Origin of the sequence: Mesorhizobium sp. KR2-14, from assembly GCF_040049255.1 — a bacterium.
Lineage (GTDB): Bacteria > Pseudomonadota > Alphaproteobacteria > Rhizobiales > Rhizobiaceae > Pseudaminobacter.
Genome location: NZ_JBDZDR010000013.1, coordinates 1 through 52,349 on the forward strand (window position 1 = coordinate 1; position 52,349 = coordinate 52,349).

Sequence of the window (52,349 nt, forward strand, 5' to 3'; positions counted from 1 at the left end):
ATAACGCCATGTCGATCACTCCATAGCCCCCGCTGAAAACACGCGGGGCAAGGTTCAAACATGGGTCACTTCTCGATGGAAATATCCGCTAATCCCGGGTCAGTTCCTGGTGGAAATCAACAAAGTATCGCAAGAGCAGTAGGGTGTTGTTGGTCGCGTGATTTTCACGCTGCGAGAATCGCTGAAAATACGATATGCGGCTCATCAGGCGGTTTTCTTCCACATCTCATCGTTGATCCCGGCGAGGATGGCCTCAAGCTCGCCGCCGAACACCTTGTTGAGCCGGTTGAACCCTCCATCGGCGATGAACGGCTCTTTGTCGATGGCCTCGCGGTCAACCACGATCTCTTTTTCGATCTGTTCGCCGATGCGCTTCAGCCAACGTTTCTGCGGCTCGCTCCACGGACGGCTTGCCATGATCGAACGCATGGCCGACCTCACGCGATCCTCGTAAGGCGTCAGCGGGTCGCCTATGGCTGCCTGACGGACAAAGCCGATGATCGAAGCGGCAATCTCCTCGTTCTTGGCATCGGCCCATGCGCGTCGCAGATTGGCCTCGGAATAGCCCTTGCGGTCCAGTGCGAGGCGAAGCTCTTTCAGGTCGGCTCGGGTCAGATCGCGGGGGCGTTGCACGACGAGCTTGAGCGCGGCTATCGCGTTCATGTTGTCGCGCACGAAAGCGGAGAAGCTGTCGAGGAAGTCTTCCGGTTTTTCAGCTTCCCCATAGCCTCGCGTGATGGCGACGACCTCGTCGGCATGACGCGAGATGGGTATGAAGCGAGGATTCCCGCTGTCCGCCTGCCAGTCGAGGATCGGGCCGATGGCTGCCCGATCTTTCAACCAAGCTGCAAGTGTTGGGGCATCGCCTGCTAACAAGCGCTTCAGCATCGCTTCCGGTGTTTCGCCTGCCACGGCCTCGAAGCGTTGCCGCGCCTCCTCGGGCAACTTCTTCAGGCGACGGCGCAGCTTGACCGCCATCTGCTCGCGGATCGTTTCGCGCTGACCGTCGTCCTTTGCACCGATCATCTCCCCGACAAGCTGCTCGAAACTGATCGACAGATTGACCACGACCGGCTTCATGTCGGTCAGATTCTGGAGATGCGGGTAGAGGTCCACGGCGTCGAAGATGCGGAACACCTCCTTGCCGATCTCGTCGCAGCGACGTGTCGCCCGCCCGATCATCTGCTCGTAGAGAATGCGGCTGTTGACGCGGCGCAGAAAGACGAGGTCGGTGATCTTCGGCACGTCGATGCCGGTGGTGAGCAGATCGACCGTGACCACGATCTTAGGGTCGGCATCGTTTCGAAACGACCGGATCAGGTTCTGCACCTTGTCAACGCTGCCGGTGATCTTCCTGACCGCCGCATCATCAATCTCGCCATAGGCATCGGCGAACGCCCTCTTGATCGCATCCACCACGATGTCGGCATGGGCGTCGGTGGCGGCAAAGATCAGAGTTTTGCCGGGGAGTGCCGGATCGATGTGCTTCGCGAGTTCCTCGGCGACCACGCGGTTAAACTCCGGCGTGATTACCTGCTTGTTGAACTGCTCGACCTCGAAGCGAAGTTCGTCGGGCAGCGTGGCGGTGTCGATTTCACCGCTGCGCGTATCGAGCAGATCAAGCTGCTCGTCCTTCTCGAAGGTGATGCCCGCCCGAGCGAGTGCCGTCTCGATCCTGATCGGCGGCTCATGGTCGATTAGAAAGCCGTCGATCACCGCCTCGCGATAGGAATAACGGAAGATCGGCTCTCCGAAGATATCGGTGGTGTGCAGCGCTGGCGTTGCGGTCAACCCGACCTTAACCGCGTCAAAATGCTCCAGCACGCGCCGGTATTTGGAGACGTAGTCGTCCTGGCCCCTAAAGCTGAGTTCGGCATCGGACATTTCGCGGTCGAGCAGGTAACCGCGATGACACTCGTCGATGACCATGAGGTCGTACTGATCGACAGGCGGGGCCTCGGAGGTGTCGGCGGCATAGAGGACGCGCTTCACCAGCCCCTGGATCGTACAGATGTGAACCTTGGTCTCGACATCCGGTTTCACGTCCGCCAGCCCCTTCAGACCGAAAATCTCGGCGAAGGTTTTGCCCGACACGACCTTGGTGGTCGAGAACTCGCCTTCGGTCTGATGGCCGAGGGCGCTGCGATCAACGACGAAGCAAATGCGCCGGAACCGTTTGGCGGACAGCAGCCGATAGAGCAGCGCGATGGCGAGCTTGGTTTTACCGGTGCCTGTCGCCATTGCCACGAGCATGGATCGCTGCTCGGATGACATAGCCGTTTCAACGGCACGGATCGCCGATTCCTGATAGTGTCGCAAGGGAAAGCCGAACTCGAACGGCTGCGCCTTCAACGCAGCATTCGCGGCATCCTGATCGACTTCGAGCAGTCCATAAAGGCCCTCCGGCGTCGGCCAGTCCACCAGCGCGCGACGATGATTGGCGCTGCGGCGTGTGTCACGGAACCAGATGCCGCTCTCGGTTTCGATCTGCTTCAAATAGGAGCGTCCATTTGCGGCAAAGACAAAGGGCACGCGATGAGCGCCCCATGGTCCACCAGCATAGGTGAAGTCGCCGCTGTCCTTGATCCCCGCCGAGTACCGCTCGGACTGGTCGATGGCAGCCGAGACGTTCTTGCGCCTTCGTTTGGCTTCCACCATGCCGATCAACGTGGTGCCGACAAATAGCGCATAGTCGGCGGGGCCGTTGGCGGTCGGCCACTCGGCAATCGCCATGTTGCGGCCCTTCGCAGGTCGGACGCCTGCGCTATGGCGCAGCGTCTTGGTGTCTGCCGCCCAGCCACGATCCCGAAGCTGCTGGTCGATCAGGGCGCGGGTTTCCGTCTCGTCCAAGTCCAGCTTGGCTGCGGCTTCCTCTCCGCGCTCAATAAGCTCGATCACTGCCTCACGTGGAGCGTTCTCGGCGTCCGACTGCAAGCTCGTCAGCTTGGCGGCGATGGCTGCCCTTTCTGCCTCCACCTCCTGAGCAAGCTGTTCCCACGTGGCTCGCTCTTCCGCCTCGCGCTTCAATCTCTCCTCGACCGTCTCCCGCGCCCGAGCCTGCTCCTCGGCCCGACGGTGGGCAGCAGCGGCTGCATCTTCGGTCTCCGCCATCTTTCGGCGCAGAGCCTCGATCTCCTCTCGAAGAGGAACGGTGGCATCGACCGGCTCGGGTGGTGGCACGAACACGCCAGGATTGAAGGTTGGCTGTCGCGCGTAGGTGCGATGGAACCAGACGCCGAGGGAGCGGGCGAGCTTCAGCGCTGTCAGCGCGTCGGAGTGCGCCCCCTTTGCCTCATGCACCGCCACGTTGCCTGTTTTGCGCAGCGCGTGGAAAATGTCAGCGACTTCCTTTGGAATGATCCGCTCGTAGGAAAGCCGCCTCAGCGTTTCCTCGAAGCTCTCCCGCTCATCGCGATAGGCGGCATGCCGGGCGGCGATGATCTTGGCCGTCAACTCGGCAAACTGGCGCAACTTGACGATTGCGGTCGAGGGGTCGTCGCGGAAATAGCGTTCCGCAAGCCCGCCGAGTGTCACCAGTCGCCTGTCGTGCTCGTTGAGAAACTCGAAATTGGCCGACCCCATTTCCCCCTCCATGGCCGGATTATCCGTCGGTCAATCTCACAGAAAGACGAAGGAATGTCTAACTCTGCGGTGCGGATGGGGGAATTTGGGCTCTGATCGCAAGGGACTATCGAAAGCTATCGTAGCGTTCAGCAAAGTCGCCATTTGGTGGGAAAAGCCTGCTTCGGCGCGAAAAGATCATGGAAAAATGATCCCAGAAGCATTGTGATCGCGATTACTTCACAGAACACCTGGGCGTGTAGCAATGTTCATCATTCGAATCAGAGTTCGCCATGACCATTCCAGATTTCCAGACACTCATGCTCCCTGTACTCCGTGAAGCAGCTTCCGGTGAGGTCCGGATCGGCGATGTGGTCGAGCGGCTGGCTGAGGATTTTCAACTCACACCGGAGGAGAAGTCGCAGCTACTGCCTTCGGGACGGCAAACTGTCTTTTACAACCGGATACAGTGGGCGAAGTCATTCCTCGGTAAGGCGGGTCTCGTCGAACCAACCCGACGCGCTCATTTCCGGATCACGCCTCGCGGAGAACAGGTTCTCAACAGTGCGCCCGAGCGCATCGACAGTCGTCTGCTTTCACAATTTCCTGAGTTTCGCGCATTTCGCGAAGGGCAAGAGGTTTCGGCTGACACCAGCACCCCCTCAGTGGCCGTGGAGGAGGATCACCTCACGCCTGACGAGGTGATGCGAAAGGCCGCAAAGGAACTTGAGGCCGCTCTCGCAGCGGACCTCCTCCAGAAGGTGATAGCGGGCACCCCGGCCTTTTTCGAAAGTGTCGTTGTCAGGCTCCTCATCGCGATGGGATACGGCGGCTCAGTCAGCGAGCTTGATAAAGCTCTCGTTGGGAAATCAGGCGACGGTGGCGTGGACGGGGTGATTGACCAGGACCCTCTCGGGCTAGACCGTATTTACGTCCAGGCGAAGCGCTACTCGGACGGCAACAACGTCGGGGCGGGCGCAATTCGAGACTTCTTCGGCAGCCTGGACCGGTTCAAGGCCAACAAGGGGCTGTTCGTAACGACCTCGACGTTCTCGCCCTCTGCGCGCGAGACAGCGGACCTGCTCAGCAAGCGGATCGTGCTGATTGACGGGACGCAACTTGCGCGGCTGATGATACGCCATGAGGTTGGCTGCCGTGTTGAGGAAACCCTGACGATTAAGAAACTCGACGAAGAGTTCTTTGAATAAGAAGAAGGACTGGGGCAAATGGATATAGTTGGTGGAAAAGTCTCGATATCAGGCACTGTGCACTACCCGCTCGCCGGAAGGTATACCGGTGGTGGGGAGGTGGTTTACGGCTTTGTCTCTCGGGACCCAGACGGCCTTGTCAAACCGAACCGAACGGTACTGAGGGCAGGCTCCCTGGAGATTGAAATCAGCGGCCTCAGAGGCTTGCCAGACCTGATTGCATCTTTGGTGCTTGAACAGCCAGATGGGGACGAATCTCCCAAAGGGTTCGCGGACCGGCTGAAAATGCGCGATGGCATTGCTGAGGCATTTGACCAAGCCGCACTCCGCATTAAACAAGCGCCCCGCGAATAGCGCTCGTTTACGTACCCCGGAAGCGTTGTTGAAGGATCGACAGTCGGTGTCGCGGGAGTGCATGGGCGGCGCGGCTGAAGCGTAGTCGGCGACACCAGATGCGGCGGAGCGCCCCCCCAAAGTCTGAACCCGCCAGGAGGATGGCGAGATGCACTCTACTGACGCGCATTGCTTTTCGTGCGGTTACGATACTTTCTTGATGGTCGGCAGCCTGATGTCGAACTATCAGGTGTACTTGGCAGGGCCTGTCATTTGTGGAAGCTGCAAGGCGGTAACGACGGCCAACTTCAAAGCCGCAGAGTTGACGTGTGAGACCTGCAAGTCGTCAAACGTGTCGCCCGTCCGCGACCCCGCGAACTGGATGGGGGACGATGATCGTAATTCCAAATGGGCAGAACTACCGTTGCCCCTACGGGAGCTTTTCGACCTGGACTTTCCCGGCCACTACAAGTGCCCGAAATGCGGAACGTTCGAACTGCGGTTTGGGACGAACTTTATGGGGCACGGCCACAGAAGTGCGGATTGAGCGTGCGGCTGTCATCCATCCAGCGCATCTCAGCAGCACGCATTTTCACCCCGGATCAGGGCGCGCTGCGTTGATATACTGGGCTGACCTAAGTAACGTCCGGTGGTCCGACGCATTCTGACAAGCAAGAGCCAATGGGTCGGGCGAGTTCGGCACCTTGTCGCCTACTGGCTTGTGCCGCGTGAAAACCCGGAGCCGAACCTCCTCCTCAGCAGCCTCAATCTCGGTCAGCAGTCGCATTATCGGCGAGCAACTGGATGATCTGCGCGCCAACCTGCGTCGGAACAAAGACATTGGCTATGATCTGCATTGTCTTTCCGTCTGGCGAGACAACCGCGCTGTACGGCGCGGCGCTTTTTTCTAGACGCTCGTCAGGGATCAGGTCGGTCGGCTTCACGCCCAGGGCGTCCGCGAGCTTCTTCAGGAAAAGCCCGGTAGGCAGAGACTGACCGCGCATGTAGCTGGAAATTCGGTTGCGGTCCATGTCCGCCGCACGGGCCAGATCGCTCTGATTATAGTTCTTTTGCAGCATGAGCCGGTACGCACGTTTACTGAATTGTTCCTTTACGCTCCCCGTCCGGGAGGCATCATCTACGGCCATAAAACCAACCCCCTCGTGCTTGGACTATCGCATGCCGCGCCATCTCGGCTGCGTTGCCATGTTTGTCACTTTTGTATTTGGATATAGCCAAGATAAAATATCAAGAGGTGTCATTGGGTACAAACCCCGGCGACTCGCCATGCCCTCATGAAGCATGGGGTGCGGGGGGGTGAAGTTCGGGGCCGCGCTGGCTCTGGTGCTCTTTGAGATCACCGCCGCAGTGGACTCGCAGACAGGGCGCAGCAAGGTCGGGACCGTCCTTGCCACACAACCGAATCCAGCGGTGGCTTACCCCGCACAGGTACGAATCGCACATTATCCAAAACGTTAGTGTGGATTCGGTTGCCCGCGCCCAGGTCAAACGTGACCCACCTGACGACGGCGGAATCCGCAACGGCGACTAAGCCAGATCAGGTCCAGCTTACCGCCGTCCTCGCCGCCACTCCCAGGGCCGGGCCGGGCGACTCCAAGACAAGGACCTCGTCATTAAGGCTGCCTGATCTGTTCGTGGATCATGTCGGTCCTGGGACGGTTGCGGGAGCCGTGGGCGAGACCGTGGTTGTACGAACTTCAGCCATCACGAGATGGGCTCTTGGATTCGTCGTGAAGAAGTTCATGAGGGGACAGGGCTGCTCGCGCACCCCTGAGCCGCTGATGGCCTTCGTTGATCGCGATCACACGTGATCGCTCTCACTCAGGCCACCAGCGGTATTTCGCTGAGGTGATCTCATCTCTTTCAAACATTATCTTCCATCTCGCACCCAAGATTTGACGCTTTCCCCCCCTATCCTGCCCAAAAATGAACAGGATAAAGGGGGAAGTTCATTCGCACCCTGAGTTTATGAGTACGCTCAACAAGCCACATGCCGGATTTAATCGGCGGCTGGCGGTTTCCCGTAACCAGCATAGGCGGCCCCTTCCCCGATCCGCTCCACCTACTGGTGAGTTTGGGGGTTGCCCGACTAGGTGTGCATGAAGCCTTTTGCACCCGACGGACCTTGCTACTCTGGTGAGCGTTAAGATCGAAACGGTTATTGATCTGGAGATCAAAGCAACGTGTGTCAGACAGTTGAGGGATCGACACACGCGGAGAAGGGTCAAAGTGACCAAGACACACTTCTCCTCTTTTTCTGATGCCTTCTTGCGGAAACTCTTGTCCGCCGAGCAGCCGTTACTCCCTACCATCTGGGGCGGGATGTCCGTCTCGTTGGTCGTTCTACCTACGGCGCTGCCGGTCAGTGGTCCCGGTTACCATTTTTTGGGATGGAGGAGACCCCGATACACTCCTGAACGATATGCAGCGACGAGATCGCATCTCATCTAATACTTCTATTTATATCAGAGCCCTGGCGAAGTTCGCAAAATCAAAATTAGCTTCGATGATCCGCCATGAGGTTGGCTGCCGAGTTGAGGAAACCCTGATGATCAAGAAACTCGACGAAGAGTTCTTCGAATGAGAAGCAGGAGGGGGGCAAATGGTGCGTTCGCTAGCCGAAGTGGAATCCGCCCTTCCAGCGTATTCTCAACACCGAGAACCGACGTGGTGGCATCCGGGACGATCTGCTCGTCATGGCAGGATATTCTCCGCGCATCAGCCGTCAGGTTGACGTGGAGGTGAGGCAGTCCATGTGATAGGACCGGGCATGACAAGCGACAAACCAGAAACCGACGCCGCTCAGGAACTCAAGGTGGTCAGGCTCCTAAAGCCCGTAAAGGTGGGACTGCTCATCAGCCGTCATGTGGAGATGGGGCGCTTAGCGTGATAGGATAGGCGATGACCAGCGACAAACCCGATCCGGACAAAGAAGACGAGCCTGTGGACCTCTACGTCAACCGCGACAGCGAGGACTACAAGCTCGTCTTGCAAGCCTATCGCGAGGGCAAGCTCGTCGAAATCAGCGGTATGACCCGCGAGGCTCTGCGCGCGTATCTCGTCGGGGATCGTTTCCGCCGCTTTGTCGGCCATGCCGGGAAAGGCATGACTACGGAAGAACTCATGAAGCTGACGAGGGGCGAGTAGCCTCCCCTCCCCCTATCCGAACCTCATCTTAGCCATGACGAGGTCCCGCTGGTGCTGGGCCTTGTCCTCAGACGGTTCGAGAAACACGAGCCATGGCTTATTGTCGCCATCGTGGAGGGTGATGACACGACCGTAGATCACCTCGTTGGTCTCTTCCTGGAGCCGGTCCAGAAGCTCCCCAGTGACCTCCTGATCGGTGTTGATCCGGATGCACTCGCGCCACATGGACTTACCCCAGTCGATCCGCACGGTCCCGAAAATGGGCGTGGAAATTGAACACAACGGGTCATTCATCATCCCAGTGGCGAGTTCGTTGTACGGCCCGGCCCGCACCGGACCAAGCGGCGGAAAGTACCAGAGCCGACCACTGCGCTTGCCAAAAGTAACGTCCTTGCTGCGTGTTTTGCCCCCGGCGCGCAGGAGTGTAGCAAGCACATACTCTTCCTCGGGCTCCTCGTCCGGGTGGAAGGTGGTGACGAGGCTAATCTTCTTCTTCGAAACAGCGGCCATCACGAGAACCTCAGATTGGCCCAGGCCAAATCCGCCAGATGCTGGTTTTCGTCCTGCCTTGGGGTTGTGAACGCGTACCAGAGCGTAAAATCACCATCGACGCAGACAGTGCCACGCCCAGGAATGGTCTCACCAGCGGCCTCGCACATTTCCACCACGTCCGCGCCTTTGGGAAACTGGATGCAATCGACCTCACGGCCCTCATCCCACACAAGGAGCGCATCGCCGTAAATCTCGGTAGCTTCGCTCCCCAGCTTATGCTTGCGGACGAACCGCGTAGCAAGCTCGTTATGCTTGGCCCCCATGTGCCTGTCCGCCCGATGATACGCGTACCCGCGATACCACAGCACGCCAGCACGACCGTCTTTGGCTTTATAGATGCGCCCACCGTGCCAGTGAGCTTCGCGCCCAACGGACGTAGCGAGCGCTACGCAGTCCTCTGGCTCTTCACCGGGCCTCCAAAGTATGGCGGGGCAAACTTTCTTCTTAACTACTGCCATCTGAAAACTCGTATAAGAAATGTCTAAACAATGAAAATGCGCCCTCCCGAGTTCGCCCGGAAGGAGTGAATGCCGCCTTAGTACACAGCCAAAAGCCTTTTGGGGAGAGTAGCAGGCCAACTCCACGAACTTCATCGTACCTCTCGAACTTCGTCACCGGAGGTCTCGGCGGTGAAGTACTCAGACCGCCATGTATTTGGCACTAGCGCCATGGCTCTGCCGCCAGCCCACCGTCAACCTCTCGTACGAGCAGAGCGAGGCACAGAGGTTTATCCCACGCCCCTACCGTCGTCCTCGCCGCCACTCCCAAGGCGGGACGAAACTCCCAGACCATAGCCCTGCACGGGCTCGCCGGGCAGCAAGTTCGTCAGACACATACTACAGGCTGTACTGTCGGTAAGCGATGGGCCATCTCTGGCCGACCAACCACTTGTTCAGTTCCGTCCCTCTGGCGCGGGAGACCGCAACAATCCGGCCATATCGGTCGGTGTCGCGAGGCACGCACGAGACAGTGGCACCACCAAGGACTGGCTGTCCCAGCGATCTCTAGTCTGATCTGTAGGAAAACAAGGCACTTGCCTGTCGGGGGGATTGAGCGTAGCGGACCTCCGCTACCATTGCTCCCCACACAGTCTCCGTGGGATTGCCAAACTTCTGAATAGTGCCTGTTAAAGCGGCCAAGCGACCGACGATTTGGAGCGACTTGTCGGGATTCACGACGACCTTTTCAATCAGGTCACGGATGATCACCAAGTCAGGATCGTCCGCGTGAGCGCCCTTCTCCAGAAGTGGCTGGGTTTTTGCAATGACATCGAGATGCCGCTTGATCAGAGTCGGGTACGGCTCGATCTTCATGTCTGGGACTTCCTGCTTCAGGACCTCAAGCTTATGGGCGCGTTGCCGCCCGGCAGCTTGGGGGCCGAGGAAGGAACCCGCTGCGCACGTCGCCCCGAAACCGAAAGTGATGACCCTAAGCGGATATTCCGCGGCACCCAAAGCGCTGATCGGTGGGTTCTTGGGTCGCTATGCCGGTCTGTAGATGCGCTCTGCAGTGCACCAGAAAATGTTGGCCTGATCGACCTCGCTATATGTCGCCGCTGCCGTGCGGTGCGCAGTGATCAGATCGGCATGGCTGGTCCACAATTTCTCGATCGGAAAGTTCGACCCGAACATCAGTCGGCCACTGCCAAGGATCTCGATGGCCGTTTCATAGACCATCGCGATCAAAACCGGGTCGTTGCGGTGCTCGAAGGTCCCCAGTCCCGACAGCTTTACGGTGAGGTTCGGCGCCTTGGCGAGCATGCTCAGACCGCTGCGCCACTCGTCGATCGTCTTCTCGTCACTTGCGGTCAGCATACCCGCGTGGGTGAGGATGAAGTCGATCTGTGGGTTCTCGCCGATCAGTTGCAGCCCATCCTCCATCTGCGGCGGGAAAAGCTGCAGATCGAAGGACAGGCCGTAATCTTGCAGCCGGCGCACATTGGCACGCACCTTCGGATCGATCACCTGACGCGCGTGGCTTGCGAAACGGAATGCAGGCGTCTCGTGCCAGTGAAGCTGCATGCGCACGCCGCGCAGCAGCGGGTATTTCATCAGTCGGTCGAGCTGGGGCCGAACGTCGTCGACCGTCATGTCGGCATAGCCGACGATTGCGTGCGGCCAGCCGGTGCGCGCCGCGGTTTCAGTGAGGAAGGCGACCTCCTTCTCGAAATCCCTCTTGGCCCAGTTCGTCTGGACATAGACGGCTTTCTCGACGGCCGCATCCTGCTGGCCTTCGAGGAACTCCTCTATGGGGTAGTCCCGGCGGATCGGCTCATAAGGCCCAAAAATGCGCGGCACCATGGGTCCGACAAGCCACGGCTGGTCCTTCTGCCGCCAGATATGGAAGTGGGAATCGATGATCTTCTGCATCATGGCACCTTCAGATCCACAGCAGGCCGAGAGAGGGAGAGGATGGAAGTTGTGATGCTCTCGATCGAGGAGCCGTCGACCAGATCATCGAGATAGGGCAGGACCGCCTTAAGGGCCGCAGTCTGCGGTTGGAAGCGGGGATCGGCCGCGAGCGGTGTCAGCAGCAAAGTCCGGAAAGCCCGCGCGGACAGTCGGCGGATCGCTGCCTCCATCTCGGCATGGCTGCCGCGCTCCAGCCCGTCGGACAGGATCGCCACAGCAGCGCCGCGGGCGAAGGCGGCGAAACGCGGTATCGCCAGCAGGGCGAGCAGCGTCGGCCCGATGCGCGTACCGCCGTCCCAGTCCTCGACGACTTCTGCCGCGCGAGCCATCGCCCGGCTGCGGTCGCGCAGCTTGAGGCTTGGCGTGATGCGCGTCAGACGCGTGCCCAGAGTGAACACCTCGACGCGCGGGGCATTCTGCACGATAGCGTGCGCGAGTTTCAGATAGTCTGACGTGTGCCGTTTCATCGATCCCGAAATATCGATGAGGAGCAACAGCTTGCGCGCCACCTCGGCACGCCGTCGCAGATCCGGGCGAGGAATGTCGCCATCTGCACCGACGATCGCGCGCAGCGACCGCCGCAAGTCGAGCCTACCCCGCGAAACGGCCCGGTTGCTGCGAAACGAGCGCCGCGTCGGAAGTGCGGGTCGAAGGCGCCTGCCAAAATGCTCGAGGCGCGCGTCGTCATCGGCGACGAAAACCCTGTCGCCTAACTGTTCCCTGCGGGAAGAAAGCTCCCCGCCCCTCTCCTTGCGCGGCGGTTCCCGCTTCTCCCTCACGATGCCGCTGTCATCCCTGATGCGCGTCTCCTCGTCGTCCTCGCCGTCCGCGACGACCATCGCGTCGCCCCAAAACCAGCTGCGGAACAAGGCCTCGAATTCGTCCATCCGGTCCGGCGGGGGCGCAAGGGCGGCACGGGCCGCGCCATGGATATCTTTCATCGAACGGGGACCCAGCAGAGTGACTCCTTGCATGAAGGTAACGACTTGCTCGGGCGCGACGATGAAGCCGCCAGCGCGCAGCAGGCGCGCAAATCCGAGCAGATTCGCCGCAGCAGGTGGAAGCGCGGTCATGCCAGTGCCCTCTCCACGATTCGGTCAAGTTCCGGCGCGATATATGCGAGATCCTCCTCGTCCTTGATGAGGACGCCTATGGCGCGGCGGAACGCTTCCGGCCAGCTGCTACCGGCACTCTCAAGCACCATCGCTGCATTCGCCCATTCCACCGCCTCCGATATGCCGGGCGGCTTGGCCAGCGGGCGGGTGCGAATATCGCGCACGGCCGCCGCCACGGCACGCGCCGTTGCCTGCGCGACCTCGCCGGCGCGCAGGGCGATGATCCGTGCCTCGCGCTCCGCATCCGGATAGCCGATCCAATGGTAGACGCAGCGGCGGCGCAACGCTTCCGCCAGTTCGCGTGTCCGGTTCGAGGTGAGTATGATAATCGGCCGCGAGGTGGTGCGGATCGTGCCGCGCTCGGGAATGGTGATCTGGAAATCCGACAGGAACTCCAGCAGCAGCGCTTCGAACTCGTGATCGGAGCGGTCGATCTCGTCGATAAGCAGCACCCGTTGCGATGGCGCGCGCAGGACTTGCAGCAGCGGCCGCTCGATCAGGAAGCGGTCGTCATAGATGTCGACCTCGCGCTCGCCGGCCTGCCGGATGGCGAGGAGCTGGCGCTGGTAGTTCCATTCGTAGAGCGCGTGGGCGGCGTCGATGCCCTCATAGCACTGCAGCCGGACGAGTTCGGTGTCCAAGAGGCCGGCCAGCGCCTTTGCCGCCTCGGTCTTGCCGACCCCCGGCACGCCTTCGAGCAGCAGGGGCTTGCCGAGCCGGATCGCCAGGAAGATCGCTGTCGCCAGACCGTCATCGGCAATATAGTCCGCCTCGGCAAGGCGCCCGGCCAGATCCTCGGGCGAAGCCACCGGCAACGGAGCTGACGGCTTGCTTGCCACCGTCAGGCTCCGGCGCCCGCGCGCTGTTGCTTCAGCGCGCGCAAGATGCGTTCGGGCGTGATCGGCAGCATGTCGATTCGCACTCCGACCGCATCGAAGACCGCGTTGGCCACTGCGGGAATCTGCGGGTTCGCGCACATTTCCCCGGGGCCCTTGGCACCATAGGGACCATCGGAGGACGGGCGCTCCAGAACGATGATTTCCGTCTGCGCAAGGTCGCCCGGCCCCGGCATCAGATACTGGTTGAAGTCGGTGCCACAATGATCACGGTTCGGATAGTAGGGTTCGGTCGTCTCGTAAAGCGCATGACTGATGCCCATCCAGGAGCCGCCGATCAGTTGCTGCTCGACCATTTTCGGGTTCAGCGCCCGACCGATCTCGAAGACGTTCTTGATCGACACGACGGTGACCTCGCCGGTTTCATCATCGACGTCGACTTCCGCCACGGTACAGGCATGCGCGTAGCAAGTCGCCGGCTTCATGGCGCCGGTCTCCGTCTCTGGGTACGACCGCGGGACCAGAAACATTCCACGACCGGAGATCGAGCGGCCGCGCTTGAAATGCGCGGCAAGCGCCGTGTCGAAGATCGAAATCGACTTCTGCGGAGCGCCCTTCACATGGATGTTGCCCTTGCCGTCGGTTTCGAGGTCGGCGGCGTCCACCTCCATCTCCTCGGCCGCCACTTCCAGCATGACCTGCCGGGCCTCCGTCGCAGCCTGAATGATGGCGTTGCCGATCCGGTGCGTGCCACGTGAGGCAAATGTCCCCATGCAGTGCGGACCGGTGTCGGTATCCGCGGTGTCGATCGTGACCTGGTCCGCCGAGACGCCAATCGTCTCGGCGCAGATCTGTGCCATCACCTGCTTCAGCCCCTGACCGAGGTCCACCGATGACAGCGTCACCATAAAGTTGCCGGTCGGCGTCGAATGCACCAGCGCCTGGCTAGGGTCGCCGCCCAGATTCATGCCGGTCGGATAGTTGACGGCCGCAACGCCGCGCCCGCGCCTGATTGCCATTTCAGACCTCCTTGTAGGAAGACATTCGCAGGTATTTTTCGGCCACCGGCCAGTTTGCCGCCCTCGACGCTTCCTGCATGCATTCAATCAGCGCCGCGCCTTCGGTCGGCTGACGATGGGCCTTCATGTCGCCGTCGCGATAGGCGTTGATGAAGCGGAATTCGAGCGGATCCATGCCGATCAACCGCGCCAGCTTGTCCATCTGCACTTCAAGCGCGAAATCGGCGATGGTGACGCCGAAGCCGCGCATGGCGGATGACGGCGTGCGGTTGGTGTAGACGCAGTAAGTGTCGATCCACACATTGGGCACCGTATAGGGGCCGGGATAGTGCGCCGCACCCTTTTGCGCTCCATAGGGCGAGTGGCGCGAATAGGCGCCGGCGTCGGTGTAGCCGGTGACCTTGCGCGCCAGGATGCGCCCGTCGCGGGTCACGCCGTCCTTGATCACGATCTTTTCTGCCGCGCGGGGCGAGGAAATCTGCATTTCCTCATAACGGCTGTAGATGAAGCTGACCGGCCTGCCGGTTAGCCGGGAAGCCAGGATGGCGATCGGCTCGACTATCACGTCCACCTTGCCGCCGAAGCCGCCGCCCACGGTGCCGCCGACGAAATGCAGCTTGTGCCCGGGCATCTGCAGGATGATCGAGGTGTTGTCGAGCGTGAAGAACAGCGCCTGGGTATTGGTGTAGCAGGTGAAGCGGTCATTGCCTTCCGGCACGACGATGCAGCCGGTGGTCTCGGTCGGCGCCTGCTCGATGGGCGAAGATTCGTAGGTCTGTTCCAATATGTGATCGGCCTCGGCAAACCCCCTCTCGACGTCTCCGAAGCGCACCTTGCGGTGGCTGCCGCTGTCATAGGTGTAGTAGTTGTTGCCGTGGTACTCGTTGACGATGGGCGCGCCCGGAGCGAGTGCGGCATCCATGTCGAGCACGGCGGGCAGCACCTCATAGTCCACCTTCACCTTGGCCGCGGCCTCATGCGCGGCGCGCTCGCTGTCGGCCAGCACCGCCACCACCGCCTCGCCCTTCCAGCGCACCTTGTCGGCGGCGAGCACCTGTTCGTCTTCCGGGCCGATCTGGATGAGGATCAGGATCGTGTAGACATTGTGCGGCACGTCCTTGTGGGTCAGTACTCGCACGACACCCGGATGCCGCTCCGCTTCCGACACATCGATGGAGCGGATGCGCGCGTGATGGTGCGGGCTGCGCACCATCTTCAGATGGAGCATGCCGGGGAAGCTGCGGTCAGCGAAATAGGCGGTCTTGCCGGTCACGTGCCCCGGCACGTCGGAGCGCTGCAGGCTCTGTCCGATCTGATTGAGATCGTCCTGACGTTCGTCGGAAAAGTATTCCTTAGCGAGGCGGATCATGCCTTCCTCCTCAGGCCATGTTGAGCGTATTGGCGCGCGCCGCTGAAAGCACGGCCTGGATGATGGGCTCGTAGCCGGTGCAGCGGCAGATGTTGCCGGAAAGCGCCTCGATCACCTCTTCGCGGCTCGGATCGGGCGTAGTGTCGAGAAGCGCCTTGGCGGCCATGATCATGCCCGGCGTGCAAAAACCGCACTGCGCCGCAAACCCGTCGAGGAAGGCGCGTTGCAGCGGATGCATGACGCCCTCTCTGGTGAGACCGGCAGTGGTGACGATTTGCCTGTCCCGGCAGCTTTCCGCCAATACGAGACAAGAGAGCGTCAGTTCGCCATCAATCAGGACCGAACAGGCGCCGCATGTGCCCTGGTGGCAGCCGCCCTTCGGCGAGGTATCGCCGAACCTCTCGCGCAGCGCGTTGAGCAGCGTCGAGCCGCTCTCCACGAACTCGGCGCGCTCCTCGCCATTCAGCGTCAGTTCGACTGGAACCTTCTTCGCCATCGTCTCCTCCCTGGCGCTCGGCTGGGTAGATTCTCGTCAACCGACCAGCAGTCGGCGCAGATGCACCGGCAGTACCTCCCGGCGATACCAGGCGCTGGCGACCGGATCGGTCGGCGGGTCGATACCTTCGCCCGCGCGTTCGATTGCCCCGGCGACGCCCACTGCCGTGAGAGGCTTGCCGATCAGTGCTTCCTCCGCTCCTTTTGCGCGGATCGGCCGGTCCGCCATGCAGCCGAGCGCGAGGCGTGCATATGCAACCGTGCCGTCCGCCGCCAATTCGACGACCGCCGCGATGCTAAGCACGGAAACGCCCTTCGGCTTGACCCGCGACACCTTCAGGAAGCGAAAGTTTTCTGCCCCGCGCAGGCCGAAGCGCACGCCGGTGGCGATCCCGCTGGCCGCATCGCGGTTCGGTAAGAAGGCGTCGAGCGGCATTTCGCGGCCTTCGATCGTCACCGCCGCGTCCAGCGCCAGCAGCGCCACCGCAAAATCGCCATAGGGCGAAGGCGCGAAGAGGTTTCCGCCGACGGTCGCCATGTTGCGCACGGCGGGTCCGCCGACGGCGCGCGCGGCATTGGCGATGGGCGACAGCTTCTTGTGGCGCGCGATCTCGGCCATCGTGACCGACGCTCCGATGCTCACGACGCCCTCGGCCATGCGGATTTCGCGCAGTGATTTCTCCGCGGAGCGCACGAATGTGCCAAACGACAGGTCGCCTTCATTGGCCGCGCGTACGCACAGCGTTCCGCCGCCGAGATAGCGCGTGCCGGCGGCTCGCAGGGCCACACTGGCCTCCTCGACCGTGGCAAAGGTCTGTAGCGAGAGTGGCATGGCCGCCTCCTTACGCGTCGGCGAAATGGTTTTTCAGCGCGTCGAAACCACCCTGGAAGACATTTTCCCCCATGCCCTTGGCAACGGTCTCGGCCTGATCGGCAGGGGTATCGAAGGTGGCGGTCCACTCCGCATAGGTGCGCTCGCCATCGGTCACGCGGCGCAGTTGCAGTGTCGCCTCGTGGTTCGAGATCGGCTGCGGCGTCTCGATGATCGAGTAGCTGACGAGATGATCGTCATCGGAGAAGGCCAGCAGTTTTTCGCGGATGGTGGCGCCGCTGACCACCTTGAAATTGCGCACGCAGCCTATGTCGGTTGCTGCCCTCCCGTCCTCGATATGGCTTTCCACCATGCGCGGGTGCCAGCTCGGCAATCCGTTGTAGTCGCGAATGCGCTGCCAGACCTTTTCGACGGGCGCGTCGATCACGCTTGAGATGGTCACTGTCGGCATGCCGGCTCCTCCCGTTGCAACAAGGATCAGCCTAGCGCCGCCGGGAAGCCTCGCTTATCGATGCGTCTGGAAGCCTTATCGAGAAGTCTGAAAAAGTTCAGGCCCCGGCGCGCGCCGCCTCGCGGTAGAGCGTTGGGGCGACGCCGGCATGGTCGCGGAAGAAGCGGGTGAAGTTGGCTTGCGTCGTGAAACCGAGATTGCAGGCAACTGAGGTGAGGGGCTCCTCCGAGCCCTTGATCTGCCGCAGCGCCTCCTCCATGCGCAGCGTGTTCCAGTAGACGTTCGGCGTCAGCTTCATCTGGTCCTTGAACAGCGTGAAGAAATGCGGCCGCGAAAGCCCGACGCTGCGCGCCACCTCGTCAAGTCCGACGCGGCCGCATAGATTGGCCTCCATCAAGGCCAGCGCCTTGCGAATGCGGTAGTCGAGATGCCCGGCTTTCCCCGCCCGGGTAGACATCGGCAATTGCGCGGCATCGATTGCCTCGATCAGCCGTTCTGTCATGCGCTCGATTTCGTAAGCGGCGAAGTCACCCGCTTCGACAGCGCCCGTGAGAGCGTTGAAGAGCCCCGTCGTTGTCGTGCGCAATTCGTCGTCCAGCGGTGCGGCGGGTCTGCGAAACAGCGGCTCGCCCGGCTTGCGTCCAAGCCGCAGAGCCGCCCATTCGGGCCGGATATAAAAGGCGAGGAACGAGCCCGGCTTGCCTTCCGGGAAATGATGGCTGTGCGGCTGCATGGAGTTCACGCAGATTGCTTCGTCCGGCCCAAGCCGCACTTCCTTGCCGCCGACGATCATCGAGCCCGGATCGCCCTCGAGCCAGACGATGATGTGCGCCTCTGTATGAGCATGTGTGACCAGGTCGCTGGCCGCACTCAGAACCGACACATGCCCGAACGCGCCCGAAAAGAGCTTGATCGAGGCCATTTCCCCTCCCGAGTGCTGCCTTATGCACTCTTGGAGATTTTGGTCCGACCAGATGGGCTCGTCAAGACTCGGGCTCAAGCAGGTTCGAGACACTGCTACAGGTTGGGAGCCCTCCTGAGCCCCGCACACGCAACTCCTCTCGTGACCACCGCGATGATGCGCAGCAGACCCTTTGCGCTCCCATTCAGCCGTTCCCAAAAGCCCCGTTGAGCACGCCAACTATGACGCAAAGGCTTCTGAGCGGTGCACCTGCCTTCCACCCAGCAGGGTCAACAGCACTTCCGTGTCGCCGATATCGTAGACATCGCAGGTCAAGATATTCCGGTCGAGGACAATAAGATCGGCGTGTTTGCCGACAGATAGCGAGCCTGTGCTCGCATCGCGCCAGGCCGCGCGCGCAGCGTTGACGGTGTAGCCCTTGATGCACTCCTCTCGGGTTAGCCGCTGTTCGGCGAGGAAGACCGGATGATCGCCATTCCTCCTGGGAGGCTGGCGTGTGAGCGCGGTCTCCATGATCTGGAACGGGTTGAGCGTCGATACGCCCCAGTCGGAGGAGAGCGTCCAGTCGGCACCCGCATCGATCAGCGAGCGGAACGCGTACATCCATTTGCCTCGCTCTTCACCTACCATCGGTAGCGCCACATCGGTTACGGAGGGTTCGTTTCGCGCCCAAAGTGCCTGAACGTTGGCGACTGCCCCAAGCTTGCGAAAACGCGGAATGTCGGCCGGGTCTATGCACTGGATGTGCGCAAGTTGGTGGTGGCTCGGCCAAAGCCCGTTCTTTTCCTTTGCCGCCTCCAGCCCGTCGAGTGCAGCACGCACGGCGCCGTCGCCGATCACATGCACATGAATCTGGTAGCGGGCGGCGTCGAAGGCGACAAAGAGTTCCTTCACCTGCTCGTATCCGAACATCAAAGGTGCATTACCACCGATCTCATCGGAGTAGTCCTCGAGCATCACTGCCGTACGGTTCTCCATGACGCCGTCAAGGAAGAACTTCGCCGAGTGGATGCGGAACATCTCAAGGGCATTGTTGCTGCGAAGCTCGTTCACACGCGCAAGGGCCGCAGACGTAGTCTCCCGAGGAAAGACCTTGGCCGTGGCGCAGACGCGAACCGTCAGCTCCCCCCGCGTAGCCATGCCCTTGTATACACGTGCATGACGCTCTTCGACGAGTGCGTCGAGGACCCCGGTGATGCCATTGCGATTGCAGAGCGCCTGCCCGTAGCGGACGCCGTCGGCATAGTCGGCATCGGTCACCTCGGGCATGCGATCCTCGACCCACTTCACCGCATCTTCATAGAGCAGGCCGGTCGGCACTCCGGCGGCGTCAACGACGAAATGGCCGTTGTGCGGATCGGCTGTACCCTTGACCAGTCCGACCGCTTCGCAGGCCCTGGTGTTGATGCAGGCATTGTGTCCGTCCCCGGCAAGGATGAAACATGGCCGATCCGGCACGACCGCGTCCAGCACATGGCGATCGAGATTGTGCTCGGTGAATATGCCCGTATTCCAGCCGACGCCATTGACCCAGCTGCCGTCGTTGCTGGCCGCAAATTCGCGATGGATCGCCTGGAGGTCCTGCGGCGTACGGGCGTCGTCGAGCGCCGCGGTCATGCCGTAGTGGTAGCCGCTGTCCTGCAAATGGATATGCGTGTCCTGAAAGCCGGGCAGGACCAGGCGACCGCCCGCATCGACGACCTGCGTATCTGCGCACGCAAGTGCCCGGATTTCGGCGCTTGTTCCCAGCGCCGCCACGCGGCCGTCGACCACCGCGAGGGCCTCCGCCCCCGGCGTCAGCGGATCCATGGTGACGATATTGGCATTCACGACGATAAGTTCAGGTCGGAGCATGATCGCCTCTATGTTGCGTTGGCTTGAATGGGCAGTTCGAGAGCTTCGGACTTTGATGCGGCGCCTTCTCTGCGCCGAATGAGTTCCGACACGATGACGAGGATGGTGGAGGCGATCAGGATCAGCGAGCCTAGCGCCAGCACCGAGGGCAGCTTGTTGGGAAAGCGAAGTTGTCCAAACAGAAACACCGGCAAGGTCGGTCGCGTGCCGCTGAGGAAGAAGGCCAGTACAAACTCGTCGAACGAGGTGATGAAGCACATCAAGAGGCTGGAAATGACCGCCGGGGAGATCAGCGGCAGCGTGATGCGCCGGAAGGTGCCGAGTGCCGTCTCGCCAAGATCGCGCGAGGCTTCTTCCAGACTGCGATCGAGCCCGTCGAGCCGCGACATCATCACCATCACCGAAAATGGCAGGCAGAGAAAAATGTGCGCAAGCGTGATCGTCAGCAATGAAAGCTCGATCTGCAGGATTCGCACGAGCAGGATGAGGAAGGCGACAGCAAAGACGATCGACGGCACAACAAGCGGCAGCGTCACCGTAAATAGAACCAGCCCGCTGACCGGCAGGAGGCGGCGTGTCAGCGCGATTGCAAGCGGGATGCTGATGGCCGTGGCGAGCAGCGAAGTGATGGTCCCGACGATGAGGCTGTTTGCCAGCGCATCGATCATGGCGATGTTGCCGGCCATGGCTCCATAGTGCCTCAGCGTGAAGCCCTTCAGCGGGAAGACGGCGAAGGTGTTGTCGTTGAACGAAAACAGCGGCAGCAGCACCGTCGGCGCATAGAGGAATATGAGAAAGAACGCGGCGTAAAGTGTGAGGAAGCGGAACCGCCGTTTCATCGTGCGCCCCGTTCGCGCAACCGGCTGTAGCCGACCGCCCAGAGAAACAAGGCGCAAAGGGCTGCGATCACCAGCATCATGACGATCGAAACCGCGGCGCCAAGCGGCGCATTGTCCTGCTTGAAGAACAGCGTCTGGATGGAGTTGCCGATCATTGTTCCCCCTGGCCCGCCGACCAGCGTCGGCGTGACGTAGTCGCCGACCGTCGGAATGAAGACGAGCAGTGCCGCGGCGATGACGCCCGGCAATGAAAGCGGGAAAGTGATCCGGCGGAAGCGGACCCAGCGGTCGTCGCCGAGGTCCGTCGCCGCCTCCAGCAGCGTGCGATCGACTTTCTCGAGGGAGACGTAGATCGGCAGGATGGCGAAGGTCACCCAGGCATGGATGAGGGTGATGATGACGGCAAAGGGGTTGTAGAGAAGGAAGTCCAGCGGCTTGTCGATCAGGCCGAGGCTGATCAGCCCTGAATTGATTGCGCCGTTGAAGCCGAGGACGATCTTCCAGGCAAAGACCCGCAGCAGGTAGCTCGTCCAGAACGGAATGGTGATCAGGATCAGCCAGAGCACCTTGTAGCGCTTCACCCGAAAGGCGAGAAAGTAAGCCATCGGGTAGGCGACGAGCAGGACCGCCAAAGTGGCGACCAATGATATCGCCAGCGACTTCAGCAGCAGAATCGCCGGCACGGGATTCTTCAGATAGAAGGGAATGCCGAAATAGACTGTTGCCGTCGCCGAAGGTTCAATAAGGCTCCAGTAGTTGGCGAGCGTAGGCGTCCGATCGATGGCAAAGCCGTGCTGGGTCCAGAAGCTCAGGACGACAAGCGCAAAGAGCGGAGCAAGGAGCACCAGCAGAATCGAGGCGACGAGCCCGTAGCCGACGCTCCGCTTTCGCCATGCCCGCACCTGACGATCCGGCGCGACCTTCATGGCGAATACAGCTTCAGCGCCTTGATCTCTTCCCAGACCTTCTGCTGCTCATTGACCACCGGGCTTGGCTGCGGCTCGAAAAGGATCGCACTCTTCATGTGCTCGATGGGATCGGTGATGCCCATGGCCTTGACCGCTTCGGGGTCGGATATCTCGAAGGCCTTCATGTTGGCGTGACCGAAACCCGAGCCTTCGATCAGGAGCTTGCCGGTTTCCGGCGAGAGCCACGCATCTATGAAATCATAGGCGAGCGCCGGGTCCGCCTTGCCGGAATTGAGGATCGTCATGCCGCAGAACCAGGTGAAGTACCCCTCCTTCGGCTTGGCATATCTGGCCTCGATCCCTTCCGCGAGGAGGTTCTTCACGGTGTCGTTCCAGGCATAGGCAGCGACGATCTCACCCGAGGCCAGGCCTTGCTGCAGCTCGGTCGAGTCGGTCCAGAGGAAGCGCGAATTCTTCACCGCCTTGGCCCCGAACTCCTTGGCAGCCTGGAGCTTGTCGCCGGTGAGGAGATTGGCGTCACGGTAGCTCACGCCCTTGACCATCTGGCCGATGGCGATAGCGAGCGGATCATCGAGCATCGACACCTTGCCCTCGAAGGCGCCGTCGTAGAAGATCCCCCAGCTCTCCCCGTCCTTGAAGGCATCTCCGATCAGGTCGGGACGGTAGGCGATGCTGGCGTTGCCCCAGTCGGCCGGCGCCATCACCACGTCTCCATTCACGACCACGCCGTCCGCCGTCTGAAGCGCAGGGAAAACATCTTTCCAGTTGGAGAGCTTGGCGGTGTCGATCGGCACCGTCAGACCGGCCTCCACGAAGCGTCCGACGGAATAGTTGCAAGGGTGCATGAGATCCGCGGCAAAGCCCGCCCGCACCTTGGCCAGCGCTTCTTCTTCCCCACCGAAGGTGGAAAAGCTCGGGGCAGTCCCATGCTTGCCGACATAGGATCGGAAGTAGTCGTCGCTGTCGTAGCCCGTCCATTCGAGACACGTCAGAACTTCCGCAGCGGCCGACAATCTGGGTGACAAAGTAAGGCCCACGCCGAATGCGGCTGCACCCTGGAGCATTTGGCGCCTTGTCAGTGCGCCCGATGCCATCCTGTCGATGAACTTGATGCGCTGCATATTGCTCCCCTCCAGTTGATTTTCTGGATCTTTATGGAAGCAGCGTAGGAGGATTTTGAATCACGAGTCAATAAGCGGCCTGTCACTGCCACCAGAATCGAAGAATGGGGTGAGGCCCTAAAAGTGGACGTCCGCTATTCCGCTATGGTGAACCTTGGCGACTATTGCGAGCTGGCAGTGATCATCGGCGATGTGACCGGCATCCGGCTCTCGCCGGGACTGATGCGGAGCCGGCCGCAGGCGGTAAGTTCGCTCGTTTTCACGACCGCGTCACGGCTTGTCTCCGGCCCGCAAACGGGCGTCGATGGCTTCGATCACCGGCAGGAGATCGGCAATGGTATCGATCGTGTAGTGGGCGCCCGCTTCGCGCAGCACGCGTCCTGCACGCTGCCGATGCGCGTCCTGGGCCGCCTCGTCCAGCGCCTGCCAGTCGGCGAGCGACAAACCGATTTCATTGCCGCTGGCGACGATACCGACAGCCCACATGCCGGCGGCACGAGCCGAAACCAGACCCGTTGGGCTATCGTCCACCACCACGCAGGCGCGCACATCTGGCGCGCCAAGCGCGATGGCATTGTCCAGAACCATGTCCGGATAGGGCCGACCACGTTTGACATCGCTCACCGTAACACAATGATCCGGCTTATAGCCCTGCGCCTTGGCGAGCGGCATCAGGTTGTTCATCACACTGCGGGGATAGCCCGTGGTGCTGCCGATGGCGATGGCGCGGCTGCGAAGCGCGGCGATGGTTTCGAGCGCCCCCGGAATAAGCGCACTGTAGCGCGCGCACTGGACCTCATCGATGCGCAGGAACGCCGCGTAGAGGCGCTCCACATCCGCTGGTGTGGACACGCCGCCCTTGTTCGCCTGCCAGCGCTCGGCGACGGCGGGCTGGGCGAGAATCATCTCGAGGTGTTCGCGCTTGGCGGCGCCCATGGGGGCGCGCGCCTCGGCCTCCGAGATGGCCACCCCATCCTCGGCGAAGGCCTCACGAAATGCCGCCACCGGCGCAATGCAACCAAAATCGAGAACCGTGCCGGCCCAGTCAAAAATGGCTGTCGAAACGGGACCGCGAAAATTGTGCCCGAGTGTGTTGGTCTTGTTCATCGTCTTGCCTGGTTGAAACTGGGAAGAGAGCGCGGCAGGCCGCTCAAGCCGTCTGGTCCGCGAGTGAGAACCTGCGATTGGCGAGGACATTACCCGGGGCGATTGTGTTCATGGCGGGCCGATCTCACATTGCAGCGGCCCTGCGCTAGCGCAATTTGATGACAGCTTGGCGACCGTTGGCGACGAAGTTTGCTCGCGGCCAGCCGACCAGTAGTCAAGGAGGCTGCGTCGGATGCAATTGCGGCGATCCCCGAATGGCCCTGGTCGGTCCTTCGACCCTTTCGGATGGGCCTCTTAAAGGGAAACAACAATTGAAAGGCGCGGATTTGACGAACAAGAATAGATTATCTAGACATCTGCTATTTGCTTGACGAATAGAATTTCGGGCGACTTTCATTTCCGCATGTACGTTCCTTGAGGCGCGACAGTTCAGACGGGCGAAGGTGGCCCGCGCCGAAGTGGGGGACGGACATGGGGCAACTGACGGATACGCCAGGCGCAGGGCGGACGACGGCGGCCCGGCATCGCCGATTGTATTTCTCCACAGCGCTGGCGGCCATTTTCTGGGCGAGCGCCCAGCCGGCGCAGGCGCAAACGGTGACGGGCTCCGGTGACATGGACCCAGCCGGAGCGACATCACCGACATGGCTCGTCGGGGGCGTCCTCTTTGTCGGCGTTGTCGGCACCGGCGATCTGACCATCGCGGACGGCGGCAGGGTCACCAACACAGATGGCTTGATCGGCTACAGGGCCGGCTCGACCGGCACGGTGACGGTCTCCGGCACGGACGCAAGCGGCAACGCCTCGACCTGGACGAATTCCGACTACCTTTTTGTCGGTGATTCCGGCACCGGCACGCTGAATATCGCGGGCGGTGGCAAGGTCACCAACACAAATGGCTCTATTGCCTCCACTACTGGCTCGACGGGCACGGTGACGGTCTCCGGCACCGACGCAAGCGGCAACGCCTCGATCTGGACGAATTCGGGCAACCTCAGTGTCGGAGGTTCCGGCACCGCCACGCTGAATATCGCGGGCGGCGGCAGGGTCACCAACACGAATGGCTATATTGCCACGTGGGGCGGATCGACGAGCACGGTGACGGTCTCCGGCACGGATGCAAGCGGCAACGCCTCGAGTTGGGCGAATTCCGCAGAGCTTCGTGTCGGAGGTTACGGCACCGGCACGCTGACCATCGCGGACCGCGGCATCGTCTCCGTCGGGGCTGGAAGCGTCTATCTCGGCTCGGAGGCTGCTGGCAGCGGCACAATCAATATCGGCGCGGCGGCGGGCGACGCAGCCGTCGCCGCCGGCGCGCTGGCGGCGGCGAGCGTGCATTTCGGCGACGGTGCCGCCACGCTCACCTTCAATCACAGCGGCGCCACCACCTTCGCGGCAGCGCTGACCAGCAGCGGCACGGGCACCCATGCCTTCCACCATTACGCCGGCACGACCACGCTGACCGGCGACGGCTCCGGCTTTTCCGGGACGACGACGGTATCGGGCGGCAGCCTGATCGTCGGCCGGAACGGCGCCGGCGCGCTCGGCGGATCGCTGACCGTCGGCGCGGGCGGCCTGCTCGGTGGCACCGGCAATCTCGGCTCGAACGGATCGAGCGTCACCATCGCGGCGGGCGCGGTGCATGCGCCGGGCAACTCCATCGGGGTCCAGCATGTGCTTGGCGACTACGCCAACCACGGCACGCTGCGCCTCGAGGCGACCCCGAGCGCGGCCGACAAGATCGTCGTTGCCGGAGCGGTCGACATCACCGGCGCAAGCCTCGACCTGGTGCTGTCGCCGGCGGATGCGGCAAGCTGGGACGTCTTCAACGGTCCCTTCACCATCCTCGAAAAGCAGAGCGCCGGCGCTGTCGTCGGGACCTTCGGCCCGGTGACCCGGAACCTGCTTTTCCTCGATGCCTTGCTCGACTACCAGGGCGGCAACGGCAACGATGTGACGCTTGAACTGCAGCGCAACGATCTGGCCTTCGCCAGCCTCGGCCGGACCCGCAACCAGATCGCCACCGGGACGGCCTTCGACACACTCGACAGCAGCCATGCCGTCTGGCGCTCGATCGTGCTGGCCGCCGATGCGGACATCGTGCGCAACAGCTTCGATGCGCTCTCGGGCGAGATCCACGCCTCGGCCAAGGCCGCGCTCGTCGAGGACAGCCGCTTCGTGCGCAACGCCATCGACGACCGTCTGCGCGCCGCCTTCGCCGCGCCGGGCGCCTCGCCTACGCCGGTGCTGGCCTATGGGCCGGGCGACACACCCATGGCGGTGGCCCCCGACCATGCCGGCCCGGTGGTCTGGAGCTACGGCTTCGGTGCGTGGGGCTCGATCGACGGCGACGGCAATGCCGCCAGCCTCACGGGCTCAACCGGCGGCCTGCTGATCGGCACCGATGGCCTGGTTGGCGACTGGCGCCTCGGCCTCATGGCCGGCTACAGCCACTCCCGCTTCGATGTCGAGACCCGCTTCTCGTCGGGCTCGAGCGACAACTACCATCTCGGCCTCTATGGCGGCACGCAATGGGGCAATCTGGCCTTCAGGAGCGGCCTTGCCTACACGTGGAACGATCTCTCCACCCGCCGCTCCGTCGCCATTCCCGGCATCGCCGAGCGCCTCGACGCCGGTTTTCCGGGCCGGCACGCTGCAAGGCTTCGGCGAGCTCGGCTATGGCATCGAGGCCGGAGGGGCCCGCTTCGAGCCCTTCGCCAACCTCGCCCAGGTCAACCTGCATGCCAATGGCTTTGCCGAAAATGGCGGCGCGGCGGCGCTCTCCGGCCGCCGCGGCACGACCGACGTCACCTTCACCACGCTGGGCCTGCGCGCCGAGCACAAGCTTGGCCTCGGCACGGTTGACGCCACGCTGCGCGGCTTGGTCGGCTGGCGGCATGCCTTTGGCGACACCACGCCAACGGCAACGCTGGCATTCTCGGCCGGTGATGCCTTCGCAATCGCCGGCGCGCCGATCGCCAGGGACAGTGCGGTGGCCGAGGCCGGGCTTGACCTCAAGCTGACGCCCGACTCGAGCTTCGGCTTGTCCTATATCGGTCAGTTCGCCTCCGGCGCGCGGGATAACGGTTTCAACGCAAACCTCGCGGTGAGGTTCTGAATTTGGACATCACCATGAACCCCTCCGCTCCGCGCTGTTGTGCCGTGCGTCGCCTGTTCCGCCTCAGCACCGTCGCAGGATGCTCCGTCCCTTCCGGGTGGGGCATCTTCATAGCAAGAAGCGTCGCGAGGTGTACTAGGACCAGCGCGCGCAAAAGGCCTCGATATCGCTTGACTGAAAGTCGGCGAGCCGCGCCATGATTGTCTCGAATGGCCAATCCCACCAAGCGATAGAGGTGAGCCTCTCCGCGATCGTTCGCGTAAACCGCTCGCGAATGATCTTTGCAGGAACACCACCGGCGATAGTGTATGGCTTAACGTCCTTGGTGACGACCGCGCCTGCTGCGAGCACGGCACCGTCTCCAACCTTTACACCCGGCAACACGATTACCCCGTGGCCAATCCAGACATCATTCCCGATGACAACGCGATCTTCCCTTCGCTGATCAAAGAAGGAATCGTCGCGCACTGCATCCACGGAGTAATATTCTGGGCAGTAGCTGAAACGATGCATGGACGGCCGGTCCATCGGGTGATTGGGCGCACCAATCCTGACTTCCGCGGCGATAGCGCAGAACTTTCCAATCGTCGCGTCTCCGACAATGCAGCGAGGCCCCAAGTAGGAATAATCCCCCACTTCGACCCTGTGCAGCGAGCTGTCCTCCAAGATCTCGCAGCATCTGCCTATGGTTGAATCTCTTATGCTCGCCGTCGCGTGGACAACGGTCTCCCCGATTTTGGGGCGCTTTGATTGTGCGGTCGAGCGCATTGACGGTCTCCAGATTTGGGCCTGCCTAACCGGGGACGATCAAGGATATGTGACATACGGCCGCCAAAGGGCATTTGGGAGCACGAGCTACCGCCACTTTCATTGCTGACCACGCGGAGTGCTGCGGCTGCCGCGGCACTGTTATGCTCGAGGGAAGCTGGGCTCCTGCAAATGCCCCTGGTGTAATGCCGCGACACTTTCGATTGGGCGCCACCCTCCGCGTGAACAGGCGGGTGGCGCGCGGCCAGCTCTTATTCCTGACCGTAGTCTCCACCGCCGCCATCGCCAGAAGCACCGCCGCGATGCATGCCATCACGGAAGAAGTCCTGGATGTCCTCTATGGTCAAGTAGCCCTTCTGATCCGCGTCCATCGCCCTGAAGATGCGGGCGTGGAAATCGTTGACCTCGTCCAAGGTCACCTTTCCGTCACCGTTGGCATCCATGACCGCGAAGATGATCTTCAAACCCACGCCGCGCATCCACGGCGGGCCGTGACGGTGCTTGCGCCATCCGCCTTCTTCACGCGCCTCGGCTGCCCGCTCACGCAGCCTTTCGCGCATCATCCCGCCTCTCTCCCCCATCATCTCGGCTCCGGGCCGCCCCGGGCCTCTCGGGGCTTCTGGCCCTCCCTGCTCTTCCATGCGCTGCGCCATCATCTCACGGACGACCTGCCGGATCATCTGACGCAACTGGTCAGGGCTGATCTGAACTTGCGGCCCGCCTTGTTGTTGCTGCTGGGCCGTCTGATAGGGAGTTTGTTCCTGCGCAAAGCTCGGCGACGCCGGTAGCGCCATCATTAGTCCGGCCACTGCAATGCCTGCCAGCATCTTGACGCGTGTCATGATCTCACTCCTCAGCATTGAAACTTGGAAATTCTGCGCTCGATGGGTCGTGGAGGTGCCCATGCCGCGGCAGCCAGAGTGGGACGGGTTTCCCCAGAAGGCATTGACCCGCATCAATGACAGCAGCCGGTAGTCGAGCCGCTTACTGGACAGTTCGCGACACGTTCAAGCGGGCCAGCCGGCACGTGCAATCGTCATGTCCCCTTCGGCACGGCGGTATATACCCGCGTTATGAATGCCTCGAACTCGGCCATGTAGTTGCGCAGGAACTCTTCGGTGGTGGGGTCGGTTACCTCGCCGTCATCGGTGATGAGACCGGGCCGGAACTGGATATAGGCTTCGGGCGCGTTCATCTGCGGCGAATTGCAGAAGCTGAGGACGCTTCGCAGGCTCTGCTGCGCCACCGCAGTTCCGATTGCGCCCGGGGAGGTGCCGATAACGGCCGACGGCTTGCGCGTGAACGAGTTGCTGCCATAGGGGCGGCTGGCCCAGTCTATTGCGTTCTTCAGGCCGCCCGGGATCGACCGGTTGTACTCCGGCGTCACGAACAGCACGGCATCGACGGCGGCGATTGCCGCTTTGAAAGCTTGCGCCTCCGGTGGGAAATCAGCGTCATAGTCATAGCTGTAAAGCGGCAGTTCCCTGAAGGAAATCTCCTCCATTTCCAGCTCTTTGGGCGCAAGCCGCACCAACGCCGTCGCCAATTTGCGGTTGATCGACGCCGTTGCGAGGCTGCCGATAAGATAGCCGACCTTGTGTTTGGTCATTTGTACGCTCTCCATTCTCCCGGGAAGCATCCGGTAATTTGTTTGGAACGGACCAACCGCTGCGGACACGCCGGAAACAATAAGCCCATGTCTCGGTTTCGTGCTCCACCAAAGGAGCTGCGGTTCCTACGCGTTCCGTTCCACCGGACCATCGATCTGCAGCGCCTCGGCTGCGCGCTGCACCAACTCGTCCATCACGTTCAGCACATCGTCGGAAAACATGGAGGAGCATTTCAGGGGATTGGGCAAGATAACTGCGCATCGGCCGCTCCAGTCTCCACGGCGGGAGAAAAATCCCTGCCGCCTGCCGGGCAGGCGCTTGGTGGCAATGGCCATTCCACCAAAATTGGAAGACCCGGGAGATGGCGCGCTCTGGCCGGAATTCCAGAGGCAGGCAGCCAAAAAAAACGAACTGAGATGAACCCACGCTGGGCCATGCGTAGCCTCGCCCGGGTCAGTAAATCGCTGAATGCTGCGCACTGGCTCCAATCCGAAGAAGTAGGCCGATAAGCCCATCGTTTGAAACCGCGCTTGTGCCACACAATGCTACGGTCAGGGCAAAGTTGCGCTGCAATGCAGTGCCGCTCGTCCGCAAAGACTCTAACCGATGGGCGCGGAAGAAACCTGATGGACACGAGAAAGGTCCGGGCTTCGCAGCGGATGTCGCCAGGCAACAGCAATGTCATCGCGCTGCCGTTACCCGGCGCCTACATGGACGCGACAACGACTGCCAGGACAGCTCCTCGCCCTGTGAGACGCTGGGGCAGCAACGGTGATTTCGTCACGCTCCTATCCCACGCCGTGCGCAGCCTGCACTCCAGGTCGGCACTGCGGCACGACCTCGTCAAGGCCGGCCTTGCCAGGGCGGCCGAATACACCTGGCCGGGCATCACGAAGATACATCTCAAGCTCATGGCGATGGCCGATGCGGTTCATCCCGAACAGCAGGCAGGAGGCGGAGGCGCATTCTGATGGTGGGCAGGGGCAGCAAGGGGCCGGGCCTATTGGCCGGCGGTGTGGCCGCCGCCGCTACCATTCGGGAGGAGCGCGCCACCGGCAGCGCCGAATGGTTGCCCACGCCGCAACGGCCGGCCGAAAGCGCGGTTTCCGATCATGGCAAAAGGTCGCTGCGCATCGCCCTTCTGGGCCAGTTCGGCGTCGGCAATTTCGGCAATGACGGGTCGCTCGAGGCGATGATCCGGACGCTTTCGCGCATCTGCCCCAAGGCCGAACTGACGGTGATCTGCACCGAGCCGAAGGTCGTTGCGGAGACCTTCGGCATCAACACTATCAAGCTGACGCGGCGGGGTATCAAACAGCCATGGCTCGATCGGGCGAACCGCCTGCTTGGCCGCCTTCCTTACAAGCTCTATGGTCCTGTCCGCGCCTTCCGTAAGCTTGCCTGCTTTGACATCGTGGTGCTGCCGGGAACCGGCGCCTTCGACGATTTCGGCGACACCCCCTTCGGAATGCCATACGTGTTCTTCAAATGGCTGGCGATGGCAAGGTTGCGTGGCTGCGCGATTGCCTTCGTCAGCATCGGGGCGGGGCCTGCCTATCACTACCTCAGTCGGCTCTTCTTTTCCGGTGCTTCCCGCTGCGCGACGTACCGGTCGTTCCGCGATGCAATTTCCCGCGACTTCGTCACGTCGCTGGGGGTCGACACCAGCGCGGACGAGGTGTTCCCGGACCTTGCCTTCAGTCTGCCGGTGCCCCCGCCACTGGCGCGCTATCCGGGCGCACCGCTGATCATCGGACTGGGGGTAATGAACTATCGCGGCCGGACCGGCGAGGGCCAACGCATCTATGAAGCCTACATCGCGAAGCTTGCCGAGTTCGTCGAACTGGTGCTCGGACGCGGTTTTGCGGTTCGCCTGATGTTGGGCCAGGACAACGACCACGTCGCGGTGGTCGATCTCATGGCCCGCCTGCGACCGAAACTGTCCGAGGCGGAGCTTGCGCGTGTGCTTTACGAGCCCGCGAGTTCACTGCATCACGTGATGGCGCAGATGCAGGCGACCGATGTCATCGTCGCAACCCGCTTCCACAACGTGGTCTGCGCGCTGCGCGTCGGCATCCCGGTGATCTCGCTCGGCTATCTCGAAAAGCACGACGTGCTCGCAGCCGACATGTGGCTCGCCGACTATTGCGCCGATGTCGAGCAGTTCCAGGTGGAATGGCTGATCTCGCGCCTGGAGGGGCTACTCGAAGAGCGCGACGCGCGAGCCGCTCAGGTGCGCGCGACGGTAGCGCGCTATCTGGCCGAACTAGTGGAGCAGGAGACGATCCTGCTGGAGCAGGTCCTGCGCCTGCCCGAACGGAAAAGGGGCCTGACGTGACCAGCACGGCGCATCACGGACCCAGAAATGGCCCGGTGGCAGTCGCCTATGTCACCGACGCCAACTACCACGAAATGACGCTGTTTGCGCTGGCTTCCGTGGCACTCGCGCATGGCGCGCCAGTCGATTTCTTCCTGTTCCAGCACGGCTACCAAAGCGAGGTGCCGCCGCGGTTCAGACAAGCAGTCGAGTCGCGGGGCCACGGCCTGGCTGTCGCGCCGGCTCCGGGCTATGCGCCGGCCAACGAGGTCACGATCGGCAAGCATCTGACTTCGACCACCTATCTCAGGGTGGCGGTGATCGAACAGCTTGCCCGCCACTATGCATATATCGCCTATCTCGACGGTGATACTTTGGCTTTCGGCGATCTGCATCTGGAGCACATCGTCGGCTTTGAGGAGTCGGCCGCGGCCTGTCTCGACCTGTCGGTGTCGACCGGCTTCGACGATCCCGCCTTTGCCCTGAACTGCAATCGAAACGGCGTTTCGCCCGATTTCTTCAACGCCGGTGTCATGGTGATCAATGGCGCGAAGTGGCTGCGGACGCGGGCGCTCGATCGCTTCACCCGCAACCTCTTCGCCCATTCACATGCCTGCGCCTACATGAGCGAATGCGTACCCAACGACCAGTGCGCGCTCAACCTCACCTTTGGCGGCGACTGCAGGATGCTGCCGGTTCGCTACAATGTCCAGAAGTCGGCCCTACACACCAAGGCCTGGTCGACGGCGCTGGTCAGGCACTATACCGGCCGGGTGAAATTCATGCCGATGCGGTCGTGGCGCTGCGACCGCAGGGAGTATGCCCTGCTAAGGCGCATATCGGCTGAGACGGCGCTGCCCCTGCCGGCGGGTACCTTCGACTACGGTGTCAGCTATTTTCTCAATGCCATTCGCCGGCACCGGACCGTCCGTCGCTACGAGACCGCTATCGGCGTGATCGAGAACCGGCTTGCGACACCGGCTTCCCGTCCAACGCCGCTGCCGCAAGGCCGCATGGAGACCGAGCCATGGCCCTGATCGACATCGCCATTCCCAACTATTGCTACGGTCGCTATCTCGAGGAATGCGTTGCCAGCATCAGCGTCCAGGGCGTCGATGACATCCGGATACTGATCGTCGACAACGCCTCGACCGATGACAGCGTCGCGGTGGCACGCAGGCTGATGAAGCACGACAAGCGCATCACGCTTGTTGCGCGCGACAAGAACCTTGGCCACCACGCCTCCTACAACGAGGGCGTGGACTGGGCGGCGTCGAAGTATTTCATGCTGCTGTGCGCCGACGACCTGCTCGTCGAAGGCTGCTTCGCGCGTGCCCTGACAGTGCTGGAGAAGGAGAGTGACGTTTCGCTCGCCTGCGGCGCCGAACTGGTTTGGCATACCACCAACCCTCCCCCCGCAATTGAGAATAGGCCGGACGAGCCGTGGCGCTTACTGTCGTCGGAGGCGTTCACGCTGGAGCGCTCGTTGCCTTCCAAGGTGCTGTTCGGCGGCGGGGCGGCCCTCGTGCGGACGGCCGATCTCAAGCGCGTCGGCCATTTCCGAACCGACGTAGCCTTCAACGAGGATCTCGAGCTTTACCTCAGGCTGTCGCTGAACCGCCGCGTGGCGGTGACCAACGCGGTGCACGGCATCAGGCGCGTGCATGGTGCCAACATCTCGGCCATCTTCTGGCGCGATTTCAAGCGCGATCTGGTCGAAACCAGGCAGACCTTCGACAGTTTCTTCACCCGCGACGCTGCTGCTGCGCCCGGCGTTGGCGGGCTGCGGCGGCGCGTCTATGGCAATCTCGGCAAGCGGGCCTACTGGTCTGCCATCTCGCACATCGTGCGGGGGCAGCGCGCGGCCGGGCTAGAGCTGTTCAAGCTCGCTTTCGAGCTGTCGCCGCGCCTGGCGGTGCTGCCGCCTCTCGACTACCTGATGCGGATGGGTGACCCTATGGCGCATATGCGCATGCGCCTTGCCGAGGCCCTCGGACGGCACACGCCCTGAGAATCTACGGTCTCCGCGCAATCGCAGCGTGGCGCGTCCGGGCACTGCGACGTTCCTGCGAGTCGGCTATTTAGGGCATCTCTCGGAGCTGCTGGACGGCGAAGCGGCGAAGCGAGAGGGTCTTGAGCAACTCGTCGAACAAGGGATGGCGGGTCAGTTTCAGCCCCATTACCCAGCCAGCCCCGGCGAGACAGCCGGCAAATATGCCCTGCCAGATTGGCAGATCAAGCCGGAAGCCGGTGGCCATGATGACTGCGAGTGGCCCGAGTGCCGTAGTAGCGGTGACGACGCTGCTGCGCCAGAGCGGTGCAGCGATGTCAGCCCATTGCATGGCAATGCGGCGGCGCACGATCAGCATAGACACGAAAGCCTGGAAGGGGATCACCAGCAGGAAGGACGAAGCGACCGCCTGCAGGCCGAAGAAGCTCGCAGCACCGATCATGGCTGCCGAAACGGGGAAGATGATCAGGGCGCGGCGAAAGATGTCGCTGATCGCCCCCATCGACACCAGCACGGGGTAGTTGAGCTCGAAGGAGAAGGCAAAAAGCGACGCTATCGCCATCACCTGAACCAGGGGGACCACGTCCTTCCACTGGGGGCCAAGCAAGATGTGGATCACGGGGTGGGCGAGCAGGGCCAGACAGACGAGGGCCGGCCATTGCAGGGCAGTGACCAGTTCGATCGCCTTGAGATAGGGGTGCTTCAAGTCGCGTCCTTGCCTGACCTCGGTGGCGAAAGCCGGCAGCACCACGGGAACCGCGCCGCCGATGATCAGCTTGTCCGGCAATTGGCAGATCATGTTGGCACGGCTGAGCAAGCCCGTTGCATCGGGCGAGAACATGCGGCCGAGCAGCAGGTAGGGCAGCGCCTCGTAGGCGCGGAGCAGGACGACGGTGGCGCCGTGATAGCCGCCGAATGCGACCATCTCGCGCCAATGGCGCAGCGAGGGTTTGAACATCCAGAAATGCGGGCGGAAGACAATGGCGAAGAGCGCCATCGCGGTGGCCGAGGCCAGCCACGCCCAGGCAAAGCTCATATAGCTGAAACCCAGTAAAGCCAGCACGATCGTCGAGATAGAGCCGGCAGCGGCTCCGGCCATGTTGGTGATGGCGACTTTGCCGAAGACCATGTCGCGGCGCAACAGTGCCAGAATCTGCGTGGAGATCAGTTCCACGAGCAGAGCGACGGAAACCAGCCGGAGATAGGGGGCCAGTTGCGGCTCTTCATAGGCCGAGGCCAGCCACGGCGCGGCCAGCAGAAGTGCGGCAGCAATGGCAAGCGTCAGGATCAGCATCACAGTGAAGGTGCTGCGGATGTCGTTGCGCGACAGCTCGCCGCGCTGGATCAGGAAGTTGCTGCTCGCGAATTCCTTGATCGACAGGACGATGCCAACGATGGCAGCCCCGATCACCGATACGCCGATCTCGCCCGGCGACAGGATCCGGGAAACGATGGATACGGTTGCGAAGTTCGTCACGAGGGCGAAATAGCGGTCGCCGGTGCTGAGCAGGAGCGCACGCTTGATTGCTGACATTTCGGGTCCGCACTCTCTATCGCTTACGGACAAGTAAGTCCGCTGGGCCTGTTACCGTCGCAGTTTTTGCATAAACCGCGCCTGTGTCATTCCAACCAAATGGCTGGCTGCAGCCATCTAAAGGAGTAAACGCAGCGCAACCCGCTCTTGCGGCCGATGACGCAACGCGTCTGTCAGAATCGAAGGAGTTCGTCTGGATTCGGGCGAACCAAAGGGCGCTAGCAAAGGAGCTGCGCGATTCGTACGGCCGCAGGGGGCAGGCTGAAGAGCGGATCATCAGCCCATTGCGGCGATGGTCTCGAGGGAGTGCCTTGATGTTCGGCATCGGCGCCCCGCCAAGGGTGGGCGGCGCATACTTTTGGAAGGTGCGGGTTCTTCCAGGGGTAAGGTGGTGCGCTAAATCTCCTCGTTGGGACTTTAACCCCACCAGGGAGAACGACCATGGTCAAACCGCTTTCCGAAGGTCTCGCCGAGATGTCTGCCCACGCGAAAGAAGCCGAGGATCATGTTTCCGCCGCACTAAAGGAGGCGCACGACAAGATCGTTAGTCGCAGGGAGAAAACTCGCGCCACAGTGGAGGCGTCGATAGCGAAGGTGAATGAGGACATGCACGCTGTCGGCACCACGCTCGCCGAAAAATGGAAGGCGCTGCAGGCGAAAATCAGCGCGGATCAGGCAGCCCTCAAGGCCAACATCGCCGAGCAAAAGCACGAGAGGGACGTCAAGCACGCCGAAAACCACGCCAAGGCGTTGGAAGTGGAGGCGTCGTTGGCGATCGACTATGCCGTCGCATCGATCGACCAAGCCGAACTGGCCGTCTACGACGCTATCGTTGCTCGCGCCGAGGCAGACAGAGCAAAGACATCGCGAACGTCAAAATGATTGTCACGTCTGTCTCGCGCCCATGCTGGGAGCCCACATAGGAGGCGGGGTCCCAGCATATCTCCGGCCTGTTGAGGGCTTGATTTGGATCGACCTTCAAGCTGTTTTTGGCGGCGTGCATCCTCGATGCTGGTAGCGCGCTGATCCATCACTATGCATTGAGCCATCGCGGATCGAACCAGCGGTCGGCAGGACCGTCGTAAGGCAACCGCGTTATGTCCCAGTGGCTGACGAAGCGCGCATAAGCGTCCCACACCGCCGGGCCGCCGCCGATGAAGACGATACGACCGGCAAAGCGCTTGAGCGTCTGCTCCGGGTCCATGCTGGAGCGCAGGATGAACAATTCCCGGTCCTCGCGGGCAAATTTTGGAACACTGGCAATGGTCTTGGGTCCGGCAGCCAGGACATGTCCCTTTGTGAGCTCAAAGAAGCGGGCGACGTCTGCCTTGTATTCCGGCCCCTGGTCGCCCTCCCAGGGGAGGCGCCCATGCAGGCCCATCTGGCCCGACTGCCCCACAGCACAGATCACCTTGACGATTGCTGTTTCCATAAATGCTCTCCAAGCGAAGGAGCGAAGGCGACGCGTTGTCCCCACAGGAGGCAAAACCTTGTTCGGAACGATTATGTTCCGCCAGGAGTTAGGCGCGAAAGGAAAGGCTTCGATGCCGGACCCCAAGACGCCTGCCCCAAGGAAGGAAGACCAGGAAGTTCAGCCTGAAGAGCATCCCGACGTTCCTGACAAGCCGGTGCCCCTCGGTCCGCCGCCCTCTCCACGACCCAAGCCGAATCCAACGCCCAAGCCTCCGGATCTTCCAGGCGGGTGATCGCGCCCTTTCCCGAAGCTCGGCAGCCGCAGCCGAATCCCCGGCATCGCCCGGAACAATTAGCCCGACGCACAGTTCTCTTTCGTACTCAGACGGGGAGACCGACATGCCGGGCAAGAACAGCGTAGATGCAGACAAGCGGACTGATCAGCAGAAATCGCCACCGAGAGACACCCACCCTGCGGGCTCGTTTCCTCCATTCGATGATCCTGCATTTTCCTCGGAGCCTGCGCAGCCACCTCCGGCGGAACCGGCCAATCATGAAAAGCCGCCGAAAGACACGCAGTACGCAGGCCATCCCGAATTCTCCCAGGATGCCGCGAAGAACAAGCTTCCTCCTGGCGGGTTCGGAAACAGCGAGCCCGTGGAAGAGACCGAGGAGAAGGCGCGCCATTCCGAAGGCGTAAACCCCACTCCGAAGCAACAGTGATCGGCTGAGCCAGCAACTGGCGCGGCCCCGGAACGCAGGCACGACGTCAAAACACACTTTAGGGCGTATCCAACTCCCCTATCTGGCCGCGCGCCCGCCGGCTTCTCGGCCCGAATGCACCCTCGAACGACCGGAACAATCCCACGGGTTCGAGGTTGGGTTGCTCCAGAAAGAGGAGCATTGCCATGTCCGAGGCGCGCGAGTGGATGGTCCAGTGGCTGCGGGATGCCCACGCCATGGAAGAACAAGCCGAAACAATGCTGTCCGGCCAGATCAACCGGCTCGACAGCTATCCCGAACTCAGGGAGCGCATCCGGGTCCACCTGGACGAGACCAGGCAGCAGGCAAAGCGCTTGAGACAATGCCTGGAGCAACTGGGTGAAGACACGTCGGCGATGAAGGACTTCAGCGGAAAATTGACGGCCATGGGCCAGGCCTTCAGCGGATTTTTTTCCAGCGACGAGGTAATGAAGGGCTCGCTCGCCAGCTACACATTCGAACACATGGAGATCGCCTCATACACGATCCTGATTGCGGCTGCGGAGGCGATCGGCGAAAACGAAGTTGCGCGGGTCTGCCTGCAGAACCTTCGCGAGGAAGAGGCCATGGCCGAATGGCTCGGCGACCATCTGGCTCCCACCACCAAGATGTTCCTGAGCAGGGATGAAGCAGACAGCGGTGCCGCGAAGCGCTAGCCGTTTTGGCGCTGCGGCTTGGCCCCGGCGCCGCGGGAATGGCCGGGCTATGCCATGCGGGCCAGCTCGTACTGGTTATGGGGCTCGGCCTTGAGCAGTCTTACAGTTCCGCGGCAATCGTCGATGAGCAGATCGAGACAGGCATCAGCCACGCAATGCCAGTCAGCCGCGCGGTCGGCCTCGACCTTTAGCTGGCCGCCATCCGCAAAGCGGCAGGACAGGCGTAGGCTGTTCCCTTCGGAAGCCCGCCCCGGTTCGGCATGAATGGAAGACCACGCCAACTCCGGCAGCGGCTGCTGGAGCGCAATATCCGCATTGCCGGTCAGAAAAGAGAGCCTGCGAGCCGTACAGCATTCTTCCAGGATCGACCGGAATTCACCGTTGCCGGAAAGCACGATGGGGCGTGCCGGTTTGGCCGGGCTACTCTCGCTGCGCCACCATCCGGCACCGTCCATGGCCGGGTGGTCGTAGTCTTCGCCCTTCGCCAGCTTCGCGATAGCATGCGACAGCGCGGTAGGACGCGGCGGCTGGCAGCGGCTGTCGAAGGCGTCGTTTTCATAATGCCGCTCGCGATGCACCAGCATGGAATTCCAGTCGACCATGCCAAAGAGCGCCCAGGCGGTGACTGCGCGCACATCAGCCCCCTTGCGGCGGGCGGCGCCGGCCGCTTCCCAGCCCTCGATCAGCCATCGCAACTGCTCGTCGCGCGTGCATCCATTATGGTTTTCCGTAACTGCCAGCGGCAGGTGGTAACGCTCCCAAACCTCGCCGATGCGCAAGGCAAGTCGTGCCTGGTCTTGGCACTCTGAACGCACCGCGGCGATATCGACATAAACATCCGAACCGTTTCCGCCGACATACTCGCCGGGATGAAGCTCAGTGCGATGGTCGAGGAAGCGGTCGCTGGTCAGATAGTGGTCGATGCCGACGACGTCCGGAGGACAGGGCTCGCTTGCAAGCTCGGCAAGATCGTATTCGCTTGCCCCAGCCGCCAGCAGAATCTTATAAAACATGTGGCTTCGATCCACCCGGCCGGCAAGCAGGTCGATGGAGAGCCAGCGGCGCTCATTCTCGTAGTCCGCCTGGTGTCGCAGCGAGGCCGTGGAAAAGACGCGCCCGAAATCTTCTGTTTGAACGAGCCTTGCGCCGGGACTGACGGTTCGGATCGCAGCCATCGCCTTGGCAACTGCGCGACACTGGGCGACGAGCAACCGGAAGCAGGTCGCTTCGTCTGTGCCATGTGGGTACCACAGGCCGTAAAGGCCGCTGCACCGGGCGGTGACCAGCGGCTCATTGATGGGCGTGAAGGATTCAATCCAGGGGTATCGCTGCGCCACCGCGAGGGCAAAGCTGGCGAATGCGTCTGAGAATAGTGGGTCGAGCACCTTGTCTGCCCGCGGGCCAAAGCCATGATGCAGAAGGCCGGCTATGGGATCGATGCCGAGTTCCCTCAGCCGTTTCAGCCGCGCGTCGGACCAGCTCCAGTCTTCCCCAGCAAGGCCATGTCGAACTCTATCCCAGAGCACCGGATAGCGAAGCGTCCTGATGCCCAGGCCGGCCACGAGCTCGAGATCCCCCGAACGGTGATAGTGGCCGGTTTCGACCACCTGGTCGCGTATCCCCTCGCCGACCCGGACCACGCTGCATTCGATGCCGCCCCAAAGCTGAAGTGGCATGTCGCGGTTCATTCCGCGGCCTCGGCCAGACCGGTCGATGCTGGGGTTCCTACCGGCACCGTCTTCTGGATCCTCGCAAAGGTCGCCAGGGCCTGCCCGACCACCTGATCCATGTTGTAATAGCGATAGGTTGCGAGACGTCCGACGAGCCAGACGTCTCGGAGCCCCCGGGCCAGCATCTCGTAGCGCTTGTAGAGCGTTTCGTTTTCCGCGCAGGGCACCGGGTAATAGGGGTCGCCCACATCGCTGGGATATTCATAGCTCAGGCTGGTTCTTTGATGCTTCTGGCCGGTCAGATGCTTGTATTCGGTGATCCGGGTGTAGTCCTCGTCCTGCGGGTAATTCACCACGGCGACCGGCTGGAATGTCTCCCGATCCAGCGTCACGTGGCGGAAGCGCAGTGATCGGTAGGGCAGTATCCCCAGCCTGAAGTCGAAAAACTCGTCGACCGGTCCGGTATAGATCAGGCGTCGATGCGGAATCTGTGGGCGGATGGTGCGATAGTCGGTCTGCAACATGACGCTGATGCGCGGGTTGTCGAGCATGCGCTGGAACATGCGGGTATAGCCTCCCGCCGGCATGTTCTGGAACACATCGCCAAAATAGCGATCGTCGCGGTTGAGGCGCGTTGGAACCCGCGCCGTGACGGATTTGCTGAGCTGCGAGGGATCGCGGCCCCATTGCTTGGTGGTGTAGAAGCGGAAGAACTTCTCATAGAGCTCCCGCCCCACAGTGCTGACGACCACGTCCTCGGCGGTCGCCACCTGTTCGACCGTCTCTCTTCGCGCCGCGAAGAACGCTTCGAGTTCCTCGGAGGTCAACTCCAGATCATAGAGGCGGTTGATCGTGTCGAGATTGATCGGGATCGGCAGCAATTTGCCGTCCACGCGGGACAAAACGCGGTGCTCGTAGGGCCGCCATGCGGTGAACTGAGACAGATAGTCGGCGATTGCCTGCGAATTGGTGTGGAAGATGTGCGGACCGTAGCGATGGATCAGAATTCCCGCCTCGTCGTAGCAATCATAGGCATTGCCGCCGACATGGTTCCGCCGATCGATGAGGAGGACGCTTTCATTGCGTTGCGAGGCGATGCGCTCCGCAAGCACGCTGCCGGCGAACCCTGCCCCGACGATCAGCCAATCGAACATTGCAGCGTTTCCCTGCGAGTTCCCGATGTCTGCAATTCTCCGGCGCGTTCGATCAGCTCCGCCATTTGGGCCCATGTCCTGTCCCAGGACGTGCCGGCGAGGTACGCATCGACTTTTTGCATCCAGTTCGCGTCGGGCCCGTCTAGAACCGACTTCAGCTTTGCAGGCATGTTCCCGGCATCGGCGATCTCGACCAGGCCGGCGGCGGCATAGCTGCGCACCACGTCCATTATGGCGGTAGATACGGTGCGAAGTCCGGCGGCCAGAAACTCCGGCGTCTTTGTCGGGCTGATATAGCGGGTGGATTCGTTCAGCGCGAAAGGCATCCAGCCGGCCTGCCAGTTGGCCAGATAGAAGGGCAGTTCGGCGTAGGACTTTCGCCCCAGCCAATGCAGGTTTGGAGCCGTGGGAAGGGTTGCAGGATCGATCTTTGCCGTCGGCCCCAGCATGACGAAATGGACATGCGGCAGCGCAGAGACGGCCTGAGCGACCAAAGCGAGATCCATGCGCTCGTCGATGACGCCGAAAAACCCGATGCGGGGATGCGGGATGCCGCATTGATCCGACGGATCAGCCATCGGCAACCGCGCGCGCTTGAAATGCTCGGCGTCGATGCTGCTTGGAAGCGAATAGACGGCCGGATGCAGCGCGCGCTTGGCCTGGTAGAGGCTTTCTCCACCGGTGAAGACGACGTCCGCCAGTTCGAAAAGCACGCTCTCCATCTCCGACAGCGCCCGCGGCGCGCCCTTGAAGGCGGACAGTTCGTCCATGCAGTCATAGATGCACAGATCGCAATCGAGATGGCCGCTGAAGCGAAGCGCCATCGGGGTATAGTACCAGAAGATCCTTCTGCCGGGCGGCTCCGCGGCGATGAGTTCATTGAGCTGGCGACGCTGGATTTGCAAGGCTTCCGTCGGCGACGTTCCGTGCGGCATCACCGGCGTTACGACCCTAAGCCGAGGCAGGGCATCCACGATCCGCAGGAACGATTGGCCCGTCTGCTCGAAAGTCGGCTCTTCGAAATATACTACCCGGTGGCTCCGCGCTGCCCTGGCAAGAAGATGCTGCGGTCTTTGATATACGAAATCCCAACGCAGATGAGAGAAGCAAAACAACAAGGAGCGTGAATTATCTTCAGAACAATGGATGTCCATTTCATTTCCGATCCTTGTTTGACGAACTACATCTATTCGAGAACTTTCCCTCATCATTTCAGGCAACAAAAAAACATCTCCGAGGCCATTCGACTTCGGCTGCTTTTGCCGCCTTCTAACGTCGTCTCAAGGGAGTTGTTCCCGATCAGTTCACAGAAATTTGCGGGAGGCTGGAACACCTTGCGCTCGCGGCAGTTGATCATCGCGGAATTGAGGAGATGACTTTGATGATAATCGACGCTCATCTGCACACGTCCGGACGCGAGGATGCAGACGGCGTGCTGCGCTCGCTCGACGAGGCGGGCGTGGATATTGCGGTCCTTCTCGCGCCGTTCCTAACGGAGCCCTATTCGCTCGCCGACCGCGAGTCGCTGCGCGCCGGCAATCGCCACCTGTCTAGGCTGATCGCCGGGCACATTGACAGGCTGTTCGGCTTTGCCGTGGTCAACCCCCTGCACGCCGAAGCCGCGCGCGACCTTGAGGAGGCGGCCAGCCTGCCCGGCATTTGCGGGCTGAAGCTGGTGCCGACGGGCTGGTATCCCTACGACGATTGCGCCCATCGTGTATATGAAGCTGCCGAGCGCCTAGGCCTGCCGATCCTATTTCACAGCGGCATCTTCATCGACGGCCGCTCCGGCCGCTTCTGCCGACCGAGCTTTTACGAGGCCGTGCGCGATCATCCGCGATTGCGAGTGACGCTCGCCCATCTCGGCTGGCCCTGGTGCGACGAGGCGAACGCTGTCGGCCTTATCGATCGCATCAACGGCGTCGATCCGGCCGAGAGTCAGTTCCGCTTCGACATTTCTTTTGGCCCGCCGCCCGTCTATCGCGAATCCGTTCTTCGCCTAGCATTCGACGTCCTCGGCTCGCAGCAATTGCAATTCGGAAGCGATCGCTTCCTGCCTTGCCCGGGCGCTCATATCCGCGCCGCCATCGACGAAGTGGCGGAACTGCTGGACAGGCTTGAGATAGCGCCGGACGACCGCTGGGAACTGATGTCGGGCACAGCCGCCAGATGGTTGCGCTTGCCCGAGGCCGCAGGGGTATGATCATGGCTGGTTCGAGCCGTATGGCGGGCGCAGATCGAAAATTCCGGGACAGCGGCAGGATCAACATTCTGGAGGTGCTGGGCAATGCGATCGTCGGCGGCATGGAGAACTACGTCGGCAATCTCATCAGCAACCTGCCCGCCGAAGAGTTCGGCGTGGCCGTGTTGTGCCCGTTCGAAAGTGCCTATACCCGCATGCTGCGGCTGAAGGGTTGCCCCGTCTACATCGCCCCATTGCGGGACGATCCGCCATGGCGCTCGATCGAGATGATCGCCGGACTGGTGGATGTCTGTGAAATCGACCTCATCCACGCCCATTTGATGAACGCGCATACGGTTGCCGCGATTGCCGGGACACTGACCGACACCCCGACGGTTGCAACGTTGCACGGCATGAGCCTGCAGCCACAGGAGATCAGCGTGGCCCGCCTGACCGGCAGCCATATGATCCTGGTTTGCCGGGAGGCGTGGTCACAGGCACTCGCCGTCGGGTTCCAGCCCGAGCGACTGACCCTGATCCCCAACGGCATCGACCTCCAGCGCTACCGACCGGGCTGCGCTCCGCGCAACCGACTGCGCGACGCCATCTCGGTCGGCGAAGAGGAATTCCTGGTCGGCTTTGTCGGGCGCCTGGCCTGGGAAAAAGGCCCCGACAAGTTCATCAAGGCGGCCGATTACATTCTGCGGCACAAGCCGGAAGTGCATTTCGCACTGGTCGGAACCGGTTCCATGGAAAGGGACCTCATGCTTGCGATCGAAAGGGCGGGAATTTCCAGGAACGTACATCTGGCCGGGGTCTGGGAGGACCCGTCAGAAGTCTATCCGGCGCTCGATCTCATGCTGCACACCTCGCGCGCCGATGCCATGCCGCTGGCGCTGCTGGAAGCGATGGCCTGTGGCGTGCCGGTCATCGCAATCGGCGTGGGCGGAGTACCGGAAATAATCGAGACTGGCGAAACCGGCATTCTGGTGGGCACCAGCGAATGGCCGGGCATCGTCAGCGAGTTTCCAGGCGATTGGGAGGGTGTCGCAAGGGCCGCGCTCAAGCTCATCAGCCAGCCGGAAAAGCTGAAGGCCATGTCGGCCGCAAGTGTGAGGCGCGCCGCCGCAAACTACAACATAACCGAATCCGTGGCCCTTACGGCCCAGCTTTTCCGCAAGCTGGCCGGAGCCTCCGGGGGTGCGGTCCGCATGCGCCCTTTACGTGAGAAGAAAATGCAGTAACGCCTATTTCCCGGAAATCTTCGTGCTGATTATAACCCCATGAGGAACAGCGTTCCGCTATTCGGCACGCCAACACACCAGATGTCCGGCCACACGCCTTTCGCCGCGGACCATATTTTGCGTCAAGCTGCCAGCGCACCTCGCAAACAACACACCATCTGATCTATGGCGAATCTCGTACACTCCTGGCCTCACATGTGCTTTACTTGAATTTTGCTCGAGGAATGGAGGGTGAAATGGCCACCAGCGTGAAAGAACTCATGTCTGCCGCGAATTCTGCCGTGCGCAAGATTTCCCCCGATGAAGCACGCAGGATGATTGCCGAGGACGACGCTCTTGTTGTCGATGTGCGCGACGCGCCTGAAGTTCAGGCAAGCGGCAAAATCAAGGATGCACTGCACGTTTCCCGGGGCATGCTGGAGTTCCGTGCCGATGCGGACACGCAATACCACAATCCCGAATTCCGGAAGGACCGGCCGATCATCCTTTACTGCGCCTCAGGCGGCCGCTCAGCACTCAGCGGCAAGGTCTTGAAGGACATGGGCTATGAGAAGGTCTTCAATCTCGGTGCGTTCAAGGATTGGGCCGAGACCGAGGGCGAGGTCGACAAGACGGCCTGAACCGCGAAGCCTTCGACAAGACGCGAGCAGCGCGGCGACGCCAAGAGGCAACTCCTGACGAGCTTGCCTCAAGCCGCGCTGTCGAGTCGCGTCGCTGCTTGCTCCAACAGGCAGCCTTATGGCCCATGAGATGCCGCAAAATGGCCCAGTACGGCAGCCGGATAATGCGGGAAAGTCTCAGGCATGACCTCTCTCGCCAAGACCCAGTTCAAGACATTCCTGGCTTCCCTACAGACCGCCATCGGCCTGCAAGCAACAAGCGACGGGCCGCTGAAAGATGCCTTTCATCGGGCCTTTGCCGGACTGCCCGGCGACGAAATTGCCTTGAACGATCTGAAGCCCGGCAGATTGCCGGCGTGCCGCCATCTTGAAAGCTGCTGCGACGATCTCGCAGACGCGCCGGCGCACCTTAGCGGCCTGGCACAGGCTTTCCGGCAAATCGAGCCGATGCTTGCCTGGTACAATCGCAGAGGATCGGCGTCTTCTCTGTTTAACGAAAGCCACGCCAACTCGATCATTGTCGGTCCGGATGCACTGCTGCGGAGCACCAGTGTTGAAATCGGCGTCACGGTCATGGCGCCACACACCACCTACCCCGATCATCGCCACCCGCCGGAAGAGGTGTATATTGCCCTTTCTCCCGGAGAGTGGCGGCAAAACGACGGGCCGTGGAACGAGCCCGGCATCGGCGGCCTGATCTACAATCCCGGCAATATCCTGCATTCGATGCGTTCCGGTCAGGAGCCGCTCTTCGCCTTCTGGTGCTTGCCACTGCCCTGAGATTCAACGCCTTTCGGACGCGGCGCTATCGGCAACTGCCGCTCCGATCGGCTCCTATGCTTCGGCGACCGCCACGGTCACATCGGACTGGCGCAGCGCCTCGGCCAGATCGGCCGGCGGCATCCGGTTGACCAGCAATTCGTCAAAATCCGCAAGAGCGCAAACCCGCACAAGCCCCTTTTTCCCGAACTTCGAGGCATCGGTGACGACGACCCGCCGGCGCCCGCAAGAGAGGGCAGCCTGCCCGAACTGCGCTTCTTCCAGGTCATAGTCCATGACGCCCGTGGCCGCGTTGATGGCGCCGGCCGAAATGATTGCATGATCGACGCTGAAGCGGCTTACGAACTCGATGGCCGAAAAGCCCAGTGCCGCACCGCTGTCGCTGCGCAGCTCGCCGCCGGCCATGTAGACCTTGTTGCCGTTGACCGTGGCCAGCGTGCGGGCGATGTCCGACGAATTGGTAACGACCGTCAGCCTGCGATGATCCAGGAGCGCCCGGGCGAGCAGGCTGGTGGTGGTTCCGGTGTCGAGCATGATCGACTCCCCATCACGGATGGTTGACGCGGCAAGACGGGCGATGGCCTCCTTCGCCGGGCGGTTCTCCCGCATCCGCCGCTCGAACGGCGCTTCGCTGACAACCGATGGCAGAGCTATCGCGCCGTGCATGCGCACGACTTCCCCTCGGGCAGCCAGCGGCTTGACGTCCCTCCGCACCGTCTCCAGCGAAACTCCCAGTCGGCGCGCCAGTTCGCCCACGCTGATCGTTCCCTCCTCCTTCAGCAAAGTGAGGATCTGGCCGTGACGAGGAGAATATTCCATCCGCGAGTTCCTTGTGGCTCATGACCGAGCTTGATGTGTTTTGCCCGATTTCATGACACAAATGTAGCTAAAGCGGTCATAAATCCACATTTAATCGTTGACTTCTCGCCCACGCCAACCGATCCTCGCTCAAAACAAGCAGCCAAAGGCTGCGGAGGGGGAAGCATGGCGGAGGCTATTGAAATCCCGGCTGCTCGCCGGGAAAGAATTGCGGCTTTGCCGGTCTGGGAGGGGCAGATCGCAATCGAGCCGCTGATGGGCGGCATCAGCAATGAAAGCTGGCTGGTAACCGACGCGCGCGGACGACACGTGGTGCGGTTCGGTAAAGACTACCCTTTCCACCATGTGTTTCGCGAACGCGAGGTTATGACGGCGCGAGCGGCAGAAGAGGCGTCGTTTGCGCCTGCCGTGGAACATGCCGAGCCAGGGGTCATGGTGTCCCGCCATCTGCTCGCCAAGACCTATGGCGAAGCCGATGTGCGCGCCAACATCGAGCGTGTGGCGAAGATAGTTCGCGAATTCCATTTCATGATGCCGCGCCACGTTTCGGGCCCTGGCTTCATGTTCTGGCCCTTCCATGTCATTCGCGATTATGCGCGCACGCTGGGCGAAGGCGGAAGCCGCATGGCCGCGCATCTGCCTGCCTATCTCGCAATGGCGGAGGAACTCGAAGCCGCGCAGATGCCGCTTCCCATCGTCTTCGGCCACAACGACCTTCTACCGGCTAACCTGCTCGACGATGGCGAGCGCCTGTGGCTGATCGATTTCGAATATGCCGGATTCTCCTCCGCCATGTTCGATCTTGCGGGGCTGTCGTCGAATGCCGGCTTTTCGGCCGAAGAGTCCGAAGCCTTGCTCGGCTACTATTTCGACAGGTCGCCCGACCCTGCCATGCTGCGCTCGCTTGCGGCCATGCAGTGCGCCTCGCTGCTGCGCGAGGCCATGTGGAGCATGGTTTCCGAACTCTACCTCAACGCGCCCGGCACCGATTACGTGGCCTACACGCAAGAGAACCTCAAGCGGCTTGAAGCCGCGCTCGACGCTTACCGAACACAATATGGACGTGCCTCCTGATGACCCAATCCCTGCCCTCCCATGCCCAGATCATCGTCATCGGAGGCGGGATCATCGGCTGCTCCACCGCGTATCATCTGGCGCGCGACCACAAGGCAGATGTGATCCTGCTGGAGCAGGGCAAGCTTACCTCAGGCTCGACCTGGCACGCGGCGGGCCTGATCGGGCAGCTTCGCTCCTCCGCGTCCATCACCCGCGTGCTGAAATACTCGGTCGAACTCTACAAGCGCCTGCATGAGGAAACCGGCCTCGAGACAGGCTGGAAGATGACCGGCTGCCTGCGGCTTGCCACCAATGAGGACCGCTGGACCGAGTTCCGCCGGCTTGCCACCACGGCACGAAGCTTCGGCATGGAGATGCATCTCGTCTCGCCGGAGGAGGTCAAGCGCATGTGGCCGCTGATGGACACGTCCGATCTTGTCGGCGCGTCCTGGCTTCCGACCGATGGGCAGGCCAACCCTGCCGACATCACCTATTCGCTGGCAAAGGGTGCGCGCATGCATGGCGCTCGCCTTTTCGAGGGCGTGCGTGTGACCGGCTTTGTCATGGAAGGCAACCGCATCACCGCTGTCGAGACAAATAAGGGCACCATCGCCTGCGAGGCGGTCGTCAATTGCGCCGGCCAGTGGGCACGCCAGGTCGGCGCCATGGCCGGCGTCTCGGTGCCGCTTCAGCCGGTCAAGCACCAGTATATCGTTACGGAGAAAATCGAGGGGCTGGCCGCTGACGCGCCGACCATCCGCGACCCCGACCGGCGCACCTATTTCAAGGAAGAAGTGGGCGGCCTGGTCATGGGCGGCTACGAGCCGAACCCCCAGCCCTGGGCGACTGGCCTGCCGGATGGCGATGTTCCCGACCAATGGGAATTTCAGCTCTTCGACGACGACTTCGACCACTTCGAACAGCACATGACGCAGGCCATCGCCCGCGTGCCGGCGCTCGGGAACGTCGGCGTCAAGCAGATGATCAATGGGCCGGAGAGTTTTACGCCGGACGGAAACTTCATCCTGGGGCGCGCACCCGAATGCGCCAACATGTTCGTGGGTGCGGGCTTCAACGCTTTCGGCATTGCATCGGGCGGCGGAGCCGGCTGGGTTCTGGCCGAATGGGTCATCCGGGGCGAGGCGCCGCTGGATCTCTGGAGCGTCGATATCCGCCGCTTCTCCGGCCTTCACCGGGATCGTGCATGGGTTCAGGAGCGCACGCTCGAGGCTTATGGCAAGCACTACACCGTCGCATATCCGCATGAGGAGCATGAAAGCGGCCGGCCGCGCATCGTTTCGCCCCTATATGAGAGGCTCAAGCAGCACCGCGCCGTATTCGGCTCCAAGCTCGGCTGGGAGCGACCTAACTGGTTCGCCCCGGCCGGAGTGGAACCGGCCGACGTATATTCGATGGGGCGGCAGAACTGGTTCGAGCATGTCGGCACCGAGCACGCACATGTGCGCGAAAAGGTGGGCGTGTTCGATCAATCCTCCTTCGCCAAGTTCGAGCTCTCGGGCCGCGATGCCGCGGAAGCGCTGAATTTCATCTGCGCGAACGATGTAGGCAAACCGGCTGGCCGGTTGACCTATACGCAGATGCTGAACACGCGCGGCGGCATCGAATGCGACCTGACCGTGGCGCGCCTTGCCGACGACCGGTTCTACGTCGTGACGGGCACCGGCTCCCGCACCCATGATTTCGGCTGGATCGCAGATCACTTGCCCACGGCTGCAGATGTCAGGTTGAGCGACGTTACCGAAGAGTTCGGCACTCTTTCGCTGATGGGTCCGAGGGCTCGCGACGTGCTGGCGGCAATCACGTCGGCCGAAATCAGCAACGCCGCCTTTCCCTTCGGCCATGTGCGGGAGATCGACATAGCCGGCTATCCTGTGCGCGCGCTACGCGTCACCTATGTCGGCGAACTTGGCTGGGAACTGCACGTGCCACTCGCAGGGACAGGCGATGTGTTCGACGCCCTGATGCAGGCCGGAAAAGCGCACGATATCCGGCCCGTAGGCTACCGAGCGATCGAGTCGCTGCGCCTGGAGAAAGGCTATCGCGCCTGGGGTTCGGACATCACGCCCAACGACACCCCGTTCGAGGCCGGCCTGAACTGGGCCGTCAAGCTCAGGCAGAACGTGCCCTTCATCGGCCGGGAAGCCTGCGAGAGGGTAGCGGCACGGCCGCTTGCCAAGCGGCTGGCCGGTTTCACCACCACGGACCCGAGTGTCGTCCTGGTTGGCCGGGAGACTATCCAGCGCAACGGCGAGCCGGTCGGGTACCTGACCAGCGGAGGCTATGGCTACACGGTCGGCAGGCCGGTCGGCTACGGCTATGTGCGCAATGAATCTGGCGTAGACGACGAGTTCCTGTCGTCCGCCCGATACGAACTCATCGTGGCAAACGAACCTTTCGCGGCCACGATCCACTTGACGCCGCTCTATGACCTGCAGGGGGAACGCGTGAAAAGCTGATCGGCAGGTCTGGCGGCGATACGATTGCCGAGTGCAGCTCGCGCTCGTTTGGGAGGGGAAGGCAAATGGCTTCTATCGGTACGTACGTCATCTACATAATCATGGCTTGCGCCGTCGCCGGCGCAATCGCTTCGATCCGCAACCCCGAAACGGGGCTCGGAAAGGAGTTCATCGAGGGCCTTCACGCCATCGGCCCGATCTTCATTCCGGTCGCCGGCATCATGGCGTCGATACCCTATCTGTCGGAGTTCATCCGCGTTGCGGTCGGCCCGCTGTTCGCATTAGTGGGGGCCGATCCCTCTATCGCCGCGACGACGGTGATCGCAGTCGACATGGGCGGCTATCAGCTTGCTGATGCGCTGGCGGGATCGCGCGATGCCTGGATGATAGCCACCATCGTGGGCTTCACTTCGGGCGCCACCATCATCTTCTCCATCCCGGTGGGCTTGGCCATGCTCGCCAAGGCCGACCACAAATACATGGCGCTGGGCATCATGTCGGGCATCCTCAGCGTGCCGATCGGCGTGTTCATTGCCTGCTCGATCATCGCCTTCGCCGGTCTCGACATTCGGCCTGAGGTTTCGACGACGGCCGAGGCTACTCATCAGGTAGCGCTGGCGATGAGCGACATCCTACGCAACCTCTTTCCGCTCATCGTCTTTTGCGTGGCCATAGCTCTGGGTTTGCGTTTCGCGCCCGACGCCATGATCAAGGGATTTCTCTGGTTCGGGCGCATCATGTATGCCGGCATCACCCTGGTGCTGGTCGCCTCGATCGTCGAATATTTCACCGGCTTCTTCAGCACGGTCTTCGGCTCCTGGGGCTTTGATCCGATCATCGCCGACGAGCAGGACCAGTTCCGGGCGCTGGAAATCGCCGGCTATATCGGCATCATGCTCGCCGGCGCGTTCCCCATGGTCTATCTGCTGACCAAATATCTCGCCGGGCCGATGCAGGTTCTGGGCGCGCGCATCGGCGTTTCGCCGGAGGGAGCGGCGGGTCTGCTTGCGGCAAGCGCGAATATCCTGGCCATGTACCGGCTGGTCGGCAGGATGCAGCCGAAGGACAAGGTCCTTGCCATCGCCTTCGCGGTCTGCGCCGCCTTTACCTTCGGCGACCATCTGGCCTTCTCGGCCAACTTCCAGCCGACGATGATCCTTCCGCTGATGCTCGGCAAGCTGCTTGGCGGCGCTGCCGGCTTCATGCTGGCAGTGTGGCTGTCGGTTCCAAAGGCAGAGGAACTCGCATCGCTTGAACAGAAGTCCGGCGCTGCAACCCAGTTCATGCCGGCGGAATAAGTCGAAACAGCAGCCAACCTCGTGCCGAACCTGCCACTGGTTTTTCGGCACGAGGTTGAACTGGCGAGGTCGCTCCGTGACGCCGCGGAGTTGAGACGAACACGATAATGAGCTAATCAGTTTGCTCATTGAGACTCAGCCCTGCGCCCCATCGCCAGGACGGGCCGTGCGCGGGCTGCGCATCCTGCGAGAATTGGCCAAGCTGCCCAGGCAGCAAGAGCCGTCCGCATGACTGGTCTCCTTTGACCGCCGGATTGCCGGCGAAAAATAATTCTTCCCATGAAATTTTATTTCATAGCAGTTGACGCAAAGGCAGCGGCGGGGCTAACTGTCTGCGAGGAGAGTTAGCCAGATCTGCGCCTACGCGAGTTGAGGCGAAATCGCGCGGCGAGCCGCCGCCGCGGTGCGGGAGCGCGTCCCGTTCCGACGACAACAGATACCGGATTCATATTCGAAGGGAGCGAAGTTGATGCCCGAATTCAAGACAGACATCGAAATAGCGCGCGCGGCCACGAAGCGTCCGATCCAGGAGATCGGCGCCAAGATCGGCATCGCGCCGGAGCACTTGCTGCCCTACGGCCACGACAAGGCCAAGGTGTCGGCCGACTTCATCCGGTCGGTCAAGGGCAACAAGGACGGCAAGCTGATCCTGGTCACCGCCATCAACCCGACCCCGGCCGGCGAGGGCAAGACCACCACCACGGTGGGGCTCGGCGACGGCCTCAACCGCATCGGCAA

The 52,349-nt window shown here is 61.9% G+C and carries 47 protein-coding genes and 1 pseudogene; 20 read left to right on the plus strand and 28 right to left on the minus strand.

Annotated elements, in window-relative coordinates; translation table 11 throughout:
* Positions 1 to 204 precede the first annotated feature (204 nt).
* Complete coding sequence (gene hsdR, locus ABLE86_RS21515; protein ID WP_348781043.1) at positions 205 to 3,594, minus strand: type I restriction-modification system endonuclease; 3,390 nt, start codon at positions 3,592 to 3,594, stop codon at positions 205 to 207.
* A gap of 260 nt (positions 3,595 to 3,854) precedes the next feature.
* Between hsdR and ABLE86_RS21520 the strand changes: the two genes are divergently transcribed.
* Together ABLE86_RS21520 and ABLE86_RS21525 are read left to right on the plus strand one after the other, a co-directional pair.
* Positions 3,855 to 4,769 carry a restriction endonuclease gene (locus ABLE86_RS21520; protein WP_348781044.1) on the plus strand — a complete coding sequence of 305 codons (915 nt, stop codon included), beginning with the start codon at positions 3,855 to 3,857 and terminating at the stop codon, positions 4,767 to 4,769.
* 18 nt (positions 4,770 to 4,787) lie between these two features.
* Positions 4,788 to 5,123 (plus strand): hypothetical protein, encoded by a 336-nt coding sequence (locus ABLE86_RS21525; protein WP_348781045.1) that lies wholly within the window; start codon positions 4,788 to 4,790, stop codon positions 5,121 to 5,123.
* 743 nt (positions 5,124 to 5,866) lie between these two features.
* On the opposite strand, the gene ABLE86_RS21530 is transcribed toward ABLE86_RS21525, so the two are convergent.
* Positions 5,867 to 6,250 (minus strand): helix-turn-helix transcriptional regulator, encoded by a 384-nt coding sequence (locus tag ABLE86_RS21530; RefSeq protein ID WP_348781046.1) that lies wholly within the window; start codon positions 6,248 to 6,250, stop codon positions 5,867 to 5,869.
* 1,774 nt (positions 6,251 to 8,024) lie between these two features.
* On the opposite strand from ABLE86_RS21530, the gene ABLE86_RS21535 reads away from it, so the two are divergent.
* On the plus strand, positions 8,025 to 8,270 hold the full coding sequence (locus ABLE86_RS21535; protein ID WP_348781047.1) for a hypothetical protein: 246 nt from the start codon (positions 8,025 to 8,027) through the stop codon (positions 8,268 to 8,270).
* A 12-nt stretch (positions 8,271 to 8,282) separates the two neighbouring features.
* Here the strand turns inward: ABLE86_RS21535 and ABLE86_RS21540 are convergent, their stop codons facing one another.
* The 17 genes from ABLE86_RS21540 to phnX all read right to left on the minus strand — a co-directional run bounded on the left by ABLE86_RS21540 (position 8,283) and on the right by phnX (position 24,122).
* Positions 8,283 to 8,780: a hypothetical protein gene (locus ABLE86_RS21540; protein ID WP_348781048.1), complete on the minus strand. Its 498-nt coding sequence runs from the start codon at positions 8,778 to 8,780 to the stop codon at positions 8,283 to 8,285.
* Positions 8,780 to 9,280: a hypothetical protein gene (locus ABLE86_RS21545; protein ID WP_348781049.1), complete on the minus strand. Its 501-nt coding sequence runs from the start codon at positions 9,278 to 9,280 to the stop codon at positions 8,780 to 8,782. Before ABLE86_RS21545 ends, ABLE86_RS21540 begins: the two co-directional genes overlap by 1 nt.
* A gap of 546 nt (positions 9,281 to 9,826) precedes the next feature.
* Positions 9,827 to 10,135: a hypothetical protein gene (locus ABLE86_RS21550; protein WP_348781050.1), complete on the minus strand. Its 309-nt coding sequence runs from the start codon at positions 10,133 to 10,135 to the stop codon at positions 9,827 to 9,829.
* 168 nt (positions 10,136 to 10,303) lie between these two features.
* Positions 10,304 to 11,191, minus strand: coding sequence for an amidohydrolase (locus ABLE86_RS21555; RefSeq protein WP_348781087.1), 888 nt, complete (start codon positions 11,189 to 11,191; stop codon positions 10,304 to 10,306).
* Positions 11,191 to 12,306: a VWA domain-containing protein gene (locus ABLE86_RS21560; RefSeq protein ID WP_348781051.1), complete on the minus strand. Its 1,116-nt coding sequence runs from the start codon at positions 12,304 to 12,306 to the stop codon at positions 11,191 to 11,193. The genes ABLE86_RS21555 and ABLE86_RS21560 overlap by 1 nt, the downstream gene beginning before the upstream one ends.
* Complete coding sequence (locus ABLE86_RS21565; protein ID WP_348781088.1) at positions 12,303 to 13,163, minus strand: MoxR family ATPase; 861 nt, start codon at positions 13,161 to 13,163, stop codon at positions 12,303 to 12,305. The genes ABLE86_RS21560 and ABLE86_RS21565 overlap by 4 nt, the downstream gene beginning before the upstream one ends.
* Before the next feature lie 26 nt (positions 13,164 to 13,189).
* Positions 13,190 to 14,203: a molybdopterin cofactor-binding domain-containing protein gene (locus ABLE86_RS21570; protein ID WP_348781052.1), complete on the minus strand. Its 1,014-nt coding sequence runs from the start codon at positions 14,201 to 14,203 to the stop codon at positions 13,190 to 13,192.
* A 1-nt stretch (position 14,204) separates the two neighbouring features.
* Positions 14,205 to 15,572 (minus strand): xanthine dehydrogenase family protein molybdopterin-binding subunit, encoded by a 1,368-nt coding sequence (locus tag ABLE86_RS21575; protein WP_348781053.1) that lies wholly within the window; start codon positions 15,570 to 15,572, stop codon positions 14,205 to 14,207.
* Between the two features lie 10 nt (positions 15,573 to 15,582).
* Positions 15,583 to 16,068, minus strand: a complete 486-nt coding sequence (locus tag ABLE86_RS21580) for a (2Fe-2S)-binding protein (RefSeq protein ID WP_348781054.1) — start codon at positions 16,066 to 16,068, stop codon at positions 15,583 to 15,585.
* A 36-nt stretch (positions 16,069 to 16,104) separates the two neighbouring features.
* Positions 16,105 to 16,899 carry an FAD binding domain-containing protein gene (locus ABLE86_RS21585; protein WP_348781055.1) on the minus strand — a complete coding sequence of 265 codons (795 nt, stop codon included), beginning with the start codon at positions 16,897 to 16,899 and terminating at the stop codon, positions 16,105 to 16,107.
* A 10-nt stretch (positions 16,900 to 16,909) separates the two neighbouring features.
* Entirely contained in the window at positions 16,910 to 17,350 is a 441-nt protein-coding gene (locus ABLE86_RS21590; RefSeq protein ID WP_348781056.1) for an SRPBCC family protein, read from the minus strand.
* A gap of 97 nt (positions 17,351 to 17,447) precedes the next feature.
* A complete protein-coding gene (locus ABLE86_RS21595) occupies positions 17,448 to 18,272 on the minus strand; it encodes an AraC family transcriptional regulator (RefSeq protein WP_348781057.1) in 825 nt (274 codons plus the stop codon).
* Positions 18,273 to 18,491: 219 nt separating this feature from the next.
* On the minus strand, positions 18,492 to 20,102 hold the full coding sequence (locus ABLE86_RS21600) for an amidohydrolase (protein WP_348781058.1): 1,611 nt from the start codon (positions 20,100 to 20,102) through the stop codon (positions 18,492 to 18,494).
* A 32-nt stretch (positions 20,103 to 20,134) separates the two neighbouring features.
* Complete coding sequence (locus tag ABLE86_RS21605; RefSeq protein WP_348781059.1) at positions 20,135 to 20,965, minus strand: ABC transporter permease; 831 nt, start codon at positions 20,963 to 20,965, stop codon at positions 20,135 to 20,137.
* On the minus strand, positions 20,962 to 21,891 hold the full coding sequence (locus tag ABLE86_RS21610; RefSeq protein WP_348781060.1) for an ABC transporter permease: 930 nt from the start codon (positions 21,889 to 21,891) through the stop codon (positions 20,962 to 20,964). The genes ABLE86_RS21605 and ABLE86_RS21610 overlap by 4 nt, the downstream gene beginning before the upstream one ends.
* Positions 21,888 to 23,015, minus strand: coding sequence for an extracellular solute-binding protein (locus ABLE86_RS21615; protein ID WP_348781061.1), 1,128 nt, complete (start codon positions 23,013 to 23,015; stop codon positions 21,888 to 21,890). The genes ABLE86_RS21610 and ABLE86_RS21615 overlap by 4 nt, the downstream gene beginning before the upstream one ends.
* Positions 23,016 to 23,285: 270 nt before the next feature.
* Entirely contained in the window at positions 23,286 to 24,122 is an 837-nt protein-coding gene (gene phnX / locus ABLE86_RS21620) for a phosphonoacetaldehyde hydrolase (protein WP_348781062.1), read from the minus strand.
* 615 nt (positions 24,123 to 24,737) lie between these two features.
* On the opposite strand from phnX, the pseudogene ABLE86_RS21625 reads away from it, so the two are divergent.
* A pseudogene (locus ABLE86_RS21625) lies at positions 24,738 to 26,699 on the plus strand (autotransporter outer membrane beta-barrel domain-containing protein); the annotation flags it as partial.
* Complete coding sequence (locus ABLE86_RS21630; protein ID WP_348781063.1) at positions 26,641 to 27,240, plus strand: autotransporter domain-containing protein; 600 nt, start codon at positions 26,641 to 26,643, stop codon at positions 27,238 to 27,240. The pseudogene ABLE86_RS21625 and the gene ABLE86_RS21630, both read left to right, overlap by 59 nt.
* 135 nt (positions 27,241 to 27,375) lie before the next feature.
* Here the strand turns inward: ABLE86_RS21630 and ABLE86_RS21635 are convergent, their stop codons facing one another.
* The 3 genes from ABLE86_RS21635 to ABLE86_RS21645 form a co-directional block, all read right to left on the minus strand.
* A complete protein-coding gene (locus ABLE86_RS21635; RefSeq protein ID WP_348781064.1) occupies positions 27,376 to 28,008 on the minus strand; it encodes a DapH/DapD/GlmU-related protein in 633 nt (210 codons plus the stop codon).
* Positions 28,009 to 28,259: 251 nt separating this feature from the next.
* Positions 28,260 to 28,850 carry an EF-hand domain-containing protein gene (locus ABLE86_RS21640; RefSeq protein ID WP_348781065.1) on the minus strand — a complete coding sequence of 197 codons (591 nt, stop codon included), beginning with the start codon at positions 28,848 to 28,850 and terminating at the stop codon, positions 28,260 to 28,262.
* 194 nt (positions 28,851 to 29,044) lie between these two features.
* Positions 29,045 to 29,617: an NADPH-dependent FMN reductase gene (locus tag ABLE86_RS21645; protein ID WP_348781066.1), complete on the minus strand. Its 573-nt coding sequence runs from the start codon at positions 29,615 to 29,617 to the stop codon at positions 29,045 to 29,047.
* A gap of 627 nt (positions 29,618 to 30,244) precedes the next feature.
* Here ABLE86_RS21645 and ABLE86_RS21650 point away from each other — a divergent pair.
* The 4 genes from ABLE86_RS21650 to ABLE86_RS21665 are packed head-to-tail and all read left to right on the plus strand — an operon-like array spanning position 30,245 to position 33,946.
* Positions 30,245 to 30,589 carry a hypothetical protein gene (locus tag ABLE86_RS21650; protein ID WP_348781067.1) on the plus strand — a complete coding sequence of 115 codons (345 nt, stop codon included), beginning with the start codon at positions 30,245 to 30,247 and terminating at the stop codon, positions 30,587 to 30,589.
* A complete protein-coding gene (locus ABLE86_RS21655) occupies positions 30,589 to 31,956 on the plus strand; it encodes a polysaccharide pyruvyl transferase family protein (protein WP_348781068.1) in 1,368 nt (455 codons plus the stop codon). Before ABLE86_RS21650 ends, ABLE86_RS21655 begins: the two co-directional genes overlap by 1 nt.
* Positions 31,953 to 32,972: a glycosyltransferase gene (locus ABLE86_RS21660; RefSeq protein ID WP_348781069.1), complete on the plus strand. Its 1,020-nt coding sequence runs from the start codon at positions 31,953 to 31,955 to the stop codon at positions 32,970 to 32,972. The genes ABLE86_RS21655 and ABLE86_RS21660 overlap by 4 nt, the downstream gene beginning before the upstream one ends.
* Entirely contained in the window at positions 32,963 to 33,946 is a 984-nt protein-coding gene (locus tag ABLE86_RS21665) for a glycosyltransferase (protein ID WP_348781070.1), read from the plus strand. Before ABLE86_RS21660 ends, ABLE86_RS21665 begins: the two co-directional genes overlap by 10 nt.
* 70 nt (positions 33,947 to 34,016) lie before the next feature.
* On the opposite strand, the gene ABLE86_RS21670 is transcribed toward ABLE86_RS21665, so the two are convergent.
* Positions 34,017 to 35,480, minus strand: a complete 1,464-nt coding sequence (locus ABLE86_RS21670) for an oligosaccharide flippase family protein (protein WP_348781071.1) — start codon at positions 35,478 to 35,480, stop codon at positions 34,017 to 34,019.
* Positions 35,481 to 35,921: 441 nt separating this feature from the next.
* On the opposite strand from ABLE86_RS21670, the gene ABLE86_RS21675 reads away from it, so the two are divergent.
* On the plus strand, positions 35,922 to 36,362 hold the full coding sequence (locus tag ABLE86_RS21675) for a hypothetical protein (RefSeq protein WP_348781072.1): 441 nt from the start codon (positions 35,922 to 35,924) through the stop codon (positions 36,360 to 36,362).
* A 151-nt stretch (positions 36,363 to 36,513) separates the two neighbouring features.
* Here ABLE86_RS21675 and ABLE86_RS21680 read toward each other — a convergent pair whose 3' ends face one another.
* Positions 36,514 to 36,912 carry a dihydrofolate reductase gene (locus tag ABLE86_RS21680; RefSeq protein WP_348781073.1) on the minus strand — a complete coding sequence of 133 codons (399 nt, stop codon included), beginning with the start codon at positions 36,910 to 36,912 and terminating at the stop codon, positions 36,514 to 36,516.
* Between the two features lie 380 nt (positions 36,913 to 37,292).
* Here ABLE86_RS21680 and ABLE86_RS21685 point away from each other — a divergent pair, with 380 nt between their 5' ends.
* Together ABLE86_RS21685 and ABLE86_RS21690 are read left to right on the plus strand one after the other, a co-directional pair.
* Positions 37,293 to 37,616: a hypothetical protein gene (locus ABLE86_RS21685; protein WP_348781074.1), complete on the plus strand. Its 324-nt coding sequence runs from the start codon at positions 37,293 to 37,295 to the stop codon at positions 37,614 to 37,616.
* Between the two features lie 185 nt (positions 37,617 to 37,801).
* Entirely contained in the window at positions 37,802 to 38,311 is a 510-nt protein-coding gene (locus ABLE86_RS21690; RefSeq protein ID WP_348781075.1) for a ferritin-like domain-containing protein, read from the plus strand.
* 47 nt (positions 38,312 to 38,358) lie between these two features.
* On the opposite strand, the gene ABLE86_RS21695 is transcribed toward ABLE86_RS21690, so the two are convergent.
* Genes ABLE86_RS21695 through ABLE86_RS21705 form a run of 3 tightly spaced genes read right to left on the minus strand, consistent with a single transcriptional unit; the run spans position 38,359 to position 42,346 of the window.
* Positions 38,359 to 39,999: a family 1 glycosylhydrolase gene (locus tag ABLE86_RS21695; RefSeq protein ID WP_348781076.1), complete on the minus strand. Its 1,641-nt coding sequence runs from the start codon at positions 39,997 to 39,999 to the stop codon at positions 38,359 to 38,361.
* Positions 39,996 to 41,135 (minus strand): UDP-galactopyranose mutase, encoded by a 1,140-nt coding sequence (gene glf, locus ABLE86_RS21700; RefSeq protein WP_348781077.1) that lies wholly within the window; start codon positions 41,133 to 41,135, stop codon positions 39,996 to 39,998. The genes ABLE86_RS21695 and glf overlap by 4 nt, the downstream gene beginning before the upstream one ends.
* A complete protein-coding gene (locus ABLE86_RS21705) occupies positions 41,120 to 42,346 on the minus strand; it encodes a glycosyltransferase family 1 protein (protein WP_348781089.1) in 1,227 nt (408 codons plus the stop codon). Before ABLE86_RS21705 ends, glf begins: the two co-directional genes overlap by 16 nt.
* 170 nt (positions 42,347 to 42,516) lie before the next feature.
* On the opposite strand from ABLE86_RS21705, the gene ABLE86_RS21710 reads away from it, so the two are divergent.
* The 4 genes from ABLE86_RS21710 (at position 42,517) to ABLE86_RS21725 (ending at position 45,961) form a co-directional block, all read left to right on the plus strand.
* On the plus strand, positions 42,517 to 43,338 hold the full coding sequence (locus ABLE86_RS21710; RefSeq protein WP_348781078.1) for an amidohydrolase family protein: 822 nt from the start codon (positions 42,517 to 42,519) through the stop codon (positions 43,336 to 43,338).
* Between the two features lie 2 nt (positions 43,339 to 43,340).
* Complete coding sequence (locus tag ABLE86_RS21715; RefSeq protein WP_348781079.1) at positions 43,341 to 44,561, plus strand: glycosyltransferase family 4 protein; 1,221 nt, start codon at positions 43,341 to 43,343, stop codon at positions 44,559 to 44,561.
* Positions 44,562 to 44,797: 236 nt separating this feature from the next.
* Positions 44,798 to 45,181 (plus strand): rhodanese-like domain-containing protein, encoded by a 384-nt coding sequence (locus ABLE86_RS21720; protein ID WP_348781080.1) that lies wholly within the window; start codon positions 44,798 to 44,800, stop codon positions 45,179 to 45,181.
* Between the two features lie 183 nt (positions 45,182 to 45,364).
* A complete protein-coding gene (locus tag ABLE86_RS21725) occupies positions 45,365 to 45,961 on the plus strand; it encodes a dimethylsulfonioproprionate lyase family protein (protein ID WP_348781081.1) in 597 nt (198 codons plus the stop codon).
* A 54-nt stretch (positions 45,962 to 46,015) separates the two neighbouring features.
* Here ABLE86_RS21725 and ABLE86_RS21730 read toward each other — a convergent pair whose 3' ends face one another.
* Positions 46,016 to 46,780, minus strand: coding sequence for a DeoR/GlpR family DNA-binding transcription regulator (locus ABLE86_RS21730; RefSeq protein ID WP_348781082.1), 765 nt, complete (start codon positions 46,778 to 46,780; stop codon positions 46,016 to 46,018).
* Between the two features lie 165 nt (positions 46,781 to 46,945).
* Here ABLE86_RS21730 and ABLE86_RS21735 point away from each other — a divergent pair, with 165 nt between their 5' ends.
* The 4 genes from ABLE86_RS21735 to ABLE86_RS21750 form a co-directional block, all read left to right on the plus strand.
* Positions 46,946 to 47,854 carry a phosphotransferase family protein gene (locus ABLE86_RS21735; protein WP_348781083.1) on the plus strand — a complete coding sequence of 303 codons (909 nt, stop codon included), beginning with the start codon at positions 46,946 to 46,948 and terminating at the stop codon, positions 47,852 to 47,854.
* A complete protein-coding gene (locus ABLE86_RS21740; RefSeq protein ID WP_348781084.1) occupies positions 47,854 to 50,313 on the plus strand; it encodes an FAD-dependent oxidoreductase in 2,460 nt (819 codons plus the stop codon). The genes ABLE86_RS21735 and ABLE86_RS21740 overlap by 1 nt, the downstream gene beginning before the upstream one ends.
* Positions 50,314 to 50,378: 65 nt before the next feature.
* Positions 50,379 to 51,611, plus strand: a complete 1,233-nt coding sequence (gene eutH, locus ABLE86_RS21745; RefSeq protein ID WP_348781085.1) for an ethanolamine utilization protein EutH — start codon at positions 50,379 to 50,381, stop codon at positions 51,609 to 51,611.
* 469 nt (positions 51,612 to 52,080) lie between these two features.
* A partial coding sequence (locus ABLE86_RS21750; protein ID WP_348781086.1) for a formate--tetrahydrofolate ligase occupies positions 52,081 to 52,349 on the plus strand: 269 nt, incomplete at its 3' end.

Bases quoted from the DNA above. Each gene is read 5' to 3' on its own strand.
- hsdR (WP_348781043.1), bottom strand. From the start codon at position 3,594: ATGGAGGGGGAAATGGGGTCGGCCAATTTCGAGTTTCTCAACGAGCAC.
- ABLE86_RS21520 (WP_348781044.1), top strand. From the start codon at position 3,855: ATGACCATTCCAGATTTCCAGACACTCATGCTCCCTGTACTCCGTGAA.
- ABLE86_RS21525 (WP_348781045.1), top strand. From the start codon at position 4,788: ATGGATATAGTTGGTGGAAAAGTCTCGATATCAGGCACTGTGCACTAC.
- ABLE86_RS21530 (WP_348781046.1), bottom strand. From the start codon at position 6,250: ATGGCCGTAGATGATGCCTCCCGGACGGGGAGCGTAAAGGAACAATTC.
- ABLE86_RS21535 (WP_348781047.1), top strand. From the start codon at position 8,025: ATGACCAGCGACAAACCCGATCCGGACAAAGAAGACGAGCCTGTGGAC.
- ABLE86_RS21540 (WP_348781048.1), bottom strand. From the start codon at position 8,780: ATGGCCGCTGTTTCGAAGAAGAAGATTAGCCTCGTCACCACCTTCCAC.
- ABLE86_RS21545 (WP_348781049.1), bottom strand. From the start codon at position 9,280: ATGGCAGTAGTTAAGAAGAAAGTTTGCCCCGCCATACTTTGGAGGCCC.
- ABLE86_RS21550 (WP_348781050.1), bottom strand. From the start codon at position 10,135: ATGAAGATCGAGCCGTACCCGACTCTGATCAAGCGGCATCTCGATGTC.
- ABLE86_RS21555 (WP_348781087.1), bottom strand. From the start codon at position 11,191: ATGCAGAAGATCATCGATTCCCACTTCCATATCTGGCGGCAGAAGGAC.
- ABLE86_RS21560 (WP_348781051.1), bottom strand. From the start codon at position 12,306: ATGACCGCGCTTCCACCTGCTGCGGCGAATCTGCTCGGATTTGCGCGC.
- ABLE86_RS21570 (WP_348781052.1), bottom strand. From the start codon at position 14,203: ATGGCAATCAGGCGCGGGCGCGGCGTTGCGGCCGTCAACTATCCGACC.
- ABLE86_RS21575 (WP_348781053.1), bottom strand. From the start codon at position 15,572: ATGATCCGCCTCGCTAAGGAATACTTTTCCGACGAACGTCAGGACGAT.
- ABLE86_RS21580 (WP_348781054.1), bottom strand. From the start codon at position 16,068: ATGGCGAAGAAGGTTCCAGTCGAACTGACGCTGAATGGCGAGGAGCGC.
- ABLE86_RS21585 (WP_348781055.1), bottom strand. From the start codon at position 16,899: ATGCCACTCTCGCTACAGACCTTTGCCACGGTCGAGGAGGCCAGTGTG.
- ABLE86_RS21590 (WP_348781056.1), bottom strand. From the start codon at position 17,350: ATGCCGACAGTGACCATCTCAAGCGTGATCGACGCGCCCGTCGAAAAG.
- ABLE86_RS21595 (WP_348781057.1), bottom strand. From the start codon at position 18,272: ATGGCCTCGATCAAGCTCTTTTCGGGCGCGTTCGGGCATGTGTCGGTT.
- ABLE86_RS21605 (WP_348781059.1), bottom strand. From the start codon at position 20,965: ATGAAACGGCGGTTCCGCTTCCTCACACTTTACGCCGCGTTCTTTCTC.
- ABLE86_RS21610 (WP_348781060.1), bottom strand. From the start codon at position 21,891: ATGAAGGTCGCGCCGGATCGTCAGGTGCGGGCATGGCGAAAGCGGAGC.
- ABLE86_RS21615 (WP_348781061.1), bottom strand. From the start codon at position 23,015: ATGCAGCGCATCAAGTTCATCGACAGGATGGCATCGGGCGCACTGACA.
- phnX (WP_348781062.1), bottom strand. From the start codon at position 24,122: ATGAACAAGACCAACACACTCGGGCACAATTTTCGCGGTCCCGTTTCG.
- ABLE86_RS21630 (WP_348781063.1), top strand. From the start codon at position 26,641: ATGGCGGCACGCAATGGGGCAATCTGGCCTTCAGGAGCGGCCTTGCCT.
- ABLE86_RS21635 (WP_348781064.1), bottom strand. From the start codon at position 28,008: ATGCGCTCGACCGCACAATCAAAGCGCCCCAAAATCGGGGAGACCGTT.
- ABLE86_RS21640 (WP_348781065.1), bottom strand. From the start codon at position 28,850: ATGACACGCGTCAAGATGCTGGCAGGCATTGCAGTGGCCGGACTAATG.
- ABLE86_RS21645 (WP_348781066.1), bottom strand. From the start codon at position 29,617: ATGACCAAACACAAGGTCGGCTATCTTATCGGCAGCCTCGCAACGGCG.
- ABLE86_RS21650 (WP_348781067.1), top strand. From the start codon at position 30,245: ATGGACACGAGAAAGGTCCGGGCTTCGCAGCGGATGTCGCCAGGCAAC.
- ABLE86_RS21655 (WP_348781068.1), top strand. From the start codon at position 30,589: ATGGTGGGCAGGGGCAGCAAGGGGCCGGGCCTATTGGCCGGCGGTGTG.
- ABLE86_RS21665 (WP_348781070.1), top strand. From the start codon at position 32,963: ATGGCCCTGATCGACATCGCCATTCCCAACTATTGCTACGGTCGCTAT.
- ABLE86_RS21670 (WP_348781071.1), bottom strand. From the start codon at position 35,480: ATGTCAGCAATCAAGCGTGCGCTCCTGCTCAGCACCGGCGACCGCTAT.
- ABLE86_RS21675 (WP_348781072.1), top strand. From the start codon at position 35,922: ATGGTCAAACCGCTTTCCGAAGGTCTCGCCGAGATGTCTGCCCACGCG.
- ABLE86_RS21680 (WP_348781073.1), bottom strand. From the start codon at position 36,912: ATGGAAACAGCAATCGTCAAGGTGATCTGTGCTGTGGGGCAGTCGGGC.
- ABLE86_RS21685 (WP_348781074.1), top strand. From the start codon at position 37,293: ATGCCGGGCAAGAACAGCGTAGATGCAGACAAGCGGACTGATCAGCAG.
- ABLE86_RS21690 (WP_348781075.1), top strand. From the start codon at position 37,802: ATGTCCGAGGCGCGCGAGTGGATGGTCCAGTGGCTGCGGGATGCCCAC.
- ABLE86_RS21695 (WP_348781076.1), bottom strand. From the start codon at position 39,999: ATGAACCGCGACATGCCACTTCAGCTTTGGGGCGGCATCGAATGCAGC.
- glf (WP_348781077.1), bottom strand. From the start codon at position 41,135: ATGTTCGATTGGCTGATCGTCGGGGCAGGGTTCGCCGGCAGCGTGCTT.
- ABLE86_RS21705 (WP_348781089.1), bottom strand. From the start codon at position 42,346: ATGATGAGGGAAAGTTCTCGAATAGATGTAGTTCGTCAAACAAGGATC.
- ABLE86_RS21710 (WP_348781078.1), top strand. From the start codon at position 42,517: ATGATAATCGACGCTCATCTGCACACGTCCGGACGCGAGGATGCAGAC.
- ABLE86_RS21715 (WP_348781079.1), top strand. From the start codon at position 43,341: ATGGCTGGTTCGAGCCGTATGGCGGGCGCAGATCGAAAATTCCGGGAC.
- ABLE86_RS21720 (WP_348781080.1), top strand. From the start codon at position 44,798: ATGGCCACCAGCGTGAAAGAACTCATGTCTGCCGCGAATTCTGCCGTG.
- ABLE86_RS21725 (WP_348781081.1), top strand. From the start codon at position 45,365: ATGACCTCTCTCGCCAAGACCCAGTTCAAGACATTCCTGGCTTCCCTA.
- ABLE86_RS21730 (WP_348781082.1), bottom strand. From the start codon at position 46,780: ATGGAATATTCTCCTCGTCACGGCCAGATCCTCACTTTGCTGAAGGAG.
- ABLE86_RS21735 (WP_348781083.1), top strand. From the start codon at position 46,946: ATGGCGGAGGCTATTGAAATCCCGGCTGCTCGCCGGGAAAGAATTGCG.
- ABLE86_RS21740 (WP_348781084.1), top strand. From the start codon at position 47,854: ATGACCCAATCCCTGCCCTCCCATGCCCAGATCATCGTCATCGGAGGC.
- eutH (WP_348781085.1), top strand. From the start codon at position 50,379: ATGGCTTCTATCGGTACGTACGTCATCTACATAATCATGGCTTGCGCC.